This is a genomic window from Caulobacter sp. FWC26 (genome assembly GCF_002742645.2).
GTDB lineage: Bacteria > Pseudomonadota > Alphaproteobacteria > Caulobacterales > Caulobacteraceae > Caulobacter.
In genome coordinates, this window is record NZ_CP033875.1 from 3,088,622 (window position 1) to 3,145,475 (window position 56,854).

At 65.4% G+C, this 56,854-nt stretch carries 47 protein-coding genes, 2 tRNA genes and 2 pseudogenes (2 of these 51 cut by a window edge); 14 read left to right on the forward strand and 37 right to left on the reverse strand.

Features of this window, described 5'->3' with window-relative positions; translation table 11 throughout:
• The 8 genes from CSW63_RS16305 to CSW63_RS16340 all read right to left on the reverse strand — a co-directional run.
• A protein-coding gene (locus CSW63_RS16305) for a M15 family metallopeptidase (RefSeq protein WP_082749441.1) crosses the window boundary here: on the reverse strand, positions 1 to 186 show its 5' end (the start). The gene continues 783 nt to the left of window position 1, outside the view; the window shows 186 of its 969 coding nt (coding positions 1-186); the start codon lies at positions 184 to 186; its stop codon lies beyond the left edge, outside the window.
• A 136-nt stretch (positions 187 to 322) separates the two neighbouring features.
• Positions 323 to 1,819, reverse strand: coding sequence for a CoA-acylating methylmalonate-semialdehyde dehydrogenase (locus CSW63_RS16310; RefSeq protein WP_062095544.1), 1,497 nt, complete (start codon positions 1,817 to 1,819; stop codon positions 323 to 325).
• Between the two features lie 75 nt (positions 1,820 to 1,894).
• Positions 1,895 to 2,419, reverse strand: a complete 525-nt coding sequence (locus CSW63_RS16315) for a flavin reductase family protein (protein ID WP_062095548.1) — start codon at positions 2,417 to 2,419, stop codon at positions 1,895 to 1,897.
• Positions 2,420 to 2,458: 39 nt separating this feature from the next.
• The gene (locus CSW63_RS16320; RefSeq protein ID WP_127846989.1) at positions 2,459 to 3,493 is read right to left on the reverse strand and encodes a hypothetical protein; all 1,035 of its coding nucleotides are present in this window, start codon (positions 3,491 to 3,493) and stop codon (positions 2,459 to 2,461) included.
• On the reverse strand, positions 3,379 to 4,299 hold the full coding sequence (locus CSW63_RS16325; protein ID WP_062095553.1) for a glycosyltransferase family 2 protein: 921 nt from the start codon (positions 4,297 to 4,299) through the stop codon (positions 3,379 to 3,381). The genes CSW63_RS16320 and CSW63_RS16325 overlap by 115 nt, the downstream gene beginning before the upstream one ends.
• Positions 4,299 to 5,450 (reverse strand): GNAT family N-acetyltransferase, encoded by a 1,152-nt coding sequence (locus CSW63_RS16330; protein ID WP_062095556.1) that lies wholly within the window; start codon positions 5,448 to 5,450, stop codon positions 4,299 to 4,301. The genes CSW63_RS16325 and CSW63_RS16330 overlap by 1 nt, the downstream gene beginning before the upstream one ends.
• A gap of 93 nt (positions 5,451 to 5,543) precedes the next feature.
• On the reverse strand, positions 5,544 to 6,038 hold the full coding sequence (locus CSW63_RS16335; RefSeq protein WP_062095558.1) for a GAF domain-containing protein: 495 nt from the start codon (positions 6,036 to 6,038) through the stop codon (positions 5,544 to 5,546).
• A gap of 52 nt (positions 6,039 to 6,090) precedes the next feature.
• The gene (locus CSW63_RS16340) at positions 6,091 to 6,576 is read right to left on the reverse strand and encodes a universal stress protein (RefSeq protein ID WP_062095585.1); all 486 of its coding nucleotides are present in this window, start codon (positions 6,574 to 6,576) and stop codon (positions 6,091 to 6,093) included.
• Between the two features lie 186 nt (positions 6,577 to 6,762).
• On the opposite strand from CSW63_RS16340, the gene CSW63_RS16345 reads away from it, so the two are divergent.
• Positions 6,763 to 7,074 (forward strand): hypothetical protein, encoded by a 312-nt coding sequence (locus CSW63_RS16345; protein ID WP_062095561.1) that lies wholly within the window; start codon positions 6,763 to 6,765, stop codon positions 7,072 to 7,074.
• On the opposite strand, the gene CSW63_RS16350 is transcribed toward CSW63_RS16345, so the two are convergent.
• From CSW63_RS16350 to CSW63_RS16360, 3 genes are all read right to left on the reverse strand, one after another.
• The gene (locus tag CSW63_RS16350) at positions 7,071 to 9,407 is read right to left on the reverse strand and encodes a methyl-accepting chemotaxis protein (RefSeq protein ID WP_062095563.1); all 2,337 of its coding nucleotides are present in this window, start codon (positions 9,405 to 9,407) and stop codon (positions 7,071 to 7,073) included. The two genes, CSW63_RS16345 and CSW63_RS16350, sit on opposite strands and share 4 nt — an antisense overlap.
• Before the next feature lie 125 nt (positions 9,408 to 9,532).
• Positions 9,533 to 11,848 carry a glucan 1,4-alpha-glucosidase gene (locus CSW63_RS16355; protein WP_062095565.1) on the reverse strand — a complete coding sequence of 772 codons (2,316 nt, stop codon included), beginning with the start codon at positions 11,846 to 11,848 and terminating at the stop codon, positions 9,533 to 9,535.
• Between the two features lie 33 nt (positions 11,849 to 11,881).
• Positions 11,882 to 13,393 carry an MFS transporter gene (locus tag CSW63_RS16360; RefSeq protein ID WP_168193674.1) on the reverse strand — a complete coding sequence of 504 codons (1,512 nt, stop codon included), beginning with the start codon at positions 13,391 to 13,393 and terminating at the stop codon, positions 11,882 to 11,884.
• A 245-nt stretch (positions 13,394 to 13,638) separates the two neighbouring features.
• On the opposite strand from CSW63_RS16360, the gene CSW63_RS16365 reads away from it, so the two are divergent.
• Positions 13,639 to 14,727, forward strand: coding sequence for a LacI family DNA-binding transcriptional regulator (locus tag CSW63_RS16365; RefSeq protein ID WP_082749443.1), 1,089 nt, complete (start codon positions 13,639 to 13,641; stop codon positions 14,725 to 14,727).
• Here CSW63_RS16365 and CSW63_RS16370 read toward each other — a convergent pair.
• Together CSW63_RS16370 and CSW63_RS16375 are read right to left on the reverse strand one after the other, a co-directional pair.
• Entirely contained in the window at positions 14,724 to 16,367 is a 1,644-nt protein-coding gene (locus CSW63_RS16370) for an alpha-amylase family glycosyl hydrolase (RefSeq protein ID WP_168193675.1), read from the reverse strand. The genes CSW63_RS16365 and CSW63_RS16370 overlap by 4 nt on opposite strands.
• Positions 16,343 to 18,142, reverse strand: a complete 1,800-nt coding sequence (locus CSW63_RS16375) for an alpha-amylase family glycosyl hydrolase (protein WP_099503253.1) — start codon at positions 18,140 to 18,142, stop codon at positions 16,343 to 16,345. Before CSW63_RS16375 ends, CSW63_RS16370 begins: the two co-directional genes overlap by 25 nt.
• A gap of 306 nt (positions 18,143 to 18,448) precedes the next feature.
• On the opposite strand from CSW63_RS16375, the gene CSW63_RS16380 reads away from it, so the two are divergent.
• Positions 18,449 to 21,184, forward strand: coding sequence for a TonB-dependent receptor (locus CSW63_RS16380; RefSeq protein ID WP_099503251.1), 2,736 nt, complete (start codon positions 18,449 to 18,451; stop codon positions 21,182 to 21,184).
• Positions 21,185 to 21,257: 73 nt separating this feature from the next.
• Here the strand turns inward: CSW63_RS16380 and CSW63_RS23850 are convergent.
• The 4 genes and pseudogenes from CSW63_RS23850 to CSW63_RS16400 form a co-directional block, all read right to left on the reverse strand.
• Positions 21,258 to 21,365: pseudogene (locus CSW63_RS23850) on the reverse strand (hypothetical protein); the annotation flags it as partial.
• Positions 21,351 to 21,569 (reverse strand): annotated as a pseudogene (locus CSW63_RS16385) (hypothetical protein); the annotation flags it as partial. The pseudogenes CSW63_RS16385 and CSW63_RS23850, both read right to left, overlap by 15 nt.
• A gap of 608 nt (positions 21,570 to 22,177) precedes the next feature.
• Positions 22,178 to 23,440, reverse strand: a complete 1,263-nt coding sequence (locus CSW63_RS16395; RefSeq protein WP_127846990.1) for a hypothetical protein — start codon at positions 23,438 to 23,440, stop codon at positions 22,178 to 22,180.
• Positions 23,441 to 23,673: 233 nt separating this feature from the next.
• A tRNA-Ile gene (locus tag CSW63_RS16400) sits at positions 23,674 to 23,749 on the reverse strand.
• Between the two features lie 148 nt (positions 23,750 to 23,897).
• On the opposite strand from CSW63_RS16400, the gene CSW63_RS16405 reads away from it, so the two are divergent.
• On the forward strand, positions 23,898 to 24,644 hold the full coding sequence (locus CSW63_RS16405) for an SIMPL domain-containing protein (protein WP_062099147.1): 747 nt from the start codon (positions 23,898 to 23,900) through the stop codon (positions 24,642 to 24,644).
• Between the two features lie 64 nt (positions 24,645 to 24,708).
• Here CSW63_RS16405 and CSW63_RS16410 read toward each other — a convergent pair whose 3' ends face one another.
• The 10 genes from CSW63_RS16410 to glmU form a co-directional block, all read right to left on the reverse strand.
• Positions 24,709 to 25,188 carry a hypothetical protein gene (locus CSW63_RS16410; RefSeq protein WP_082749708.1) on the reverse strand — a complete coding sequence of 160 codons (480 nt, stop codon included), beginning with the start codon at positions 25,186 to 25,188 and terminating at the stop codon, positions 24,709 to 24,711.
• A gap of 3 nt (positions 25,189 to 25,191) precedes the next feature.
• Positions 25,192 to 25,548, reverse strand: coding sequence for an aspartate 1-decarboxylase (panD, locus tag CSW63_RS16415; RefSeq protein WP_010920154.1), 357 nt, complete (start codon positions 25,546 to 25,548; stop codon positions 25,192 to 25,194).
• Positions 25,549 to 25,700: 152 nt separating this feature from the next.
• On the reverse strand, positions 25,701 to 26,570 hold the full coding sequence (locus CSW63_RS16420; RefSeq protein ID WP_062099145.1) for an alpha/beta hydrolase: 870 nt from the start codon (positions 26,568 to 26,570) through the stop codon (positions 25,701 to 25,703).
• Between the two features lie 89 nt (positions 26,571 to 26,659).
• On the reverse strand, positions 26,660 to 28,450 hold the full coding sequence (locus CSW63_RS16425; RefSeq protein ID WP_062099143.1) for a long-chain-acyl-CoA synthetase: 1,791 nt from the start codon (positions 28,448 to 28,450) through the stop codon (positions 26,660 to 26,662).
• Positions 28,451 to 28,541: 91 nt separating this feature from the next.
• On the reverse strand, positions 28,542 to 29,450 hold the full coding sequence (locus CSW63_RS16430; RefSeq protein WP_062099141.1) for an aspartyl protease family protein: 909 nt from the start codon (positions 29,448 to 29,450) through the stop codon (positions 28,542 to 28,544).
• Positions 29,451 to 29,525: 75 nt separating this feature from the next.
• Positions 29,526 to 30,905: a class II 3-deoxy-7-phosphoheptulonate synthase gene (locus CSW63_RS16435; protein WP_062099139.1), complete on the reverse strand. Its 1,380-nt coding sequence runs from the start codon at positions 30,903 to 30,905 to the stop codon at positions 29,526 to 29,528.
• A gap of 112 nt (positions 30,906 to 31,017) precedes the next feature.
• The gene (locus CSW63_RS16440; protein ID WP_062099137.1) at positions 31,018 to 32,241 is read right to left on the reverse strand and encodes an O-antigen ligase; all 1,224 of its coding nucleotides are present in this window, start codon (positions 32,239 to 32,241) and stop codon (positions 31,018 to 31,020) included.
• Complete coding sequence (gene gor / locus CSW63_RS16445; protein ID WP_062099135.1) at positions 32,238 to 33,638, reverse strand: glutathione-disulfide reductase; 1,401 nt, start codon at positions 33,636 to 33,638, stop codon at positions 32,238 to 32,240. Before gor ends, CSW63_RS16440 begins: the two co-directional genes overlap by 4 nt.
• A 42-nt stretch (positions 33,639 to 33,680) precedes the next feature.
• Entirely contained in the window at positions 33,681 to 34,364 is a 684-nt protein-coding gene (gene rpiA, locus CSW63_RS16450) for a ribose-5-phosphate isomerase RpiA (protein ID WP_062099133.1), read from the reverse strand.
• Entirely contained in the window at positions 34,361 to 35,749 is a 1,389-nt protein-coding gene (gene glmU, locus CSW63_RS16455; RefSeq protein WP_099503247.1) for a bifunctional UDP-N-acetylglucosamine diphosphorylase/glucosamine-1-phosphate N-acetyltransferase GlmU, read from the reverse strand. The genes rpiA and glmU overlap by 4 nt, the downstream gene beginning before the upstream one ends.
• 69 nt (positions 35,750 to 35,818) lie before the next feature.
• Between glmU and CSW63_RS16460 the strand changes: the two genes are divergently transcribed.
• Both CSW63_RS16460 and CSW63_RS16465 read left to right on the forward strand, forming a co-directional pair.
• Positions 35,819 to 36,532, forward strand: a complete 714-nt coding sequence (locus tag CSW63_RS16460) for a phosphoglycolate phosphatase (protein WP_062096211.1) — start codon at positions 35,819 to 35,821, stop codon at positions 36,530 to 36,532.
• 46 nt (positions 36,533 to 36,578) lie between these two features.
• Positions 36,579 to 36,653, forward strand: a tRNA-Val gene (locus CSW63_RS16465).
• A gap of 197 nt (positions 36,654 to 36,850) precedes the next feature.
• On the opposite strand, the gene CSW63_RS16470 is transcribed toward CSW63_RS16465, so the two are convergent.
• On the reverse strand, positions 36,851 to 37,753 hold the full coding sequence (locus CSW63_RS16470) for a LysR family transcriptional regulator (protein ID WP_062096209.1): 903 nt from the start codon (positions 37,751 to 37,753) through the stop codon (positions 36,851 to 36,853).
• 149 nt (positions 37,754 to 37,902) lie between these two features.
• On the opposite strand from CSW63_RS16470, the gene CSW63_RS16475 reads away from it, so the two are divergent.
• From CSW63_RS16475 to CSW63_RS16495, 5 genes are all read left to right on the forward strand, one after another.
• Entirely contained in the window at positions 37,903 to 38,232 is a 330-nt protein-coding gene (locus CSW63_RS16475) for a nuclear transport factor 2 family protein (RefSeq protein WP_062096207.1), read from the forward strand.
• Entirely contained in the window at positions 38,229 to 39,005 is a 777-nt protein-coding gene (locus tag CSW63_RS16480; RefSeq protein ID WP_099503245.1) for an SDR family oxidoreductase, read from the forward strand. Before CSW63_RS16475 ends, CSW63_RS16480 begins: the two co-directional genes overlap by 4 nt.
• Positions 39,006 to 39,303: 298 nt before the next feature.
• Positions 39,304 to 40,098, forward strand: a complete 795-nt coding sequence (locus CSW63_RS16485; protein ID WP_062099787.1) for an alpha/beta fold hydrolase — start codon at positions 39,304 to 39,306, stop codon at positions 40,096 to 40,098.
• A 117-nt stretch (positions 40,099 to 40,215) separates the two neighbouring features.
• Positions 40,216 to 41,409, forward strand: a complete 1,194-nt coding sequence (locus CSW63_RS16490) for a benzoate/H(+) symporter BenE family transporter (RefSeq protein WP_062099788.1) — start codon at positions 40,216 to 40,218, stop codon at positions 41,407 to 41,409.
• 129 nt (positions 41,410 to 41,538) lie between these two features.
• Entirely contained in the window at positions 41,539 to 41,883 is a 345-nt protein-coding gene (locus tag CSW63_RS16495) for a hypothetical protein (protein WP_062099789.1), read from the forward strand.
• 65 nt (positions 41,884 to 41,948) lie between these two features.
• Here CSW63_RS16495 and CSW63_RS16500 read toward each other — a convergent pair whose 3' ends face one another.
• A complete protein-coding gene (locus tag CSW63_RS16500) occupies positions 41,949 to 43,139 on the reverse strand; it encodes an MFS transporter (RefSeq protein WP_082749797.1) in 1,191 nt (396 codons plus the stop codon).
• Positions 43,140 to 43,245: 106 nt separating this feature from the next.
• On the opposite strand from CSW63_RS16500, the gene CSW63_RS16505 reads away from it, so the two are divergent.
• Together CSW63_RS16505 and CSW63_RS16510 are read left to right on the forward strand one after the other, a co-directional pair.
• Positions 43,246 to 44,133, forward strand: a complete 888-nt coding sequence (locus CSW63_RS16505; protein WP_062099791.1) for a LysR family transcriptional regulator — start codon at positions 43,246 to 43,248, stop codon at positions 44,131 to 44,133.
• A gap of 243 nt (positions 44,134 to 44,376) precedes the next feature.
• A complete protein-coding gene (locus CSW63_RS16510; protein WP_082749799.1) occupies positions 44,377 to 46,200 on the forward strand; it encodes an ATP-binding protein in 1,824 nt (607 codons plus the stop codon).
• 78 nt (positions 46,201 to 46,278) lie between these two features.
• Here the strand turns inward: CSW63_RS16510 and CSW63_RS16515 are convergent, their stop codons facing one another.
• Entirely contained in the window at positions 46,279 to 47,355 is a 1,077-nt protein-coding gene (locus tag CSW63_RS16515; protein WP_168193676.1) for a tyrosine-protein phosphatase, read from the reverse strand.
• Between the two features lie 17 nt (positions 47,356 to 47,372).
• On the reverse strand, positions 47,373 to 49,655 hold the full coding sequence (locus CSW63_RS16520; RefSeq protein WP_168193677.1) for a TonB-dependent receptor: 2,283 nt from the start codon (positions 49,653 to 49,655) through the stop codon (positions 47,373 to 47,375).
• A 78-nt stretch (positions 49,656 to 49,733) separates the two neighbouring features.
• On the opposite strand from CSW63_RS16520, the gene CSW63_RS16525 reads away from it, so the two are divergent.
• The gene (locus CSW63_RS16525) at positions 49,734 to 51,065 is read left to right on the forward strand and encodes a TetR/AcrR family transcriptional regulator (protein ID WP_099503241.1); all 1,332 of its coding nucleotides are present in this window, start codon (positions 49,734 to 49,736) and stop codon (positions 51,063 to 51,065) included.
• Between the two features lie 34 nt (positions 51,066 to 51,099).
• Here CSW63_RS16525 and hfaB (CSW63_RS16530) read toward each other — a convergent pair whose 3' ends face one another.
• The 6 genes from hfaB (CSW63_RS16530) to CSW63_RS16555 all read right to left on the reverse strand — a co-directional run.
• Positions 51,100 to 52,107, reverse strand: a complete 1,008-nt coding sequence (hfaB, locus tag CSW63_RS16530; RefSeq protein WP_062094626.1) for a holdfast anchoring protein HfaB — start codon at positions 52,105 to 52,107, stop codon at positions 51,100 to 51,102.
• 67 nt (positions 52,108 to 52,174) lie between these two features.
• On the reverse strand, positions 52,175 to 53,095 hold the full coding sequence (gene hfaB, locus CSW63_RS16535) for a holdfast anchoring protein HfaB (protein ID WP_231737357.1): 921 nt from the start codon (positions 53,093 to 53,095) through the stop codon (positions 52,175 to 52,177).
• Positions 53,096 to 53,130: 35 nt separating this feature from the next.
• Complete coding sequence (hfaA, locus tag CSW63_RS16540) at positions 53,131 to 53,568, reverse strand: holdfast anchoring protein HfaA (RefSeq protein WP_062094624.1); 438 nt, start codon at positions 53,566 to 53,568, stop codon at positions 53,131 to 53,133.
• Between the two features lie 61 nt (positions 53,569 to 53,629).
• Positions 53,630 to 54,337, reverse strand: a complete 708-nt coding sequence (locus tag CSW63_RS16545) for a hypothetical protein (RefSeq protein WP_062094621.1) — start codon at positions 54,335 to 54,337, stop codon at positions 53,630 to 53,632.
• Positions 54,338 to 54,623: 286 nt separating this feature from the next.
• Complete coding sequence (locus CSW63_RS16550; protein ID WP_062094618.1) at positions 54,624 to 55,079, reverse strand: chemotaxis protein CheW; 456 nt, start codon at positions 55,077 to 55,079, stop codon at positions 54,624 to 54,626.
• Positions 55,079 to 56,854: the 3' portion of a methyl-accepting chemotaxis protein gene (locus CSW63_RS16555; protein WP_062094615.1), read on the reverse strand. The gene runs 9 nt beyond the window's last position; only the last 1,776 of its 1,785 coding nucleotides appear in the window; its start codon lies beyond the right edge, outside the window; its stop codon occupies positions 55,079 to 55,081. The genes CSW63_RS16550 and CSW63_RS16555 overlap by 1 nt, the downstream gene beginning before the upstream one ends.

Genomic DNA, 56,854 nt, shown 5'->3' on the forward strand with positions numbered 1-56,854 from the left:
CGCGGCCTTGAAGCCGTCGCCGTCGATATGGAGCGCGCCGTCCCGCTCGAAGACGGTGAGGGGCGCAGCCTTGTCGCCGTACTGCCCGATGGCGGCCAGCTCGGCGCGGCTCTGGGCGAAGGCGGCGGGCGCGGCCAAGCCTGCGGCGGTGAGCGTCAGGAAAGATCGTCGAACCAGATTGCTCATGCCACAGCCCCCTATCGTGTCATCCCGGCCGTAGCGTAGCGGAGAGCCGGAACCCAGGGGGTGAAGAAACGCCGTGCGAACCGCCCCTGGATCCCGGATAGCCTCTTCGAAGCTCCCGGGATGACACGGATGATTGCTACTTCATCGTCGGGATGACGAAGCTGCTATCGGCCACCTCACCCTCGGGCCACCGCGCGGTGACCGTCTTGACCTTGGTGTAGAACTTCACGCCCTCGATGCCGTGCTGGTTGGTGTCGCCAAAGGCCGAACGCTTCCAGCCGCCGAAGGTGTGGTAGGCGACCGGCACCGGGATCGGCACGTTGATGCCGACCATGCCGACATTGACGCTGGCGGCGAACTCGCGGGCGGCGCGGCCATTGCGGGTGAAGATGGCGACGCCGTTGCCGTACTGGTGCTCGGACGGCAGGGCCATGGCCTCTTCCAGGGTCTCGGCGCGGACGATCTGCAGCACCGGACCGAAGATCTCCTCGTGATAGGTCTTCATGCCCTTCTTGACGCCGTCGAACAGCGACGGGCCGATGAAGAAGCCCTTCTCGAAGCCCTGAAGCTTGAAGTCGCGGCCGTCGACCACGAGCTCGGCGCCCTCCTCCTGGCCGATGCGGATGTAGTCGGCGATCTTGTCGCGATGCTGGGCGCTGACCACGGGGCCGTAGTGGGCGTCGGGATCGGTGGAGACGCCGACCTTCAAGGTCCCGATCTCGGCGACCATGCGCTCGCGCAGTTCGTCGGCGGTGGCCTTGCCGACGGGGACAACCACCGGCAGGGCCATGCAGCGCTCGCCGGCCGAGCCGAAGGCCGCGCCCGACAAGTCCTTGACCACCTGGTCCATGTCGGCGTCGGGCAGGACGATGCCGTGGTTCTTGGCGCCGCCCATGGCCTGGACGCGTTTCCCGTGCGCCGTGCCGGTCTGGTAGACGTAGTGGGCGATGTCGCTGCTGCCCACGAAGCTGACCGCGCGGATCAGCGGATGGGTCAGGATGGCGTCGACCGCGCTCTTGTCGCCGTGGACGACGTTCAGCACGCCGGCGGGCGCGCCGGCCTCCATCATCAGTTCGGCCAGCTTGACCGGCACCGTCGGATCCTTTTCCGAGGGCTTGAGGATGAAGCTGTTGCCGACCGCGATGCTGATGCCGAACATCCACATCGGGATCATGGCCGGGAAGTTGAACGGGGTGATGCCTGCGCAGACGCCCAGCGGCTGGCGCATCGAATAGACGTCGATGCCGGGGCCCGCGCCCTCGGTGTACTCGCCCTTCAGGATGTGGGGGATGCCGCAGGCGAACTCGATGACTTCCAGGCCGCGCTGGATGTCGCCCTTGGCGTCGGCGATGACCTTGCCGTGCTCGGACGACAGGATCTCGGCCAGGGTGTTCATGTCGCGCTCGATCAGGCGCTTGAACTCGAACATCACCCGGGCGCGGCGCTGCGGATTGGTCTGGGCCCAGCCGATCTGCGCCTTGGCGGCGACCTGCACGGCGGCGTCGAGCTCGGCGTCGGTCGCGAACTGGACGCGGGCCTGGACCTCGCCGGTATTGGGATTGAAGACGTCGCCGAAGCGGCCGGAGGTTCCGACCAGGGTCTGACCGTTCACGAAATGGGCGATGTCTCGCATAATGCGCTCCCTAACGCTGTTTTGCGCGTCAATAGCACCCCAGGATCACGCCGTATCGCGCGAAATCCTGCCAAGCTACTCCGCGTCGACATGCACGCGGCGGAACCGCCCCTGCAGATAGACGAGCGGCTCATGATCGGGGTCGTACCGCAGCTTCACCACCCGTCCGACATAGACCCGGTGATCGCCGGCGTCGAAGGCGTGGTGCGTCTCGCATTCGAAATTGGCCATGCATTCGGGCAGGATCGGCACGCCGGTACGCCAGGTCTCGGTCTCGAGGCCGGCGAAACGGTCGGTGTCCTTCTGGACGAACTGCCGAGCCAGTTGCTGGTGCTCGGCATGCAGGACGTTGACGGCGAAGCGCTGGGCGACGTCCAGCGCCGGCAGGCTGGACGACTTCAAGTCAACGCAGATCAGGGCCAGCGGCGGATCCAGCGAGACCGAGGTGAAAGAGTTGGCGGTCAGGCCCACCCGGCGACCGTCCGGAGCCACGGTCGTGACGACGGTGACCCCCGTCGTGAAGCATCCGAACGCGTTGCGCAGAGCCCGGGCGTCATGCTCGGCGCCCTCGCCCAATTCAATCGTAACCGCCTGACTCATGGGGCTAGCAGTGGGGCAAAGCGGCGCGGCGGGCAAGCTCTAGGGTCGTGGCGGCTCGACCAAAACGCCCGGCCGGCCCGCATCCAGGCCAAAGGTGACCGGCAGATGACGCACGTGCGGCGTCTGCAGGCCCAGCGCCTTGGCGCCGCGCGCGACGGCCAGCTTGCCGAGCGCGGTCGGGCCAAAGCCCTCCTGGATACGCGGATTGGCGCCGAGACGCCGCCGCAGCACGCCGTTGGCGTAGATCACATTGGCGCGCATCAGGGCCGGCGGGGTCATGAACTCGATTGAGATCGAGACATTCAGCATCGGGCCGTTCTCGATCCGATGCGGCGCGTTCTGGCGCCAGGTGACCATCTTGCCCGGCGTCAAGTCCACCTCCTGCGCACCCTTGTCCCATTCGGGATCGAAGGCGAACTGCTCAGCCGTCTCACGCAGCACGATCTTTTCCAGCGCCAGATCGCCGACATAGGGATCCGCCACGGGATAGACCCATACCTTCTTCTGGCCGCGGATCTGCCACAGCGACACCAGCGGCACATCGAGATGGTAGAAGACCTGCGCATTGGCGCTGGAGATCAGCATGCCCAGATCGCGTTTGAAGGTGCGCAGGCCAGGGACGTGCGCCTCCTTGTCGGCGAAGATCTCGTCAGCCAGGGCCGCGTACTCGGGCACATGATCGTTGGTCTGGCGCAGGTTCAGCCAGATGCGGCCGGTCTTGGCCGCCTCCAGCAATTGGTCGCCGGTCAGGTTGCCCGCCGAGCCCTTGCGCCAGGTGGTCCAGGCCTTGGGGTCCTCCCCCATGGTGAAGACGCCCAGCTTCTCGCGCGGGTAGAGGTCGAGCAGGCGCGCCAGGCCCTCGTCGTCGAACATCGGGCGCTCGTGCAGAGCGTGCTGGAACAACAGGTTCTCGCGGCCGAAGGCCTTGGCCTTTTCCGGCGTCCAGTCGGTGATCACGCTCACGCGGTCCTCCCGTAGAATTGGATCTTGAAGGGGCCCCACCAGAAGGTCTTGCCTAGGCCCCGCGCGGCGCGGTCCAGCCACTCGGCGCGGTCCTTGGCGCCCAAGCCCCATTTCAGCGCGGCGATCAGCCCGAAAAATGCGGCTTGCCCCAAACCGATGAGCATCCAGCGGGCGACCCCGAGGTTGTCCCGCGGCTGCGCGGCCGCGCAGTGAGACGATGGCCCTTGCCCATAAGCAAAGGCGCGCTGGATCGTGTAGCCCAGGTTCAGTCGCGCCGGGACGGGATCTTCCCACACCCAGGCGGCGGGCTCCCAGACGAAGCGCTTGCCCGCCGCGCCCATATGGCCGAACAGCAGATCGTCCTCGCCGCCGATATGGTTGCGCTCGGCCGCAAAGGGCGAGACCGGGTCGGGCAAGGCCGAACGCCGGATCAGGCTGTCGCCGCAGCCGTAATGGTGCGCGATGATGCCGGCCTCGGCGGGTCCAACGCGCGAGAAGAAGCGTTCCAGATAATCCCGATGCCGTGTGACATGATCCGGCGCACGGGCCTTGACCGGGCCGAACACGACATCGGCGTCATAGCGGACCTGCGCCGCCAGCAACGCCGCCAGCCAGCCGCTCGGCGCTTCCTCGTCGTCGTCGAGAAATGCGATCAAGTCGCCCGAGGCGCGCGCCATGCCGGCGTTGCGCGCGAAGGCGACCCCCGGCCGCTTCTCGTTGACATAGATGACCGGACAGGGCGCGCCCTGACTAAGCATATCGACGACAGGTTTGGCGGACGGGACCTGGTCGTTGTCAACGATCACCAACTCCAGTTCCGCGAAATCAACGCCGATCTGGCCGAACACCGAACGCGCCGCGACGGCCAGGCCGTCGGGGCGTCGCTGAGTGGGGATCATGACCGTGACGCGCGCCATCAGGCCTCCGTGTGCTCTCCGCGTCCGCGCTGCGCCCGCGCCGCCACGGCTTCGACAAAGCCGCGAACGCGGCCGGTCACCGTAAGCTCCGTGCTGGCGATGGCGTCGAGACGGCGACGAAGCTGGCCGACGGGGCCCGCGCCGTGCGCACCGGCCAAGTTCCATACGCTTTCCACCGAATGGGCCACGCAGCCCGCGACGGTGGCGGCTGTCGCCGCGCCCTCGCCGATCTGAAACGTGCGAAGACCATAGGCGCGCTTGTAGTGGTCGTGGCCCGGTCCCAGATCATAACGCGTCAGGCCCAACTCGGGCATGGCCGCAATCGCTCTGAGGAAGAAGATCTGCCCGGGAGACCATGCGGCCATCGCGGGGTTCGTCGAAGCGATCCAGGGGTGATAGGTCGCGCCCTGGCGGACGCCGAAATGCCCCCCGACCAGCAGGTCGCCGGCGTAGAGGTTGATCATCAGGCCCCGCATATCGCCGTCGCGGGTCGTGAACAGGTCGGCCATCAGTTCGCGCGTCCAATCGGCGCGCAGGAAGTCGTGGCCGCCGGTGCGCGCCAACTGATCCCGCTTCCAGTCGATCAGCAGGTTGAAGGCGTCTCGGGACATGTCACCGACCACCAGGCGAACCGCGCCGACCTCACGGTCCAGCTTGTTGTCGAGGCGACGATAGTTCTTGATCTTCTTCGGGCTCTCGGCGCGCACGGCCTCGAGATAGGCCTCGGCGGTCGTCCCCTTCAGGTCGATCAGATAGGCTGTGCGATCGGTCTCCGGCGAAGTTGGGAATACGCCATGAGGATCAATCAGGCCTGAATAACGGAAAACGCTGACCTCGGCGGCGCGCAACACATCGGCGACCCGCAGTCCCGTACCGGGACGGGAGACGAGGCCATGATAGTCCGAGAGCGGCGACCCGATCGGCCGCGCCAGACCGCCGGGGCGGCGATGAAATGGCAGGAAGCCGATGGTTTCTCCGGCACGGCGGACGATGGCGACACGTGCGTCTTCACGAACCTTTCCAACGGCTTGTGCGAACTCGGGGCCGAGCAGAGGGTTAGCGAAGCCGTCTTCGTCTGCGGCAAAGCTCCGCCACAGCGCCGCATCGGCAGCGCTCAACAGGCTCGGATGAAGGGTCTCGACGGTCAGCATATCCACCTGTCCTACCCCGGAGCGGGTTAGGGAAAGATGGATTGCGCCTGCAATCGACGCGCCATGTGTCGGCTCATAGACGCGAAATGGGGATCAGCCGAAGGTAGCCTTCAGGATTTTTTCCAGCCACAGCTGGTCGACGTCATCAAAGGCGGCGGGCCGATCGGAGTCCACATCGAAGACGGCGATCAGCTTGCCGTCGGCTCCAAAGACCGGCACGACGATCTCGCTTTGCGAGCGGCCATCACAGGCGATGTGGCCAGGGAAAGCATGCACATCGGGCACGAGTTGGGTCTCGCCCGTAGCTGCGGCCGCACCGCAGACTCCGCGCCCGAAGGCGATGCGCAGGCATCCCAAGGTGCCCTGATAGGGACCCACCACCAGCTCCCGTTCCTTGGCGGGATCCACGACGTAGAAGCCGGCCCAGAAATAGGTGTCAAAGCTGTTGGCGAGCATCGAGGCGACGGTGGCCATGCGGGCGGTCAGGTTCGTCTCGCCGTCCAGAACGGCTGCGATCTCATCGGCCACCTCGGCGTAGCGTGAAGCCTTGTCGGCGGAAAGGGTGAGGTCGTTGAATGCTTCGGCCATGGCGCGGATATAGCGCGGCCGAGACCAGATGTCAGAGGGCGTCCGCGATTTCTCAGGGCGCAGTCTTGGCCGCCCGCCGGGCCAGCTCCTCCGCGAACTCGGCGTCGCTGATCGGACGCCGGGCGACCAGCAGACTGCATTCGACATCGTCGACGATGTACGCCCCCGAAGGGCCATTCCACCAGCGCTCAAGAAAGCTGCGGCGGCGATGTCCAAGGACCACGAGATCGGCCGAAACCTCGCGCGCGAAGGCGCTGATCGTGTTAGCCGGATCACCACGCAGCACATGGCCCGTCGCGGTCAGGCCCAGGCTACGAAGCTTCTCCAGGCCATCCTGGACCAACTCGTGGCTGGCGGCGATGATGTGCTCGGCCGCGCCAGGCTGCGCGCCCTCGGCCAGGGCGAGGCCCTTGCTTTCAGGCAGCACGCACAGGAGCCAGACGGTCGATTGATAGCGACAGGCTAGCAGAGCCCCCTCCCGCAGGGCGGTTCTGGCTTCACGACTGCCATCGAAGGCCAAAACGATCTTCTCGTACACGCGCATCCCCCCAAGGCCCTGGAGCCGTCCGGCCACAGGTTCGACCGCCGCGACGCTTCGCTCAAGCCCTATCGCAACCGCCTGTGGATCGCCGTCGCAGCGCTCTTTCGCTCCCCTCGCGAATCCCGCGACGGTCCGCGGGAAGTCAGCAACCCGAGCGCCGGCTCGGACAGTTCAAAGGGGGGTATGATGGCGGACGGATCGCGGGCATTCAGCGAGGCGGACCTTCGCTTTGTGAGCCTGTACCACCACGACGGCCGGTTTGTTCGCCGCGAAGGCGCCTTTGCCTTCTGCCGTCGCGACGCCGACGGCGGACGCACCGTCCTGCACCTGGAGTCGGCCGCCGATATCAGCCGCGCCGCCACCCCAGGTCACGCCCACTGGGATTGGGCCGTCGCCAACGGCATGAACGAGCTGCTGGTCAGCGTCCGCGAGGCCGAGCGGGCCGACGCTGGAATCGCGCTATCGGATCTGCGGTTCGCGCTGCGCTCGGTCTAGAATTCTTCCCATTCGCCCGGGCGCTCGGCCGGCGTCACCTTCAGCGCGTTCGCGCCTTGAACGTAACGCTGGCGGAAGGTTTCACGGACCGGCGCCGCCGTCGGACGCTGGACCGAGACCGGGCGGCGCTGGGGCAACTCACGGACCTCCGCGCCGACCTGGAAGCGGGCGATCAGGCGCTCAAGCTGGGCGGCCTCGTTGGATAGCGCGTGGCTCGCGGCGGTCGATTGCTCGACCATGGCGGCGTTTTGCTGAGTGACCTGATCCATCTGGTTCACGGCTTGGTTCACTTCGGCCAGGCCCACGGCCTGCTCTCTGGAAGACGCCGCGATCTCTCCGACCAATTCGTTGATTTCGGAGACCTGGGTCAGGATCTCGCGCAGCGTCTCGCCGGTCTCGCCCACCAGCTTCACGCCCTTGCCGACCTGCTGGGTCGAGGCGCTGATCAAGCCCTTGATTTCCTTGGCGGCGTCAGCCGAACGCTGCGCCAGGGCCCGCACTTCCTGGGCGACGACCGCAAAGCCCCGCCCGGCATCGCCCGCCCGGGCGGCCTCCACCCCGGCGTTGAGGGCCAGCAGATTGGTCTGGAAGGCGATCTCGTCGATGACGCCGATGATCTGAGTGATCGACTGCGAGGAGCGCTCGATGCCGCCCATCGCCTGGACCGCCTCCTCGACCACCGCGCCGCTACGCTCGGCGGCGGCCTTGGCGGTCATGGTCACTTGCCGGGCGCGTTCGGCGCCTTCGGAGCTGCGACGCACCGTAGCCGTGATCTGGTCCAGCGCGGCGGCGGTCTGCTCCAGGCCGGCGGCTTGCCGTTCGGTTCGCTGGGCGAGGTCATCCGCCGCGATGCTGATCTCGGCACAGCCGCTCTTGATGCTGCGCGCGGCGTCGAGAATGCCGGCCATGGTCGCCTGCAGACTTTCCACCGCCGCGTTGAAGTCGCGTGGCATCTTCACCGCGTCGCCTTGGAACTCGTCCTCGCGCATCCGCCAGATCAGGTCGCCGTCCGCCAGGCGCTCCATCCCCTCGCCGAGACTGGCGACGGCCTTGGCCTGGGCGCGCGCGAAGGCTTCCGCCTCTTCGGCGTGCCTCTGGCGCTCGGCCTCGGCGACAGCGCGTTCGGCCTCCTGCTCGGCGCGACGGCGTTGACCATCGGCCAGATCATGCCGGAAACCATCGAGGGCGCGCGCGATCGCGCCAATCTCGTCGCCTCCGTCGACACCAGGCACCGCCTCATCATAGCGCCCGGCGCTGAGGCGATCGACGGATCGCGTCAAGCCGGACAGCGGGGTCTTCACTAAGGTCACGCTGGCCAGGAACAGGGCCGCCAGGACGCTGATCGTGATCAGAACACCGCCTGCCATCAGGAACTTGGCCAGACGATCAGCAGGTCCGGTGATGGCGGCGACCGGAACATCCATGACCAGGGCCCAGCGCGCGTTCAGGTCTGGGATGGCGATAGGACGAACCAGCCGGATCATCGCCTCGTCGCCGACCTTTACGCCCTCGATCTCGATAGCCTCACCGCCGGCGAGCACCCCATGCACGCCGTCCGCATTGGCGTCCGCATACGGTTTCAGGCGTTGATTCACGTCGGGATGCGCAACCCATTGGCCGCCAGCCGACACCAGCATCACGCGACCACCGCCCAGCGGCCGCATCTTGCCCAGGACCTGCGATAGATTGTCGAGCGACATGTCGAGGCCCGCGACGCCAATCAGCTTGCCGCCCGACATCACCGGATAGGCGACCGAGGTCATGGCGACCTGCCCCCCCTTGATCGATTCAAGGTAAGGCTCGACCAAGCTGGACTGACCGCGCTTGGCGACGCCGGTGTAGTAGTCCTGTTGGAAGTCGCTGCCGTCGGTTTCGAGCTCCAGGGTCGGCGCGCCGTTGTCGTTCACCCAGTAAACCGAAAAGCGGCCGTCCTTGTTCGACGCCGTGGCGCTGTCGCCCACGTGCTCGGCGTCCTTGCCATCCAGAGCGTTGGGTTCGGCCATGAACCAGGCGCCCATCACGCTTTTGGTGGCCAGGACATTGGGCTTGACGATGGCCATGTACTTGTCGCGATCGACCAACCCGGCCTCATGCGCGGAAGCGATGGAACCGCTCATGGCGCGCGTGGCGGCTGCGGCCGCGTCGATGTCGGCCCGGACCTTGTCGATCGCCTCCTCGCTCACCGCGTCCGCATATTGGTTGGACAGCTTGGACACGATCGTGCCCGTGTGACTCGAGACGGCCACGGCGGCCGCGACGAGGAGGACGCCGATCGCCAAGCCCGCAACCAGGATAAGTTTCCAGGCGATGGTCAATCGACGGAACGCAGTCATGACAAGGATCTCCGGCCGCGAGCTTGCTGTTTAAGCTCCACTTCGCGGCGGAAACCCTAAAGGCGCGTTAACCACGTTTCGGGAATGCGCCACCGCGACATTAGCGCGCACCCTGCGCCCCCACCTTACCGCGAGTAGCGCGCCCTGACCGGCGCATAGTTGTCCCAGACCTGTCCGTCGGTGACCGATCGCAGGAGCTTGATGTACTCGGCATGGCTCCACGCCAAGGGAGTGGCCGAATCGGTCCCCTCGCCTCGGACATAGCCGTGAGGGCTCTCGGCTCCGACGCCGTCCCAAACCTGCTCCGGGATCATCAGCCCCTCGTTGGCGAACAGCTCCATCGCCTTGACGTAGGTCTGACGGATCTTGTTCACGGCGGCGGGATCGGGCTTGCCCGAGAGGCCCGCCAGCGCGAGCTCATAGTGGCCGCGCTCGCCGGTGAAGATCGGCCACACGCGTCCCCTCTGCCCGGGACGCATCTGGTTATCGGCGCCGTAGTTTGCGCCGGTCTTGGTGTCCTCGCCGTAGCCGTCGACGCCGTAGCGACGCCAGCCTGGGAAGCTCCCTTCCACGCCGGGGAACTTGAAGCTGTAGCGGACGCGGTAGAGATCCTCGAGCGACTCGTCGTCCAACTCAGGCAGACTGGCCACGATCGCCGGATCGTCAGCGCGGCGAACCCCGTAGCGCACCAGCTCCAGGAAGCCGGCGTCCAGCATCTTGTCCTCGGCCACAGGCTCCTGGCCGTTACGCGCCTCGACCGGGCTCTTGTTGTTTGGATCCTGGTCGCTGTTCAGGCGCAGATAGTAGTGGCCGTCGCCGAACGCGCCCTTCGTCGTGACCATCCGGGTCTCGAGCTTGCCGGCGTAGTCGTCGGCGGTCTTGCGATAGAGCTCAGCCGAGCCCGTATCGCCGGCGGCGTCAGCGATGTCGCCGGCGACCACCAGACCCGCGATCACCGCAGCGGTTGTCGAGGGCGAATATCCCCCCTGCTCTTCCCAGCGCTCTTGTTGGGTAAAGGGCGGCGTGATGGTCGCGGTGTTCCAATCCAGATGGACCTTGCCGCCCTTGACCAAGAAATCGGCTGCCGGCTTCAGCATCTGGCCGTACAACGCCTTCAGTTCGGCGTCCGACAGCCAGCCCAGTTTCCAGAGCTTCCAGCCCAGCATGATCGGCATGGCCGTCTGGTCAAGCTGGACACCGACCCACTCGGGCGTTCCGTCGACGTGTGACTTTTGCAGGAACCAGCCGCCGTCGCCCTTGTTGCCCGGCGTCTTGGGCCCGACCTGGACCGTCGGCAGATAGTGGAAGGCCGCCAACGGCGTCACCTTGTCGCCCAGGGCCGCCAGCGCCATGGCGCACTGATAGAAATCCCGCGGCCAGACCGCCTTGTAGCCGGTCGACGACTTGGTGGCGTCCACCGTGTCGCCCCAGGGGTTGGACAGCGAGGCGATCAACGCGCCGGCATAGGTGCGGTCTTCTTGCACCTTGAGCATCAGGGCGCTGGCCTGCAGCAGCTTGCCGCCGTCCTCGGACGCTTCGCGCAGGCGCGACAGCTCGCTCAGCGAGGCCAGATAGTCCTCCCAGCCCACATGCGCGCCCTCGCCGTTGTATCGCGCCAAGACTTCGGCGTAGCCGGTCTTCAGCGTGGCGGCGGCGGCCTGGTCGGCGGCCTTGGCGTCAGCGCCGAAGCCGATCACCACGTCAAAGGTCTCGGACTTGGCGACCTTGGGCAGTTGTCCGGTCAAGACGATCGCCCCCTTGGCCGAGGTCGTGGTCGCCTTCAACGCGGCCAAAGCATCGCCATCCTTCAGCACGCTGGCCGAGGCCTTTGCGAAGGGCTTGCTGGCCTTGAGGCTGAGGAAGGCCTTGCCCTCGCTCGCCGTCAGCGCCGAGGTCGAGGCCGCGCCGAGGTCGCCGCCGCCAGTATTGGCCATGTGCGGCTCCAGCAGCAGGGTCGGCGTCACCGCGCCCTTCAGGGCCGTCACCGTCACGCGCACGAACAAGGCGTTGCGGTCCGGATCCGTGAAGATCCGCTTCTCGATGACGAAGCGTCCTTGGCGGTCGGTGGTGGTGATCTTGTAGGCGGGCGACAGCGGTCGACCGGCGGCGTCGACGTGCAGATATTCGGTCTTCGAGGTCGTGTCCGCCCCCTCGACAGCCACGCCCGTCGCGGTCGCGACGGCGACGCGCATCTGCTTGATCTGGGCCTCATGGATCAGGCCGTACATGGTCTCGGTGAGGACGCCGTCGGCGATCGAGAACCAGACCTTGGACACCGCCCCGGTCTTGCCGCCCGCCTTGTAGGCGCCATCGACATAGGCCTCGTAGGACGCGCCGACGCCAGTCTTGGCGGAATAGGCCCAGGTAGTGGGCGCGGCTTGGGCGGCGGTGGCGATCGCCGTCGCGGCCGAGACCAGGGCGAAGGCTTTGAACGTGCGCATGGCGAGGACCTCGTCAGGCTTGAAGGGAAAGGATCAGGCGGGCGCACCGGCGACGCGGTCACGGACCAGGAAGGTCGCGGCGGCGGCCAGCGCGAAGGACACGGCGCCCAGGACGAGCGCGAAGATCGGTTGATTGCCAAAGAAGGTCTTGAGCAGCAGGCCCAGCAACGTCGCCGCGAGCAACTGCGGGATGACGATGAAGACGTTGAAGATGCCCATGTAGACGCCCATCTTCCCGGCCGGTAGCGCCCCGGCGAGGATGGAGTACGGCGCTGACAGGATCGAGCTCCAGGCGAAGCCGACCCCGACCATGCCGATCAGCAGCCACTTGGGGTCGCGGATCACCAGGAACGACAGCAGACCCAGGGCGCCCAGGCACAGGCACACCGCATGGCTGACCCGACGGTTGGTGAGCCGAACCATCAGGGGGATCACCAGGGCGGCGATCGCCGCTACCCCGTTGTAGACCGCGAACAATACGCCGACCCAATCGGCGCCCTCGTTGTAAGCCTTAGAGGAAGCGTCGACAGCGCCGAAGTGGACCGCCGCCACGGCGGGCGTGGTGTAGATCCACATGGCGAATAGCCCAAACCAGGAGAAGAACTGCACCATCGCCAGTTGGCGCATGGTCTTGGGCATCCGGAAAAAGTCGGCGAGGACTTCTGAGAAGCCGTTATCGGTGCGCCCGATCCGCTTGAAGCGCGCGCCCGCCACGCCTGCGCCGCCAAAGACAAGCAGCAGCGCGGCTAGGACATAGAGCTCCTTCTCCAGCCCGACGCCCCAGACTACCAGCGCCAGGATCGCGCCCAGCAGAACGCCGCCGACACCCAGGGCGATATAGGCGTTGACCGAAGGCTCCGGCGCCTCGTGCGGTCCAAGGCCGGCGACCTCGCGCTCCGCCGTCTCGAACGCTTTGAGCTGCTCGGGGCTGTACTCGCGGGTAGTGAACACCGTCCACAGCACCGCCAGCAGGAGGCCCGCCCCGCCGGTGTAGAAGGCGATCCGCACCGAGTCCGGCACCTGGCCGGCGGGCGCGGTGTTGGCCACGTCGAACCAATTGGTCAGCATCCAGGGCAAGGCCGAGGCGAACACCGCGCCCAGCCCAATGAAGAAGCTCTGCATCGCATAGCCGGTGGCGCGCTGCTCGTCGGGCAGGTTGTCGCCGACAAAGGCGCGGAACGGCTCCATGGTGATGTTGATCGAGGCGTCCATGATCCACAGCGCCGCGGCCGCCACCCACAGCGTGGGCGAATTGGGCATGACCAGCAGCGCCAGGGTGGTCAGGATCGCGCCCCAGAAGAAGTAGGGTCGGCGACGCCCGAAACGCCCCCAGGTCTTGTCGCTGAAATGGCCGATGATCGGCTGGACCAGCAGGCCGGTCGCCGGCGCGGCGATCCACAGGATCGCCAAGTGGTTCACATCCACGCCGAGAGACTGGAAGATGCGGCTGGTGTTGGCGTTCTGCAGGCCGAAACCGATCTGGATTCCGAAGAAACCAAAGCACATGTTCCAGATCTGCAGGAAACTCAGCCTCTGCCTGGCCATCGGTCCTCCGCCGCCCCGACCGCCGGTTAACCCGGCTGGTTCGCAAAATTTTTCATTGCGCTTTGCAGGCGACATTTGCGCACGCACCGGCGCCGCGCGCAACGCCAAATGCATGACTGATTGAGCGATTCCGATCTTTGGAGCTTCTCTCGACGCATCACCCGGCCCACAGCGCCAGCGGAAGCCCGTGACCATTTGCAAGAGTTTTCAATGTCGATTTTCGACTTGGGGTCACTGCGGCCCGCTTGCAAACACCGTCGAAGCGCGTCTTATGGGGTCCTGAAAATTTTTGCAGAAACCTTTGCATTAGGGGCGAGTTCGGAGTGAGCAAGGGCGCGACGCGACTGGAAGACCTGGCCAAGCTGGCCGGCGTTTCGATCTCCACCGCTTCACGCGCGCTCAATGACAGCCCGGCGGTCAACAAGCGCACCAAGCAGCTGATCTGGAAGCTGGCGCGCGAGATGGATTACCCCTTCCGGCGATACATGCCGGCCGGTCCGATCGGCGCGGAAGCGACCATCGCCCTCGTCACCCCCCGTCCGCAGGGGCGGGGCAGCAGCATGTCGGATCCGTTCTTCCTCGAACTCCTGGCCGGCGTCGGCGAGGCGGCGCGCGAGCGCGGCTGCGACGTGATCCTGTCCCACATCGCGCCCACCAACTTCGACGACCTCTCGGAGGCCATGACCACCAGTCGGGCCGAAGGCGTGATCTTCCTGGGCCAAAGCTCGCTGCACGCCGCGTTCAATCGCCTGGCCGAGACCGAAAACCGCTTCGTCGTCTGGGGCGCGCAATTGCCGGACCAGAACTATTGCTCGGTGGGGTCCGACAATCTGATGGGCGGACGCCGCGCGACGCTTCACCTGCAGCGTCTGGGCCGCAAGCGCATCGTCTTCCTGGGCGACACCGAGGCGCCCGAAGCCATGCAGCGTCATCGCGGCTATCTCGACGCCTTGGAGCACGCCAAGCTGGGCGTTGATCCCGACCTGATCGTGCCGGCCCACTTCGAGGTCGAGTCGGCCGAGGCGGCGGTCGACAGCCTGATCCACAACGGCGTCACCTTCGACGGCGTGGTCGCGGCTTCGGACCTGATCGCCCTGGGCGCGATCCGCGCGCTGAAGCATGCCGGGCTCTCGGTTCCGGGCGACGTCTCGGTGATGGGCTTCGACAACGTGCCCTTCAGCCGCTACGCCAGCCCGGCCCTGTCGACCATCGCCCAGGACACCGCCAAAGCGGGACGACTGATGGTCTCAAAGCTGCTCGACAGCGGCGAACGCGCCAGTCGCTCTGAGCGCGTGCCGACAGACTTGATCATCCGCGAGAGCTGCGGCGGCTAGCCGCGTCGGGCGATCAGCCCCGCGCAAACCGGCATTTCGCCCTCGGCCTCCAGGTTGACGCCATCGACCAGCGTCCAGCCGTCCGGCAGCGACCAGGCGACCGGCTCAAAACCGAGGTTAAAGGCCAGAAGCAAGGCGTCCGCGCCTTCGCCGCGCTGCAAGATCAGCAGCGGTGTGTTGCTGTCGAGGAAGCGGATCGCGCCGGTGCGCAACGCCGGGTAGGCGCGACGCAGAGCGATTAGTCGGCGGGCGACGTGCAGAGTGGACGCCGGGTCGACCTCCTGGGCGTCGACCGCCAGCGGCAAATGCTCGGGGTCTACCGGCAGCCAGGGCTCGACGCCTGAGAAGCCGGCGTTGAGCGCGCCGGCCACCCACGGCATCGGGGTGCGGGCCCCATCGCGCCCGAGGGTCTGAGGCCAGTTAGCGATAGCTTCAGGGTCCTGCAGCCGCTCGAACGGGACGTTTGCCTGCGGCAGGCCTAGCTCCTCGCCCTGATAGACGAAGACATTGCCGCGCAAGCCCATCAGCAGCAGCAGGCACATCTCGGCGAAGGCCTTGCGGTCGCGCCCCTCGGCCCAACGCGACACTGCGCGTGGGGCGTCGTGGTTCGAGAAGGTCCAGGACGGCCAGCCCTCGCCGTCCGCGCCCGGCCATTGCGCCGCGCTTTCCATGACACGCTCGGCGTCCAGCTGATCAGCGTAGAGATAGTTGAAACCGTACGCGCTGTTCAGACGGTCGCTCCCCGCCGTGAACTGCTTCATCTCGCGCTCGGCGTGGTCGCCACCAACCTCGGCTACGGAGAACCGCCCGCCCGCCGCGTCGGTCAGGGCCCTCAGGCGGCTGAGGAACTTCGGGATATCGGCGTGGCTCTGGTTGTGGATCTTGTCCTGGAAGTCGAACGGCCGCGTGCGCTTGCCGCCCGGCGGCAGGGGCGGATTATCGGTCAGCTTCGGATCGTGCATCGAAAAGTTGATGGCGTCGAAGCGGAAACCGTCCACGCCCCGATCGATCCAGAACTGGGTGACGGCCAACAGGGCTTCCTGCACCGCCGGATTGTGCAGGTTCAGCTGCGGTTGGCTGCTGAGGAAGTTGTGCATGTAGTACTGGCCGCGGCGGGCGTCCCAGGTCCATGCGGGACCGCCAAACACCGACTGCCAATTGCTGGGCGGGCTGCCGTCGGGCTTGGCGTCGGCCCAGACGAACCAGTCGGCCTTGGCGTTGGTCCGGTCCTGGCGGCTCTCTGCGAACCAGGGGTGCTCGTCCGAGGTGTGCGAGAACACAAGATCGATGATGATCTTCAGGTCGAGGTCATGGGCCCGCGCGATCAGGGCGTCGAAATCCGCCAGGGTCCCGAAGATCGGATCGACGTCACAATAGTCCGAGACGTCGTAGCCGAAGTCCTTCATCGGCGACTTGAAGAACGGCGACAGCCACACGCCCTCGACGCCCAGCGAGGCGATGTGGTCGAGGTACGCGGTGATCCCCGGCAGGTCGCCGACACCGTCGCCGTTCGCGTCGGCGAAGCTGCGCGGATAGACCTGATAGATCACCGCGCCGCGCCACCATTCGGCGTTCATCGACGTCTCCACATCGGGGCGTTCTAAAACCTGCACTGTCACGATCGTCCCTCGGAAACGCAAATCATGTAGTCGAACGGCGCCAGTTCGACGCTGTAGCTGCCCGGCGCCGCCGCGCTTGAGACGCAGGCGCCCTGCAGGCTCTTCCAAGCCGCAGACCCCATCTCGACCGGCACACGCGCCTTGATCGGCTTGTCGCTCGTATTGAAGACGGCCAGCACCTCGGTTCCCGCCATTCGCCGCGAGAAGGCCAACAGGCCGGGCTTGCCCTCGGCGACCCGCGTCACCTGCACCCCTTCGCGCAGGGCGGGCGTCGTCGCCCGCAGTTTCGCGAGCGCCGCGATGCGACGGTAGAGCACGCCATCGGCCTGGAACGCCGGCCTGGCGCCCGTGGCCGCCGAGCCAACCAGGCGGTTGTCGTTGTAGCTGGCCACCTGGCTCGGGAACATGTCCTCACGGCTGTCGGCGTAGTCGCCATCGCCGGTGAAGCCCTGCTCGTCGCCATAGTAGATCGTCGGCACGCCGCGCGCCGTCAGCATGATGGCGTTGGCCAGGGTGACCCGCGCCAAAAGCTCGTCATCGCCGATGTTCGGGTGGGCCTTCAGCACGAAGTGACCGATGCGGCCCATGTCGTGATTGCCCAGGAAGGTCGGCAACTGGCGCGCCGTGGCCTCGCCGCCCTCATAGACAGCGTCGCCGGCGAAGACGCTGGCCAGTCGGTCGGGTCCCGTTCTGCCCGTGACGACATCTGTCACCGCCGCCTGGAAGGCGAAGTCCAGCACCGCCGGCAGCTTGTCGACCTTCACATGCCGCGCCAGCGTGGCGACGTCAGAATCGAAGACCTCGCCGAAGATGTGGAAGTTCGGGATACCTCGGGCCTTGGCGCGCGCCAGCATGGCCGGAACGAAGGCCTGCCAGAACTCCGGGTTCACATGGCGAGCGGTGTCGATGCGGTAGCCGTCGATCCCGAACTCATCGATCCACCGGCCATAGACCTCGATGAAGCCCTCGACCACGCGCGGGTGCTCGGTGAACACGTCATCCAAGGTCGCGAAATCGCCCAGCAGCGAGCTCTCGCCGGCGAAGGTGCTGTCGCCGCGGTTGTGATAGTAGATGGGATCGTTCAGCCAGGCCGGCGCCTTCGCGCGCTCCTGGCCGGCAGGGACATAGGGGGTATAGGCCCAGTCCGCGCGTTTGAGCTTGCCGAAATCCTTGCCGTCAAAGCCGTCATTGATCGGCGCACCGTCGACCCCGCCATGGCGGACGTAGGGATAGTCCGCGACGCCGCGATAAGCGCAACGGCCGTCCGGGCATTCCTTGTACTGGATGACGTCGGCCGTGTGGTTCACGACAATGTCCATATAAACCTTCATGCCGCGCGCATGGGCGGCGTCAACCAGGGCCTTGAAGTCGGCCTTGGTTCCCAGATGCGGATCAACGTCGGTGAAGTCGGTGATCCAGTAGCCGTGGTGCGCGGCGGACTCCTGGCCGGGCGGTCCTTGCACGGCCCGGTTCACGAAGATCGGCGCCAGCCAAAGGGCCGTCGCGCCCAGTCCCTGAGTGTAGTCGAGCCGGCGCGTCACGCCCTTGAGGTCGCCGCCGTGATAAAAGCCCGCTCGCGTGGGGTCGAAACCGTCGACCAGGGTCCCTCGCGCGGGGCCGCCGTGGTCATTGGTCGCGTCGCCATTCTCGAAACGATCGGGCAAGACGAAGTAGATCACCTCGTCTTGAGGCTTGCGTTGCAGATACGAAGCCGGAGCAGCCGCTGCGCTCTCACCAAGCGCGCTCATGGCCGTCATGGCCAGCAGCATCCGCCGCCAGGGCGTCAAGGCCGACATCGCTCCCCTCCCTCAATGCGCAGCGCGACTTGTGGCCGGCATTGCAATTCTTTGCAAGAATTTGCAGTCGCATTGGCAAGCTGTCAATCCGTCAACTTGAGGGCTTTTGCGACCCTTCCCGCCAAAACCGATCATCAAATGTGCAGCAAATCGGCCACATCATCCCCACTTCCGGGAGCCCAGGGGCTCCAGGCGATCTGCGTTTGCATTTTTTGGGTTGATTACGGACCGTTAATTTGCAGTATTTTGCGACAACGGCCCGCCGCACGACACAACAGCGCAGAGCCGGACAGGGAGGGAACTCGCATGAACACCCAATTTTCGCGCCGTCGCGCCTGGCTCATGGCCGGCGGGGCCACGGGCCTTGCCCTGGCTTTCGCCGTGGCCGGCTCGGCCCAAGCCCAGACCGCAAGCGCCGCTTCTGACGACACCAAGGTCGAGGAAGTCGTCGTCACCGGTATCCGTCGCGGCATTGAAGGCGCCATCTCGCTGAAGAAAAGCTCGACCGCGATCGTCGAGGCCGTCTCGGCCGAAGACATCGGCAAGCTGCCGGACGTGTCGATCGCCGAGTCGATCGCCCGCCTGCCCGGCCTGACCGCCCAGCGCCTCGACGGCCGCGGGCAAGTCATCTCGATCCGGGGCCTGGCGCCAGACTTCACCACCGCCCTCCTGAACGGCCGCGAGCAGGTCTCGACCGGCGACAACCGCGGCGTCGAGTTCGACCAGTATCCGTCTGAACTGCTGAGCGCCGTCGTCGTCTACAAGACTCCCGACGCCGCCCTGATCGGCCAGGGCCTGGCCGGCACCGCCGACATGCAGACCGTCCGCCCGCTGGCCTATGGCAAGCGCGCCCTGGCCGTCGGCGCCCGCTATGAGTGGAACGACATCGGCGCCCTGAACGCCGGCACGTCGTCGAAGGGCAACCGCTTCAGCATCTCCTATATCGACCAGTTCGCCGACGGTAAGGTCGGTCTGGCCCTGGGCTACGCCCATATGGAGTCGCCCTATCAGGCCGAGCGCTGGAACGCCTGGGGCTATCCGACCGCCGACTCGGCCGGCAACCTCGTGGTCGGCGGCGCCAAGCCGTACGTGATGTCCTCGAAGCTAAAGCGCGACGGCGTCATCGGTGTCCTTGAGTTCAAGCCGAACGAGCACTATTCGGGCGCCATCGACGTCTTCTATTCGAAGTTCGACAACCGCCAGATCCTGCGCGGCATCGAGCTGCCGCTGTACTGGTCGTCGGCCACGCTGCAGCCCGGCTATTCCTCGACGGACAAGCTGGTGACCAAGGGCACGTTCTCGGGCGTAAAGGGCGTGGTCCGCAACGACGGCAACACGCGCGACAACACCGTCAAGGCCTTCGGCTGGAACAACAAGTTCTTCATCGACGACAACACCACCGTGACCGCCGACCTGTCGTGGTCGAAGGTCAAGCGCACCGACCAGATCCTGGAAAGCTATTCGGGCACGGGCCGCAGCGGCGTCGGCGCCACCGACACCCTGGGCTTCACCATGGACAGCGACGGCGTCGCCCAGTTCAACTCGACCTTGAACTATGCGGACGCCAGCCTGATCAAGCTGACCAGCCCGCAGGGCTGGGGCACGGACGCGGCCACCCTGCCCGGCGGTCAGGACGGCTATCTGAACAAGCCGACCATCGAGGATGAGCTGAAGGCCATCCGCCTGTCGGCCAAGCGCATGCTGAACGGCCCGATCAAGGCCCTCGACTTCGGCGTGAACTACAGCGAGCGCAGCAAGCAGCTGATCAACGACGAGTGGTTCCTGCGCGTGAAGGGCAATCCGGCCAGCGTCGCCATTCCGAGCAACGCCCTGGTGGGCACGACCTCGCTGGCGTTCATGGGCATCAAGGGCATGGTCAGCTACGACCCGTTCGCCCTGATCGGCTCGGGCGTCTATGACCTGGTCCGCAACCCCAACGCCGACGTGCTGGTCAAGAGCTGGAACGTCGAGGAAAAGGTCACGCTGGGCTATCTGAAGGCCGACATCGACACCGATCTCGGCGGCGTCAACATGACCGGGAATGTCGGCGTCCAGGTCGTCCACACCGACCAGAGCTCGGTCGCCCTCGGCGCCACGGGCTCGGGGACGGGCGTGAAGAGCGCCCAGCTGAGCGGCGGCAAGACCTACACCGACGTCCTGCCCAGCGCGAACCTGCAGTTCCACCTGGGCAACGAACAGGTGATCCGCGTCAGCGCCGCCCGCACCATGGCCCGTCCGCGGATGGACCAGATGCGCGCGTCCAAGACCTACAGCTATGATCCGGCCAAGGCCGGTTCGACCAATGTGAACTTCTCGCCCTGGGGCGGCAGCGGCGGCAATCCGGAGCTGGAGCCCTGGCGCGCCAACGCCTTCGACGTGTCGTACGAAAAGTACTTCGGTCGTCAGGCCTATGTCTCGCTGGCCGGCTTCTACAAGGATCTGAAGACCTACGTTTACGACCAGAACCTCGTCTTCGACTTCAAGGGCTTCCCGGTCACCAGCGGTCCGGAACCGGCGCTGCGCCAAGGCATCGTCTCGACGCCGCAGAACGGCAAGGGCGGCTCGATCAAGGGCGTCGAGTTCACGCTCTCGATGCCGGGCGCCCTGCTCACGCCGGCCCTGGACGGCTTCGGCGCGGTCTTCTCGGCCTCGCACACCGACAGCAAGATCCGCCCGAACCCCAGCGATCCCTCGACCCCGATCCCGGGCCTGTCGAAGAACGTCGCCAACCTGACCGTCTACTACGAAAAGGACGGCTTCTCGGCGCGGATCAGCAACCGCTACCGTTCGAAGTTCCTCGGCGAAGTCTCCGGCTTCGGCAACGGCCGCAACTATCGCATGGTCAAGGGCGAGAGCGTCGTCGACGCCCAGGTCGGCTACACCTTCAACGACGGCCCGATGGAAGGCCTGTCGCTGCTGGCCCAGGTCAACAACCTGACCGACGAGCCGTTCACCACCTATCAGAACGGCGACACCCGCCAGGTGATCGACTACCAGCGCTACGGCCGCACCTTCCTGCTGGGCGCCAGCTACAAGTTCTAATCCTGCAAGCCTTCCCCAAAGGCCTTAGCGCCCCTGTCGGCCCTGCCCGACAGGGGCTCTTTTTGCCCGACGTTCAGGGACGCTCCAGGCGCTCGCGAGCCCGCCGGCGCACGGCGCGGAAGACGATCGGCAGCAGCTCCCAGCTGAACGCGCCGACGACGAAGCCGAACAGATAGGCCTCGTGTAGCGGCGCCCAGGGAATGACCGGCAGGCCCACCCGCACCAGAAACCCGGCCAGGATCATCGCCGACGCCGCCGCGCAGGCCAGCCGCACCAGAAGGCCACGCTCGACCACGCCCAGCGCGCCGATCTGCACGCAGCCATAGACGGCGACACCGCCCAGAGCGCCCACGATCGCGCGCAGGCGATCGGGATCGATGTCCATCGAGGCCTCCTCTAGCCCGGGATCTTGGGGTGACGGCTCAAGGGTGTCCCGCTCCGCGCGTCGCGGCCGCGACAGCGCTCCGGAACAACCCCGCCGTTAAGAAATGTGCCCGGTCAGCGGGGGAGAGTCGACGGGGTGTGAGGGAGGGGGCGTCCGGTTCTGACGTCGGGTCGGGGGTGTTTGGACTGGGGCGAGCGGGCGCTGATGGCTAGGTGTGAGCGCCGGGTTACTGTAGCAGCGCAGCTAGAAGCCGAGAATTAGACGCACTGTCACCGCAATTCCACCGTAATTCAGGAGGGCGTCAATCTGGTGTGGAGGGCGCGCGAAAAGGCCCGCCGGTAAGGGCGGACCCTTCTAATGTGGAAGCTGCGAAGCTAGAGTCCATGCCCCGCCATTTAAGCGGAGCCTTGGGTTACGCACGCCGGCAAGCTCGCTCCATTTCGCGCTCTCCAGCACTCGCAACCTCACCGACCAGATTGCGATATCGTTGCACCGCCTCGGGCGCAGGCTGAGATATCGGCCGGGGAGCTGGAGTTTCGGTTTGTCGCTCTTGTACCGCCCGGGCGATAAACTCGCGAATGCTCGCCTTGGTCACAACGTTCTCCGATTTATCGGTGAAGGGCAGCTTGTCGATGCATAAAGCGCGGATTGAGGCTCGGATCAAACCAATGCTTACGCCTTATCCAAACTAAGCCTTCATTCTTCGTTAAGACGGCCACATCCGTCGGACCGCCGACAGACTCAGACGGCTTCGTCACCTTTTCCTTCAACGACTGTAGGTTAATTAAAGTTTCGGCTAAGTCTGCCATCTCGTCCAGTGGTAGTGCGCTCAGCACTCTGCGCATTGGGTACGCGTGGGTCGTTCTCGCTTGCTCGAACCAACCATCAAGAATTGTCTTTTTCGTGGCCTCGACTAGGGCAACATTGTTTTGGGGCGGCAGCCCAGCGCTCGCCACTATGGTGTTGGCCAAATTGGCCAACTCCAAGCTGAGCAGTTCGCTCATGGTTGAGTAGCTATCTAGGCTGAAGCCAAGCTGGAAGGTATCGCTCATCGAAGTTTGAGCGAAGGCATTTATCTGCGCGCCGTTGTCGTGGGTGACCGCTGCGGCACTTTCGCGCTCCCGGAGCAGGTGATCTGCAAATAGGCCTTGAACTTGGTACTGCACCATCGAAGGGAAAATTTCGTGATCGCCATAACCAGCAATCACCAAACCCGTGGTGCTGAAGTGCCGCGCTGGCTCCTTGAACATTAGGTCCAGCGCAACCTGAACAAATGCATCTATTTCCGCGATACCTTCCCAGTCGAGGATCTTGAGCGCACCTTCAATTTCTGACCTTAGATCGGCCGAATAGATCGCGGTCGCTCGATCAATGACCTCCTGCGTAAGCAGCGCAACAAAAGGCAACGACGCCAGACGAGTTCTTTCGGCAAGAATCGCAGCGTCAAGTCCGTCCAAGATCTGCTGCTTCGCAGAGCCTGCCGCGTGCTGTACTTCGAACAGTATTCCGAGTGCGGCACTTTTCGCCGCAGCCAGAAAGACATCGCGCTGGATTACGTCAGGAAAAAGCCGCTTATCGCGTTCGATGTAACCGAAAAACTCTGTCGCGTATTCCTCAACCGTGTTGAAGCTTTTGCTTCCCAAAGCAGATCGGAATTCCTTTACCGCTAGCTCCCAGGGGACGCGAAGTACATCCGCTGTATCGAAAAACATCAGCGCTACAGGGTTATTATTCGACAATTGAAAGATCTTGTTCGCGCCTTTGAAATAGCGCTCTTCCCGCTTTCCATCGATCCATCCTGACGCCGTGATGGCGCTGTCAGCAGCCAGCACAAGCCCGTGGCGATTCATCACGCAAACTTCAGAGGTCAAGATTCGGCTCCCTGCACGCGTCAGCATGGTGCAGCCTCATCGCTTCATCTTGCAAGAGAGTGATCAATGGACTTGATAGGCTGTACCACGTCGCGCCCTTTAATCTGACCTCCAGGCTGCGGTAGAATTGGAATTTCGGTGACAGTGCACTCTATTGGCGCTGCGCTCGGTGCGCACGTTCGGTGTGAAACCTGGAGCCGTAGCGCCCTCCCACACCACACATAGAAAGGTTTTGGTAGGCCTGGAGGGACTCGAACCCCCAACCAGACCGTTATGAGCGGTCGGCTCTAACCATTGAGCTACAGGCCCGCGCGGAGTCGCGCCGAAGCGCACGCGAGCCGGCGGATTAGCATGAGCCGAACGCGGCTTAAAGCTCCGGTTCAGGTTGAGGCTGTCACGAAGGAACCCTAGCCGTGCGGCGACGCTATCTGCGCCGGACTGCCTTGGAGAAAGATAGATGACTCACACTGCTCGCCGCCTGCCCGCCATCGCCCTGCCCGCCCTGCTGGGTGGCGCGTTGCTGCTGGGCGCCGCCGCGCCGGCGCTGGCCCAAAGTAACGACGCGGCCTTCAAGGCCACGACCTTCACCCTGTCGGCCTATGGCGAGACTCAGGTGGCGCCGGACATGGCCACGATCACGCTGGGCGTCCAGACCGACGCGGCCACGGCGGCCGAGGCGCTGAAGGCCAACGGCGCGCGGATGAACCAGGTGATGGCCGCCCTGAAGAAGGCCGGGATCGCCGCGCGTGACATCCAGACCTCGAACCTGAGCCTGAACGCCCAGTACGCCTATGAGCAGAACCAGCCGCCCAAGCTGACCGGCTACCAGGCGTCGAACCAGGTGACGATCACGGTGCGCGACCTCGCCAAGCTGGGCGCGGCGGTGGACGCCACGGTCAGCGCCGGCGCCAATACGGTCAACGGGATCAGCTTTGGCCTCGCCAATCCCCAGGCCGCCGAGGACGCCGCACGGCTCGCCGCCGTGAAGGCCTTGCAGGCTAAGGCCGAGTTGTATGGCCGCGCCACCGGCTACAAGGCCGTGCGGCTGGTCAATCTGAGCGAAGGCGGCGGCTATACGCCCGCCCCGCCCCCGATGCCGGTGTTCGCCATGGCCAAGCGCGAGATGGCCGACGCCACCAGCATTTCGGCCGGCGAGCTGAAGGTCCGCGTCGACGTCAGCGCGGTCTACGAAGTCAGCCAGTAAGCCCGGCGACGGGACAGAAAAAGGCCGCCGTCGGGATGTCCCGGCGGCGGCCTGCTTGTGTGGGCTAGAACCCGGCCTTCTCGAAGGCCTGCTCGACGCGGTCCTTGATCTCCAGCCCCGGCAAGGCGCGCTCGCCTTCCATCACCGCCACATAGGTCAGGTTGCGCGCCGGCTTGCCCGCACTGGTCGGCACCGGGCCGATCGCCCAGCCCACCATATTGCCCGGGGCCGAGCCGCTGTCGCAGCTGAAGAAGCGCGCGGGCTTGCCGAGGTTGGCCTGCAGCAGCTTTTCCGCCGTGGTCACGACGCCATCACAGGTCGGCAGGTTGCGCGAGCAGGTGACATAGCCGCCGCCCCGCCAGACCAGTTTGCCGCTGGCGGCGTCGGCGATCACCACGCAGGTCGAGCCCGAACCGATCTGACGACCGATGGACTCGGCCAGAACCGTGTCATCGATCCCGTCGGGCAGCTTGGGCGAACAGGCGGTCAGGCTCGCCACGGCGAGAACGACCAGCGCCCCGCTTTTCATCCAGGGGCGCGTCATCGATCAGGCCGCCTTCTTGATCAGGTTGCCCTCGTCCAGCAGGACGACGGTCGGTGCGTAGTTGCGCGCCTCCTCGGCGGGCATCTGGCAGTAGGTGACCACGATCACCAGGTCGTTCTTCTGCACCAGACGGGCGGCCGCGCCATTGACGCCGATCACCTTGGACCCGCGCGGCGCCTCGATCGCGTAGGTGGTGAAGCGCGCGCCGTTGGTGATGTTGAGCACATCGACCTGCTCATTGGGCAGGATGCCCGAGGCGTCCAGCAGGTCGCGGTCGATGGCGATCGAGCCTTCGTAATCGAGGTCGGCCTGGGTCACCGTGGCGCGGTGCAGCTTGGCCTTCAGCATGGTGAGCAGCATGGCGGGGAAGTTTATCCCTTTGAATGAACTGAAATCTTCTGGGCCGCCACACACAAGGCCCTGGAACAGGTCCCGCCATATAGACACGAACCTGCGCTGGTTCAATCGCACGGCGGAAGCAAGACCCCGGCCCAAGGCCTTGGCGAGGCCGGTCAGGTCGCGGCGGCCTTGAGGAAGCTCGTCATGTCTGAAAGGAGCGGCGCCTTGCCTCGGAACGGTCGCGATAGCGCCAGCACCGCGCCCGCGTGGTCGATGCCGGCATAGTGCCTCTCCTCGACGTTTGCGCCCTTCCCCCGCAAGGCGGCGGCCAGCTTTCGGGTGTTGCGCGGATAGACGGTGGTGTCCTTGTCCCCGGTCGCTAGGAATGCGGCCGGCGCATCGGCGCGGGCGAAGTTGACCGGCTGCGTCGCCGCAAGATCTGGCGCTTGCCCGAAGGTTCGCTCGGTCACAGGTCCCTTGAGCGGCAGGAAATCATAGGGTCCCGACAGGCCGGCGAAGGCACGAACAGCTTTGCGCTGCACGCCGACGGCGTCGAGATAGCGCGGGTCCAGCGCCAGCATGGCCGCATTATAGGCGCCCGCCGAATGGCCGATCAGCACGATCCGCGCCGGATCGCCGCCGAGAGCGGCGGCGTTGTCGGCGGCCCAGCGCACCGCCTTGGCGCAGTCATCGAGAAAGTCCGGGAACCGCACCTCGGGGAACAGCCGGTAGTCCGGCGCCAGGGTGAGAAAGCCCTGAGCGGCGATGGCGCGGGCGGCCCAGCCATAGTCGCCCTTTCGGCCGCTGTCCCACGACCCGCCATAGAAGAACACCGCGACGGGCGCGGGACCGTGGGCGATCGGCGGGGCGTAGATGTCGACGCCGCCGCGCGGACCGTCCATGTAGCGTGCGCCCCGGGCCTCGCGGCGCGCGGCGTCCTTGGGGGTGAACCTGGCGAACACCGAGAGCGGCGAGCACGCCGCCGTCACCGAGGCCGCCAAGGCGACAAGGCCCGCACGCCGGCTCATGCTGCTCTCCGCCATATCGCGATCTCCATCACCGCTCGCGATAACGCTACGCGCCCGGCGCGGGTTCGGATGCGGCCGAACGCCCCCATCGCTTGCCTCGGCCGCTAAAGCTTGAAGCCGCCGCTCTCGATCTTGGCGCACAACGCCTTGGTGATCTTCACATAGCCCTTGCCCGGATCGCGGAAGTACAGCGGATCCTTGGTCTTGGAAGGGTCGAAACCGTCGTTGACCAGGTCGATCTTGCGGTACTTGAAGGTGCCCGTGGTCTCGATCGCCTTCTGGAGCCGCAGGAACAGCGGGCGGGCGTAGCTGGGCAGGCTCTCGTCGACGTATTTGGCGAACGCCTCCAGATCGAGATCGCCCTCCATCACCAGCGAGGCCATGCCCGCCTTGCCGTCGAGATCACCCACCTTGACGCCGTAGACATTCACTTCTTGCACGCCCTCGAAGCCGGCGAGGCGCTCGGACACCTCGGAGGTCGCGACGTTCTCGCCCTTCCAGCGGAAGGTGTCGCCGATGCGGTCGATGAAGTAGATGTAGCCGTCGTGATCGACCTTCATCAGGTCGCCGGTGCGGAACCACGCGTCGCCCTTATCGAAGACGTCGTGCAGCACCTTCTTCTCGGTCGCGGCCTTGTCGGCATAGCCGGTGAAGTTCGAGCGCGCGTCGCTGCCGATATGGCCGATGCACTCGCCGACCTCTTCTGGTCCCGCCTCGATACAACAGCCATTGGGGCCGCGAACGGGCATCTCGTGCTCGACGTCGAACTTGACGATCCTGAAATTGAACTTCTTGCGCAGGTAGCCCGGGATCCGGCCGATCGCGCCGCGCTTTCCGTCGAAGTTGAAGAACGAGACGTTCCCTTCAGTGGCTCCATAGAACTCCAGCACGTCGCCGACCTTGAAGCGGTCCAGCATATCGTCCCAGACGTCCGCGCGCAGACCGTTGCCGAAGATCATGCGGATCTTGTGAGCGCGCTCCAGCTCGTGCTCGGGCTGGTTGGCGAGGTAACGGCAAAGCTCGCCGATGTAGACGAACATGGTGCACTGCTCGGCCACGACCTCGGGCCAGAAGTGGGTGGCCGAGAACTTCTTGCGCAGCACCACCGAACCGCCGTTCAGCAGAGCCGCGCCCAGGGCGCAGAGCCCGCCCGTAGCGTGGTAGAGCGGCAGGGTGATGTAGATGCGATCGGTGTCCTTGGCCCCGGTCGAGCCGGCGAAACCGCGCATATAAAGCTGAGCGCGCATGTGCGTGATGCGCGCGGCCTTGGGCAGACCGGTGGTGCCGCTAGTGTAGATATAGAGCGCCGTATCGGAGGCGGTGAGGCCCTCGCGAGCGGTCTCGCGATCGGGGCGCAGGTGGCTGCAGCTCTTCAGGGCCTTCAGGAGGTCGCGCTGGTCACCGTGCACGGGCCCCAGCACCCACTGCTGCATGTGCCGCTCAAGCTGCGCCTTCACGTCCTCGAAGCACGGCGAGGTTTCTGGATCGACGATGCAGTGCATGGCCTGCGAGATGTTCAGGCAGTGGGCCAGCGCCGCGCCGGTCAGCTGGTTGTTGATCAGGGCCGTGGCGACCCCCACCTTGCTCAGGCCATACCAGATCGCCAGGTATTCCAAGCGATTAGGCATGAACAGCGCGACCGTCTGGCCGCGCGTAAGGCCCAGCCCCTTGGCCCAGTGCGCGTAGCGGTTCGCCATGGCGTCCAGCTCGCCGTAGCTGATCGTCTTGCCTTCGAAGGTGATGGCTGGACGCGCGCCCCATTTGTCGACGGCGGCTTCCAGATCATCACAGACCAGATTGGCGCTATCGGGAGCGATCGTCTTCACACGCTTCAGCGTCCGGGACAGCCCCTTCAGAAACCGGATTTCCCGTTTAATTTTCTGGCCCAAACGCATTCGTCTCTCCCTTGAAGCAACCATTGGAGAGCCCCGCGCGGCGGGTCAAGACGCCGCGTGCTGCAATGCAAACCTATCGACGTTCTATGACTTAACCAGGAACGCGGAATCGAACCTCGTTGCGCTTGAAGTCCATAGAGACCCGGTCGAAGCGCTGCAGGATATCAACACCGATCACGATCGCGGGTTGCTCACGAAAGCCCCAATAATCGAAGGTGTGGATTGGCCCGAACACCAGCGGAATATTACGTAGCGTCATCCCGCCTAACGTCAAACGGGATAGGGTCGCCGCTCTTCCAGCAAGGACCTGACCCGTGACGCTACGGAGCTCCGTGCCGTTCAGTTCGCCGATTAGAGCGTTGTTCTGCCTGGCGGCCTCAAGCATCGCCAAGTTGCCGACGGTGGTAGTGGAACCGCTATCAACAAAGGCGACAAGACGCTGAAGTGGCATAAAAGCATCGATCAGAGTCAAGCCGCTTCGTAGCAGCTTGGATTTCACAATGACGGTCCGGGCATCGGGCACGGGTAAGGCTTCCCCGACCGTCATCCGCCTTTGCTTGAAGTCGAGGAGCAAGCTGGCGCGCGCGAGCCATTCCAAGCCAAGGACCCCGTCCATGCGAAGTTGTTCACGGGGCAACACCGAAACAACTAAGTCATTTCGAACACGCTTTCCGACAGCCAAACGGGCCACACGCGCGGTGGCGACCGTTTGCGTTCCGGCGATACTATGAAGACGGCTCTCGGCCCCGCGCGGCAAACCCAGTTGGGCGGCCAGCTCGGCGGCGATAACCGAACTGTTGGCGCCTGTATCGACCAGAAAGTCGAATGGGCCATGAGTGTTCACATACGCCTGAACCGTCAGACGCCGCGCAGTGTCCAGATACCTCAAGGGGTTTGATGCAGGCGTGTCGCCTTGGTTGCTGGCTGCGGCGCCAGACGCCAACGCGCCGCTCGAGACCAGTCGAAGCAACGCGCGGCGTGAAAAGCCGAATTCCGACATCGGCGTCCTCCCCTTCCAAGGACGCTATACGGGCCTAGGAAGGGGCGCTAGAGAGCGTCGCGCGCGGACGAGTAGCTAGCCCGCCGCCAGACGGCGCTGGTCGTCGCGAGCGGCCTTCAGCTTTTCAGCCACGAGGAAGGCCAGTTCCAACGCCTGCTCACCGTTCAAGCGCGGGTCGCAGTGGGTGTGATAGCGATCGCCGAGGTCGGTTTCCGAAACAGCGCGCGCGCCGCCGAGGCATTCCGTGACGTTCTGGCCGGTCATTTCCAGGTGTACGCCGCCCGGATGCACGCCTTCGGCCTGGGCGATCTCCACGAAGCTCTTCACCTCGGACAGGATCCGGTCGAACGGACGCGTCTTGTAGCCGGTCGAGGCCTTCAGCGTGTTGCCGTGCATTGGGTCGGTGGCCCAAACCACCGCGCGGCCGGCCGACTTGGTCGCCTTCATCAGACGCGGCAGGCGGTCGGCGATCTTGTCAGAGCCGAAGCGGCCGTACAGCGTCAGGCGGCCTGGCTCGTTGTGCGGGTTCAGGACGTCGATCAGACGCAGGAGGTCATCGCCTTCCATGGTCGGGCCGCACTTCAGACCGATCGGGTTCTTTACGCCGCGCATGAACTCGACGTGAGCGCCGTCCAACTGGCGGGTGCGCTCGCCGATCCACAGCAGGTGGGCGCTGGTGTCGTACCAATCACCCGAGGTGCTATCGACGCGGGTCATGGCTTCCTCAAAGCCCAGCAGCAGGGCCTCGTGGCTGGTGAAGAACTCGACGCGGCGCAGGTCCGGCTGAGTGTCGGGCGTCACGCCGACCGCCGACATAAAGGTCAGGGCTTCGCTGATCTTCTCCGAGAGCTCGCGGTAGCGCGCGCCCTGCGGGCTGTCACCGACGAAGCCCAGGGTCCAGCGGTGAATGTTGTAAAGGTCGGCGTAACCCCCGCTGGCGAAAGCGCGCAGCAGGTTCAGCGTCGCAGCCGACTGGCCGTAGGCCTTTAGAAGGCGATCCGGATCGGGGACCCGCTCGGCCTCGTTGAAGTCCATGCCGTTGATGATGTCGCCGCGGTAGGACGGCAGGGTGACGTCGCCCTGAACCTCGGTCGGCTCCGAACGCGGCTTGGCGAACTGGCCAGCGATGCGGCCGACCTTCACCACCGGCTTGCCGCCCGCGAAGGTCAGCACCACCGCCATCTGCAAGATCAGGCGGAAGGTGTCGCGGATATTGTCCGCGTGGAATTCCTTGAAGCTCTCGGCGCAGTCCCCGCCCTGCAGCAGGAACGCCCGGCCCTCGGCCACCTCGCCGAGCTGGCTCTTCAGTCGGCGCGCTTCGCCGGCGAACACCAGCGGCGGCATCTGGCGAAGCGTCTGCTCGACCCGCTCCACGGCGCCGGCGTCCGGATAGTCGGCGGGGATGTGCTTGGCGGGCTTGGCTCTCCAGGCGGCGGGGGTCCAGCGGGCGGTCATGTCGAGGCTCGATAACTACAAAGGGCGCGGTAGATACCGCAGAACAACGGAAAAGGCAAAATCATGCGAACAGCGCCCACCATCTGCCCCACAAAGAACATTCGTTTCCAGACTACACACGCAACGCGCTCGATTTTTGCGCCACAGCGCATGCAATGGCGGTTAGCGCACCGAGGGCCATCCACCATTCCTGCCAGACGCCGAAGCTCAGCCCGCCGATGACAAGATAGGAGACGGTCGCCGCCGCCGCCATGGCGCCGTCCCGCCGACTTTCGCCTGTCCAAGCGACGATGCGGTAGATGATCCAGGCGAAAAACGCGGCGGCGAGCGCAGCGCCCATCGATCCAAGCTCCAGCCAGAGCTGCAGCGCCGCGTTGTGCGTGTGCAAGGGAATGGCGGGGCCGAAGGTGCGGCTGGCGTCGATACCCCAGCCCCGCAAGGCGTGATCAACGATCTTGTCGGCGGTGAACGCCCAGATGTTCAGGCGATGATCCCACGACGGGGGCGCGATCTGGTGCAGCCAGGCAAAGAGTCCCGAACGCACGCCCCATAGCACCACCAGCGGCGCGAAGATGAACAGGGCCGACACCACCGGGATCAACGCGCGCACGAAGGGCTTGCCGGTCAGCCGCGTTCCAAGCCAGGCGACGCCGCCCAGAAGCAGAGCCGCGACCGGCGCATCAGCGCCCGTAAGGTGTGCGCCAGCGACGATGCAAGCCGCCATCAGCGCGATCACGAGATTGCGCCCGCGAAACGACCAGGCGTCCAGAATTCGCACGCATGGCCAGAAGAGCAGGATCGCCGGGTAGGTCGCCTGCGAGACCTTCACGACGGCGAGGTCGGGACGGATCGGTTCCTCGGTAAGGTTGTGCAACCCCTGATAAATAGCGGCCTTCAGCACGCCATCGACGCAGGTTATGACCGCCAAAAGCGCCACACCGGCCAGCATCACACGCCCTGCCAAGCGCGCCGAGCGTGCGGACATCTGCGACAAGGCGGCGACGGCGGAGCCATACAGCGCCAGCTGAAACACCAGCTTCAGCGCGGTGAACTTCTCAAGGTCCTTGCCGCGCCGAAGGTCCGCCAGATGAGGCGCGGCCGGGCTCCAGTTGAGACTCAGCAGGGCCCACCCGACAAGGACGATCAACGCCAATACAGGCAGCAGCGGCGGCCTCGACCTTACCAGCGTGGGCGCCGCCAGGAGGCCGACCAAACTCAGCAAGGCCGCGTACCAGAGCGGGATCAGGTAACCGACGAGCGGCGTCATCACCATCGCGAAGACGGCAAGCGCGCCCAACCATCGGGTCCGCCGCTCAGGAACGCTCGCCAGGATCATCCAATCCCGCCGACTTCGGCCGGAATGTACTTCTCGCGCATCGTCACCAATTCCTCGGCCAGGGTCGGGTGGACCGCGCAGGTGGAGTCCCACTGCGGCTTGGTCACGCCCATCTTCACTGCGATCGCAGCCATCTGGATGATCTCGGGCGAGTCGGGGCCGACCACATGGACGCCGACAATCCGCTCATCGTCCTGCTTGACCACCAGCTTGATCAGGCATCGCTCCTGCCCGCCGTAGAAGGTGACCTTCATCGGGCGGAAGACGGAACGATAGATGTCGACCTTGCCGAACGCCTGCCGCGCCTCGGCCTCGCTCATGCCTACCGCGCCGACCGGCGGCTGCGAGAAGACAGCCGAGGCGACCAGGTCATGATCGAAGGTGGTCGGATTGCCGTAGAACTCTGTCTGGGCGAAGGCCGCGCCCTCGCGGATCGCCACCGGCGTCAGATTGATCCGGTCGGTGACGTCGCCCACGGCCCAGATGCTGTCGACATTGGTCTTGGAGTACTTGTCGACCGCGATCGCGCCCTTGTCGTTCAGCTTTACGCCGGCCTTCTCCAGTCCAAGCCCCTGGACGTAGGGTTCGCGACCGGTGGCGAACATCACAGCCTCGGTCTCGAAAGTCAGGTCGTTGCTCAGCGTGCTGAGCAGTCGCCCATCTTCCAGCTTCTCGATGCTCTTGTGCGAGCAGCCCAGGACGACCTTGATCCCACGCTTCTCCAGTTCGTCGGCCAGGTGCATCCGCACGTCGTCGTCAAAACCGCGCAGGATGTTAGCGCCCCGGTAAAGCAGGGTGGTCTGAACGCCGAGACCGGCGAAGATGCCCGCGAACTCCACGGCGATATAGCCGCCGCCAACGACCAGTACGCTCTTGGGCAGCGTCGGCATGTGGAACGCCTCGTCCGAGGTGATCCCCAGCTCCGCTCCCGGGAAATCGGGGCGCACCGGACGTCCGCCAGTGGCGACCAGAATCTTTCGGGCGGTGTAGGTTCCCGCATCGTCGCTGCCGTCCTTAGGTAGGACCTCGACGGTATGGGCGTCGACGATCTGGGCGCGCCCGTGCAGCAGATGCGCACCGGCCTTCTGGAGATTGGTCACGTAGATGCCGGACAGACGGGCTATCTCGACGTCCTTTTCATGCAGGAAGGTCTTCCAGTCGAACCGGGCGTCGTCGATCGTCCAGCCATAGCCCTTGGCCGTCTTCAGCTGGCTGGTGACCTCGCTGGCGTAGACCATGAACTTCTTGGGCACGCAGCCGCGGATCACGCACGTGCCGCCCACACGGTACTCCTCCGCCACGGCCACCTTGGCGCCGCTCAGCGCCGCGAGCCGCGCGGCCCGCACGCCGCCGGAACCCGCGCCGATGACAAAGAGGTCGAAGTCGTAGTCAGCCATCAGCGGCCTCCGGAAGCAAAACGGGTCGGCTTATGTAGGACGTCAGGGCTGCAGGCGCACCACGCCCTCGTCCGTGCCCACCAAGGCCTCGTCGGCGAGGTCGAGGAACAGGCCGTGATCGACGACGCCAGTCACGCTCTTCAGCGCTGCAGCCAGCGCCGTCGGATCGTCGATCTTTCCCGACGCCATGTCGTAAATCAGGTTGCCGCCGTCGGTGACCACCATGCCGCGTTCGGCCGTGCGCAGGCGCGGCGGCGGCAGATCGAATTCAGCGGCGATATCGGCCAGGCGATGGCCCGTATGAACGTGGCCGAAGCGCACCACCTCGATCGGCAGCGGGAACTTGCCCAGGGCCGGCACGCGCTTGGCCGCATCGGCGATCACGACGCAGCGGCTGGAGGCTTCCCAGACCAGTTTTTCGCGCAGCAGCGCAGCACCGCCGCCCTTGATCAGCGACAGGCCAGGGCCGATTTCGTCGGCGCCGTCCACAGTCAGATCGACGGTCGTCACGTCGTCGAGCGCCGCCAGCGGGATGCCGAGCTCACGGGCCAGGGCGGCGGTGGCGTCCGAGGTCGGCACGCCGCGAATGTCTTTCAGGCCGCGAGCGGCCAGCGCCTTGACGAACCAGGCTGCCGTGGAGCCGGTGCCCAGACCGACCACCATGCCGTTCTCGACAAGCTCGGCGGCGGCTTCGCCCGAAATGCGCTTCTGGTCGTCGGCGCTCATGCCTTCTTGTCCTTCTTCTTGTCCTTCTGGGCCTGCTTGATCGCCCGGAACTTGGTGGCCCAACCGGCCTTGCTGGTCTGGTCGGCGCGCGACAGGGCCAAAGCCCCGTCCTCGACGTCCTTGGTGATCACCGATCCCGAGCCGGTCATGGCGCCGTCGCCGACGCGCACGGGCGCAACTAGGGCGCTGTTGGAGCCGATAAAGGCCCCCTTGCCCACATGGGTCTCGAACTTGTCGAAGCCGTCATAGTTGCAGAAGATCGTGCCGGCCCCGATATTGGCCTTCTCGCCGACCGAACCATCGCCCAGATAGCTGAGATGGTTGGCCTTGGCGCCCGCGCCGACCTTGACCTTCTTGACCTCGACGAAGTTGCCGATGTGGGCCTCGGCGCCGATCTCGGCGCCGGGCCGCAGACGGGCGTAGGGACCGATCAAGGCTCCCTCGCCCACCGAAGCGCCCTCAAGATGGCTGAAGGCCTTGATCACAGCGCCGCTGGCGACGCTGACGCCGGGACCGAACACCACGAACGGCTCGACCACCGCACCGCCGGCGATCTGCGTGTCCCAGGCCAGATGCACCGTTTCCGGAGCCGGCATCGTCACGCCCTCGATCATCAGCGCCTTGCGACGGTTCTGTTGCCAGACGGCCTCGGCGGCGGCGAGCTCCGTCTGGGCGTTGACCCCCTGAACCGAAGCTTCGGGCGCGAAGGCCGCGCGGGTCGATAGGTGGCGCTCATGCGCCAAGCCGACGACGTCGGTCAGGTAGTATTCACCCTTGGCGTTGTCGTTGCGGACGTTGGCGAGCAGGTCGAATAAGACCGCACGATCGGCCGCCAGAACGCCGGAGTTGCAGTGCTTGACCTGCTTGGTTGCGAGATCGGCTTCCTTCTCCTCGACGATCCGCAGCAACACATGACCCGGCGCCAGGATGAGTCGGCCATAGCCCGTCGGGTTCTGCGCCTCGAAGCCCAGAACCGCGACATGCGCGCCGTTGGAGATCAGATCGAACAGCGGCGCGATCACCGGCGCGGTCGTCAGCGGACAGTCGGCATAGGTGACGACGACGTCGCCCTCGAAGTCGGCCAAGGCCTCCTTGGCCGCCAGAACCGCATGGCCCGTTCCGAGCGGCGGATCCTGGACGACCGTGGCGTGGGGGCCAAGACGCTTGCGCACGCTCTCGCCGACCTGAGGGCTGTGGGCGCCGACCACGACGACAATGCGCTCGCATCCCAGCCCCTGGGCGGCGTCGATGGCGTGGTCCAGCAGGGTCCGCCCCGCCAACTTGTGCAGCACCTTTGGCGTCGGCGACTTCATCCGCGTGCCCTGCCCCGCAGCCAGGATGACGGCGGCGCGCGGGCGGGGGGACTTGGGGGCGGGGACGGTCATGGCTCTCGCGACTCCCTGGAGGCGAACCAAAGTTGCATTAGCCGGGCAATTGGCCGAAACGCCAGACCTATGAACACGCTTCATGACCTGAACGGGGCGACCATCGCCTTTGATCTCGACGGGACGCTGGTGGATACCGCGCCCGACCTTGTAGGCGCGCTGAACACGATCCTCGCCCAAGAGTCACTACCGCCATTGCCCTTTGACGATGTGCGCCTGATGGTGGGCCGGGGCGCACGCGCCTTGCTGGAGCGAGGCTTCGCGGCGGCCGGCGCGCCGCTCGACACCGAGCACGCGCCCGCGCTCGTCCAGCGCTTCATCGACGTCTATCTTGGCCGCATCGCCGACGAGAGCGCGCCCTTTCCCGGCGTGATCGAGGTCCTGACCGACCTTAAGGCCGCCGGCGCGAAGCTCGTGGTTTGCACCAACAAGCTCACCAACCTGTCAGTGGCGCTGCTCGACGCCGTGGCGCTGTCCCCCTACTTCGAGGCGGTGATCGGCGCGGATCTGGCGCCCGCCGCCAAACCGGACGGCCGCCACGTCGCCGCCGCCGTCGCGGCCGTGGGCGGAGACGTGACCCGCGCCGTGATGATCGGCGACAGCGTCAACGACGCGCTCGGCGCCCGCAACGCGGGGGTCCCAGGCGTGCTGGTGTCTTTCGGCTATACCGAGGATCCCGTCGAGACCCTGGGTGCTGATCTGGTCATCCACAGCTTTTTGGACGTGCCCAAGGCCTGCATGACGCTTTTGGCCTCTTGCCCCGCGCCGAACACCGGGCTATAGCCCCCGTCCTCTCGCGGATCGGTCCCTCCGGGGCCCTCCACACGGCGGATGCGTAGCTCAGCGGGAGAGCACCTCGTTCACACCGAGGGGGTCACAGGTTCAATCCCTGTCGCATCCACCATTTTCCTCGATAAAATCAAGATATTGGCTACCAACAGCCCGATGCCGAGCGGCGTTTGGTTTTGCTTGCCAGCTATTTGCCAGAAGCGATGGTTTCGTACGCCGCGCGTGAGGGATTTGCCGACTAACCGCAGTGGGCCCCTCCTCTTCATGTTCCCGTTGCGGCGTCAGCTCTTGGTGGGATGAAGAAGAGCCTTGCTATGCCGGCGTTTGGCGCGAGGCGTACCGTCGCGCGGTTTGAACCAACGCCCTGAACGCGGCCGAAGCATTTCTACGGCCTGAATAGTAGAGGCAAAGCGGCGCAATCGGCGGGGTCCAGTCCGCCAGCAACCGGACCATTCGGCCAGCGGCGATGTCTTCGCCGACATCGGCCTCCATCAGGTAGCCTATGCCCATGCCGCCCAGGACAGCGGCGCGCACGAGACTTGTTTCATCGAGGGTCAGGGGCCCTTCGGGATCGAGGTGGATGACTTCGCCCGCCTTTTCAAACCCCCAGCGAAGCAGCGCGCCGTTGGGCAGCCGAACCCGAATACACGGATGGTTCAGCAGATCCGCCGGAACACGCGGCGGTTCGGTTAGGTAGTCGGGCGAGGCGACGACGGCGTGGCCGCGCGGGACGCCCAGAGGCAGGGCGATCATGTCGCTCGGAACCAGATCGGCGCGTCGAAGGCCAAAATCGAAGCCATCCGCGACGATGTCGACCAGCTTGCCCTCCGTGACCAGATCCACGTGCACCTGGGGATAACTGCGTACGAAGTCCAGGATCAACGGCTCAAAAATCTCCCGCGCGGCGCTCGGGAAAGCATTGATGCGCAGCATTCCGGACGGCGTATCCTGCTGCGAGCGCGCCGCCTCCACAGCGTCATGGATACTTTGCACCGCCGGGCGCAGTTGCGCGACGAACGCGCGCCCCGCGTCCGTCAGCGACACACTGCGGGTCGTGCGATGAAACACTCGCACGCCAAGCCGTTGTTCGAGCTTGGCGACCGTGTTGCTCAAAGCAGTCGCCGATAAGCCCAAGTCCAGCGCACCCGCCCGGAAGGACCCTTTGCGAGCGATGGCCAGCACGGCTTCCAGCTCGATGAGCTTGAGGCGCTCCATTGTCCCCTCCAGCACAACACCACATGCCGATTTGTCCCGATTATATGGATACTGGTCCAGCGCTATTTGAACTCATCGGCCGCGCGTGAAACCGACTTAAAAGGAAACGGTCCCTGGACCGGCGCCCCGCCTACGAGAAAGGAGCTGTCATGACCATCAATTTGCCCCCTCCCATCGCCCGGTACTTCGACACCGACAAAAGCAAGGACGCAGACGCGATCGCCCAGTGCTTTACCGGCGGAGCGATCGTGCGCGACGAGCGCAACACCTATGTGGGGCGAGACTCCATCCGGCGATGGAAAGAACAGTCGTCTAAAAAGTACACCTACAGCGTCGAACCGTTCGCGATCGCCGTCGACAAGGGCCGGATCGTCGTGACCGCCCGCCTCACCGGCGACTTCCCCGGCAGCCCTACGGATCTGCGCTACTTCTTTGTTCTCGCGGACGAGCAGATCGCCGACCTGGAGATCACGCCATGAACCTCGTCGACTTCGAAGGCGTTCGCGCCGTGGTCACCGCCGGCACTAAGGGCGCGGGACGCGCGACGGTCGAACGCCTGCTGCGAGGCGGGGCGAGCGTCATCACCGCCGCTCGCAGCGCCGCCAACGCCCCCGCCGGCGCCTCTGTCGTGCAAGTCGACCTGACGACACCGCATGGCGCGAGCCAACTGGCAGAGGCTGCAATCGAACGCTTCGGCGGCGTCGATGTTCTCATCCACGTCCTGGGCGGGTCGTCCTCGCCCGGCGGCGGTTTTTCAGCGCTGTCCGACGCGCACTGGGCTGCGGAGCTCGACCTCAATCTGATGACCGCGGTGCGTCTGGATCGGGCGCTCTTACCGCAGATGCTGTCGCGCGGACGCGGCGCGGTCGTCCACGTGTCGTCTATCCAGAGGACGCTGCCTCTTCCGGAGTCGACCACGGCCTACGCCGCCGCCAAAGCCGCCCTCACCACCTACAGCAAGGCCCTTTCCAAGGAGGTCGGGCCCAGGGGCGTGCGGGTCAATGTCGTGTCGCCAGGGTGGATCCACACCGAGGCGGCCGAGGACCTGATGCGCCGGATAGCCGACAGCACGGGCGGAACCCTCGACGAGGCCAAACAAAGCATCCTGACCGCCCTTGGCGGCATTCCGCTTGGCCGGCCGGCCAAGCCCGAAGAGGTCGCCGAACTGATTGCGTTCCTGGCTTCAGACCGCGCCTTGGCCATTCACGGCGCGGAGTATGTCATCGACGGCGGCACGATCCCCACCGTCTGAGCACCTCAATTGATCAAGGACCTCGCCGGTCGCTACTCGACCTGGGGATTCGGAGTCGCCGGCGCCTCAGACCCCAATGCAGCCCTAGATGCGGCTCCTTAACGCTCAGACCTTGGTTTCATCGTTGAGGCGCAGGCGCTCGTGGTCGTCTCCGGGCGCCTCGTATGGGGCCTTTTCGAAAAACATATCGCGATAAATTTCTCTGGACAGCGACCTAAGCCACCACTAAAAGATAATTATCGCGATAATTTTTATTCCAACAATAAATGTCGACTCGCTTTTACGAAGGAAAGCTCCAATGATCCGTCAAGCTCGCAACATCCTTGTCGCTGTCACTTTGACCGGTCTCGCCGGCGCAGCGCACGCTCAGACCGAAGCCTCGCATGGCGCACACGCTCCGACCGTTCGCAACGTCGTCCTGGTCCACGGCGCCTTCGCCGACGGTTCCGGCTGGCGCGGGGTCTACGACCGCCTGACCGCCCAGGGCTACAAGGTCAGCATCGTTCAGAACCCGCTCACCTCGCTGGCCGACGACGTCGCCGCCACCCGCCGCGTGCTGGCCCGCCAGGACGGTCCCACTATCCTGGTCGGCCACTCCTACGGCGGCACGGTGATCACCGAGGCCGGCGCCGACCCCAAGGTCGCGGGCCTGGTTTATGTCGCCGCCCTGGCGCCGGACACCGGCGAGTCCACCGGCGACCAGTTCGCCGAGATCCCTGCTCCTGCCGGTTTCGTCATCGAGCCGCAGGCCGACGGCTTCGGCTTCGTCAATCTGGCCAAGTTCAAGTCGGGCTTCGCCGCCGATATCAGCGACGCCGACGCGGCCTTCATGCGCGACTCCCAGGTCCCGATCGCCATGTCAGCCTTCGGCGACAAGGTCACAAACGCCGCTTGGCGCGTGAAGCCCAGTTGGTTCGTCGTGGCGACCGAGGACGGCGCCATCGATCCGAAGCTGTTGCGCAAGACCGCCATCCGCATCGGCGCTGAAGCCGTGGAGATAAAGGGCAGCCACGTCGTCTTCCTGAGCCGCCCTGACGCGGTGGCCGATGTGATCGACACGGCCGCCAAGACCGCGTTCCGCAAAAAGAAGTAAGGCAAACACCCATCTCGACGTTCGTTGAGCCAGCCGCCACCGCGCCGTCCGCGCTGGCGGCTGCGCCCATGAGGCGGCTGGAAGCGGTTGCGGCTATCCTGCTATGCGACGAGACCCATGGCCTTCAGAACCCTCCCCATCACCGCTTGGTCCTCCGCCCTGATCGCCACCTTGATCGGGTTCGGCGGAACGGTTGCGCTGGTCGTTCAGGCCATGCAGGTGCTGGGCGCGAGCGCCGAACAAACAGGCTCGGCTGTCACCGCCCTTTGCCTGTCCATCGGCCTTGCCGGTGGGGCATTGTCGCTGGGCCTGCGGATGCCCGTCGTACTGGCCTGGTCGACGCCCGGCGCGGCGCTGCTGGCGGGAACCACCGCTGACATTTCATGGCCTGTCGCCCTCGGCGTTTTCGTCATCTCGGCCCTGCTGGCGATCGTGCTCGGCCTGATTCCGGCCTTGGGTCGACTGGCCGAACGGATTCCGAGCGCCGTCGCCTCCGCCATGCTGGCTGGTGTCCTTTTGCCGTTCTGCCTGACTCTCTTTCGCACGGCCACGGTGGACCCGGTTCTGGTCGGCCTGATCCTGGCGGTCTTCCTCGCGGCTCGGCAGCGCGCTCCGCTCTATGCGATGCTGCTGGCTCTGATGGCCGGGGTTGCGCTCACCCTGACGCGCGGCGGCCTTTCCTGGCCGTCCTCGGGCCATGTCCTGGGGATGCTGGCCGCTCAAACGCCGGTCTTTCAGCCCGCAGCGATCGTCAGTCTCGCCCTGCCGCTTTTCCTGGTGACCCTGGTCTCGCAGAACCTGCCTGGCCTCGTGGTGCTGCGCTCAGCCGGCTATCGCCCGCCGGCGCGCCCGCTCTTGGCCGGCGTCGGCTTGGCGTCCCTGCTGGCCGCGCCCTTCGGGGCGCACGGGGTGAATCTGGCGGCGATCACGGCGGCCATCTGCACCAATCCGGAAGCTCATCCCGACGCGACGCGGCGATGGGCTGTCGGGGTGATCTACGCCGGCTTCTACCTTCTTTTGGCGCTGTTCTCGCCGTTCCTGGTCGGCGCCTTCTTGAGCTTGCCGCACACCGTCATAGCGGCCTTGACGGGACTGGCCTTGATCCCGGCCCTGCTGGGCGCGATCGAAGGGATGCTGGCGCCGACCGCCGACCGCGATCCGGCGATCGTCACCTTTCTGGCCACGGCCTCCGGGCTAACGCTGTTTGGCGTAGGCTCGGCGTTCTGGGGCCTGACGGCCGGCTTCTTCGCCCTGGGGGCCAGAGCGCTCCTGCGTCCACAATCGTCGACGGGCAAGGCGTCCAAGACCTAGGCCGACTGACCATCGGTTACGGCTGAAACCCAGAGCTCCCCCCGCCCCCCCCGGGCAGGAACGGGCCGAGTGGTGGCGGGCCTACAAGCGCGCCGTCGATGTTTCAGATCTTTTCCTCTCGGTGAGGACATGGGCCTTGGTCTCTTTCGCGCCCGCATCGACATAGGCCTTGATGGTTTCGTGGTGCGGCGGAACGATACGCCAGCGAAGGACCGCGGCGGTCTGGTCGCTTCGCGTCGTCGTCCGCGCCGTGGCGGCGGTCTGGGCGAGACCATCGCCGGGCTAGACCAACAACAGCAGGCCGACCGCCACGAACGCACCAAGTATCGGAGTTGGACACGACGAAACTCTCGGCATGCGCGGCTTTCTTCTCCATTTCAGGTCATCACGCACAAGGATGTCCGGCCAGGCGAGCCTAGCCAAGCCGACACGGAGCGCCGCATCGTTAAGACTCTGGATTTCATGCAGATTTAGGGTCATTCAACGAGGTGTCACAGGTTTAACACCTGTCGTATCCCCCCATTTCCTCTTCCAGCCTCTCATACCTTTTCCTTCATTTTGGCCAGCTGCAGACCCGTGGCGATCGCCGCGAGCCCGCCGCCGAGGGCGGAGACTGCGGCCCATCCTCCCCAGGACCAGAGTTGCGTGGCGGCGGCGGAGCCGGTCGCGCCGCCCAGAAACATCGCGCCCATGAAGATCGTATTCAATCGCGCCCTGGCTTCCGGACGGAGGGCGTAGACGACATGTTGATTGGAGATCAACGCGCTCTGTACGCCGAAATCCAGAAGGATGACCCCAAAGACGAGGCCGGCGAGCGAGCTCCACAGCCCGAAGACCGCCCAGGCGACGAGAGCGTGGACCGCGCCTAGCACGATCATGGCGCGTGGCCCGTGGTTATCGGCGATCCTCCCGGCGATCGGAGCGGTCAGGACCCCGACAGCCCCGACCAACCCGAACAGCCCCGCGACATCGGCGCCCAGTCCGAATGGCGGCTGCTGGAGGCGAAGGGCCAGGATGGTCCAGAAGGCGCTGAACGCGGCGAACAGCAGGGCCTGGGTGATCGCGGCCAGGCGCAACCCCGGAAGCGCCGACCACAGCTGGACGAGCGACCGCAACAATGCGGCGTAGGTCAGATCGGTCTCGGGCTTGCTGACCGGCAGGCGGACGGCCATCCAGAGGCCGACGGCAAAAGCCAAGGGCGCGGCCAACCAGAACATCTCGCGCCAGCCGGCGTGCGCGGCCACGAACCCCGCAAGGGTGCGGCTCAGCAGAATACCGCACAGCACGCCCGACATCACTGCCCCAACCACGACGCCGCGCCGCTCGGGCCGCGCCAGATGCGCGGCGAAGGGCACGACCTGCTGAGCCACGGTGGCGGCCGCGCCCACGATCAAGGACGCCAAGATGATCAAGGCCGCGCTGGGCGCCGCAGCGGCGGCGATCAGGGCCAGCGTCAGAACCAAGAACTGGACGACGATCAGGCGCCTGCGTTCGAACAGATCCCCCAACGGCGCCAGAAAGAAGAGCCCCGCCGCGTAACCCAACTGCGTCACGGTCGGAATGAGCCCCGCCAATCCACTGCGCAGGTCACGCTGCATCAAGCCCAACATGGGCTGGCTGTAGTAAATGTTGGCCACGGCGACGCCGGCCGCCACCGCCATCGTAAAGGTCAAACCCTTGCCCAGGCTTTGTCCGACCGACCGGACCGGTGATTGAGCGAACATCCTCATAAAAAGTCTCCCGCAACCTTTGCGCGCTGCGGGAAGGACATGGATTATCTCTGCATCGCGCAGTAGTGATGCGATAAGAGAAACCGCCACAACGGATTTCGATATAATGGACCTCGCTGACCTGGCTGTGTTCGTCGAAGCCGCTCAGGCCGGTAGCCTAGCCGCTGCAGGGCGTCGCCTCGGTGTCAGCCCCATGGCCGCCTCACGTCGACTGGCGGCGCTAGAAGCCGAGCTCTCCGTACGCCTGGTTCATCGGACCACGCGTTCGTTGTCTCTGACGCCTGAGGGCGAAGCCCTTCTGCCGCACGCTCAAGCCATGCTCGAGCAAGAGGCCGAAGGTCGCGCGGCGGTCCGCCCGGCTAAGGCCGGCGCATCGGGATTGTTGCGCATCACCGCCTCGGTGCCGTTTGGGCGCAAGATCGTCACCCCGATGATGGCGAGCTTCCTGCGCGACAATCCCGATCTGCGCGCGGAGTTGCTGCTGACCGACGGGATTGTCGACATCGCCGCTCAAGGCATCGACCTGGCCTTGAGGATCGGCCCGATGCGCGACAGCACGCTCGTGGCCCGCCGCTTGGCGGATAATCCGCGTGGTCTTTACGCCTCGCCTGGCTATCTTGAGCGGCGCGGAACGCCCGAGATCATGACCGACCTCGCCGCACACGAATGCCTGCTGCTGCCCGGTATGACCCAGTGGACTTTTGAGCGCGGCGGCAAGCCGGTGCAACAGCGTGTTTCAGGACGCTTTGTCGCCGACAGTTTCGAGGCGCTGCAACAGGCCGCGATCGAGGGCCTGGGCATCGTTCGTCTCTCAGCTTGGAACGTTCAGGATGACCTCGCCAGTCACCGTCTGATTGAAATTACCCCCAGCGACGTCGTCATCCCGACGCAATCGGTGTGGGGGGTCTATCCCACCACCCGCTTCGTGCCGGCCAAGGTCCGGTTGTTCGTCGAGGCCTTCCAAGCGCACCTGCGAGCCCAGAAGAAACTCTGACGATAGAGGCAGCATAAGGCCCAAAAGCGCAAGTTGTAGAGAATGCTGTTACAGCGGCCGCGACAGCTGATTAATCTAAACTCCGAATCAGAATTGATAGATCACACGATGCAATCGATTCCCTAGCCGCAAGGGGCGCGCCTAACGGCGCCGGGCGGCATTTTCGGCTCCCGTAAACCCGAGATCAGTTACCTCAAATCACCTCCTTTCGTCTAATTCAGACCAGACAGCCGAAAGAACAGTATGCTTCAATTTCGACGCTTGGTTCGCTGGTCGAGACTCCGGCGCTCCCGCGCGCCCCTCATCGCCGGTCCATTGGCGTGCCTGTTCTGTGTCGTCCTGGGCGCATTCTCGCAGCACAGTGTCGATGTCGCTCAAGGACGAATTGAAACCGCCTTCGAGGGCATCGCCGTCGCTGACACGGTCTTCGACAACACTTACGCGGCGGATCATCAGAGACGTATTGACGAGACAGAGCGACCACAGGGCGGGCGCAACGAGATCATCCAGACGCGTGATCGCGCGCTGCGACGACTGGCTCAACTCTACGAACACGATACGGCGCGAAGCGCTCAGGTGAAGCAACTGGAGCTGGCGATCAGCGCGGTCTCGGCCCTTCCCGACCGTGAGAAACTGGCCGTGTTGGGATCTCCAGCACGCCCCTCTGCGCGCGAACTTGCCGCGCTGTTTGCGTTGAGCGACGCCCAGACAGCCCTTCGTGACGGGCAACAGCAGGACCTTGCCGAGAGCCTCCGAAACCTGGAGACGGCGAACCGGTCGGCCACCATCCTTCTCTGGGTGACAGGCCTGGGGCTTCTGGGCGTGACCCTGGCCGCCGCGCGCGTGCAGGCTCTGACCCAACGTCTGGACCGCCGTGATCGGACCCTGGCTCTTGAGAAGGCGCGTGCGTCCCATGAAGCCAGTCGCGCGAAATCCCAACTGCTGGCGATCATGAGCCACGAGATCCGCACGCCGCTGAACGGGGTGCTGGGCATGGCGGAGATCATGTCGCGTCACCCCCTGGTCCCCGAGCAGCAAGCCAGGCTCCAGGCCTTGCAGGAGAGCGGGCGATCGCTGCTGGAGCTTCTCAACGACGCTTTGGACTACTCGAAGATCGAGGCTGGTAAGATCAAGCTGGACGAGACCGCCTTCTGCCTGAATGACACCCTGCGGCGCGTGAAGGCCACCTTCGCGGGCGTAGCCGAGAGCAAGGGCCTGGCCTTGATCCTGGACCTCGACGATGAGACCCCCGCCTTCGTCCTGGGCGACCCTTTGCGACTGCGACAAGTGCTGATGAATCTGGTCGGCAACGCGCTGAAGTTCACCCCTACGGGCGCCGTTACGATCCGGTCCCGCCGTATCGACGACACGCTTCTGCTGACCGTCACCGACACGGGCGCGGGTATGACGCCCGATGCGCTGAGCCGCGTCTTCCAGGCCTACGCCCAGGCCGAGCGCTCGACCGCCGCCACCTATGGCGGCACCGGCCTTGGCTTGACCATCAGCCGAGAGCTCGTGCGTCTGATGGGCGGCGACATCTCAGTCGAAAGCACCTTGGGTGTCGGCTCGGCCTTTACGGTCAGCCTGCCTTTGAGGATCGCGGTCGCCCCCACCGAACAAGCCCCCTCCGCCGTACATGATCCAGCGCCAAGCGCCCCATCTGGACTGCGAGTGCTCGTGGCCGAAGACAATGCGGTCAATCGCACGGTGCTCGCCGAAATCCTGTCACAGCTCGGCTTGAACGCCGTCTTGGTGGAGGATGGCGCACAAGTGCTTCAAGCCTTCGAGGCGGAACTTTGGGATCTGGTGCTGATGGACGTGCAGATGCCGGTTCTGGACGGAGAAGCCGCCATCACGGAAATCCGGCGCAAGGAAACCGACGCAGGCGTCGCGCCCACGCCGATCATCGCCCTGACCGCCAACACCTTGCCTGAACAGGTCGAACGTTATCGGAGGGGCGGCGCGAACGCGGTTGTCGCCAAGCCAATCGACATTCGCCAACTCGCGGCCGCGATTAGCGCGTGTGTGAAGACTGGCGACGGGGCGGCCGAGCCTCAAACCTCATGAGCGTTTCGGAAGGCGCGACCGTCCTCCGACAGCGGACCTGAACGCTCCTGGGTCGAGAGGACCGCCGCCCCGGGCATGTCAGACGAGATACGCTCTCCGCAGCTTGCCGACCGACGCATCGGTCAGGCCAAAGCGAGCCTTGGACAGGGCGATCGGTCCGCCGAACCGGGTGTCGATGGTCGCCAGAGCGCGGCGCATGACCTCGGGATCGGACCCCATGATGACCTGCAGAACCTCGGGCGGCAGCTTGGCGAGCGCCTGGGCTTGCTGGGCTGAGACGCCGCTGGTGCTCGCACCGGACTGGCGCATCTGCTGGATGTAGTAGGACGGCGGCGTATAGACCTCGGTCAAAGCGTAGTCCTGCAGCACCGTTTCACGCGGCACGCCCAGCACGGACAGGATCAGGGCCGACGCCATGCCTGTGCGGTCCTTGCCTGCGCTGCAGTTGAAGGTCAGCGGTCCCTCGTTGGCGACGAGGCGGGCGAACATGTCCGTGTAGTGCGGCGTCAACATGTCCAGGAACGTGACATAGGCGTCTGCAAAGCCCTGGATAGCCTCTTCGCGGTTCGACAGCTTCGCGAACGCGGCCATCGAAGCGCTCATGTCGTAGTCCGTGGCGATCACCTTTGCTCCGCCCGCTTTGAGGAACGGACTGGGCTCGCTCGCGCGCTCCTGCGGGCTTCGCAGATCGCATATGGTGGTCACACCCAGCTTCGACAGATAGGCGAAGTCGGCCAGGGTTAGTCCGCTCATCACGCCGGAGCGATAGATCTTGCCCCATTTGACCTGACGTCCATCAGCGGTCCGCCAGCCGCCGAGGTCGCGGAAATTGCGGCCGCCTTCCAGCGGCAACAGGCGCTCGGCCACCCGGGTCTGGCGACCATCCGCCGCCGTCACCAGGAAATAGGGTCTTGGCGACACCGGCGCGCCGAGTTCGGCGGTCGCGCCAGCGGCCGTCTTCAACGCGCGCATGGCGGGCTTGGCGGCCGCCGGGTCGGCGGACACGAAGACCGAGACAGCCCTGGCGCCCGTCCAATCAAGCCGCACGGCTCCGGGTGCGGTGCGCGCGACCTTGGCGTCCAGGATGACAGCCGCGCGCGCGGCGGGCGCGAGCGCCCAAGCGCCGGCGGCGGAGAGAAAGAGACGGCGATCCACGTTCAGCGCTCCCATCCTCAGAACTTCACATTGGCTTCGACGCCGAAGGTGCGCGGCTCGTTGAAGATCGCGTAGGTCCCCAGGGCGGCGTTGGTGTTTCGCAGGAAGGCATACGAATTGTTGGTCAGGTTGCGCGACCATACCGACAACTGCAGGGCCGAGGCGCCCTCGCCCAAGCGGATATCCGCCAGCGCCAGGCGACCGTTCATCGTGAACGACTTGTCGCTGGGCGTCGGATCCGTCGTATTGGTGATCTGGGCGTCGGCGAAGTTGGCGTCCAAGTGCGCCTTGAACGTCGCGCCGAAGGCCGGACGAACATAATCCACCGCCACGCTGCCAGCGTTCTTGGGGCTGTAAAGCGGATAGATCGTCGATCGCGCGTTGGTGAAGGGGTTGAACGCCTTCGAGAGCTTGATGTCGGTGTAGGCATAGGCGCCTGAGAGCGTCAGCCCTTCGAGAGGCACGAAGGCGAAGTCGAGCTCGAAACCCTTGGTCTTGCCGCTGGCGGCGTTGGTGGTCTCCAGAGTCCCACGATTGTTGTTCAGCACGAGAACGCTGAAGTCGACCTGCGCGTCCTTGATGTCGCCGCTGAAGAGCGCGACGTTCACCCGGCCGCGACGATCCCAGAACTCGGTCTTGGCGCCGAGTTCGAACATCTCGACCTTCTCAGGATCGAAGGCGCGGTAGGTCAAAGAGCGCGAATTGGCGCCGCCCGCCTTGTAGCCCGTAGCCCAGCGGCCGTAGAGGCTGACGTCCGGCGTCACGTCATAGGCCAGGCTGACCATCGGGTCGAAGTGGCTCCAGGACTCGTCCAGCGGCACCTTGCCCACGATGGTGTTCTTGTTGGCGTCGACATAGCTAGGCAAGGCGCCGTTGACGACGTCCAGTTGCCCCTTCTTGGCGTCCCGGGTGATGCGCCCGCCGACCGTGACGTGCAGCTTGTCCTCAAAAACCGGAGGGGTCCAAGCGCCCTGGCCGAAGGCGCCGTAGCTGGTGGTGACGACGTGGCTCGCGCGGTCCAGGGGATGGGTGCTGAAATTGACCGGCAGCGGGGTGAAGCCCGTGCCCGTCGCGTTCCACTGCAACGAGTTCGGGGTCTGGGCGTTGTCGCTGACCTTCTCGCGGAAGTAGAAGACGCCGGCGACATATTCCAGGCGCTCGGTCTTGCCGACCAGCTGGAATTCTTGGCTGACCTGATCCTGCCAGACGCGCGCGACGCTATAGCGCGCGAAAGGCGCGTTGGGCACGAACACCGACAGGGCCACCGCGCCGTTGTCGAACTGGGTCTGCTTCAGCTTGCGGTAGGAACTGATCGATTTCAGATCGAGGTTGTCCGCCAGGGTCCAGGTCATATTCAGGCGATGGCCCCAGGTGTGGCCTTCGCTCAGTTGCAAGGGCACGCCGACCAAGGCGCTCTTGGCGCGGTTGGGCTGCGGCGGCGTCAAAGGCGCGGGCGCCAGCGCGCCGCGCTTCTCGAGTTGAACGAGATAGGGCGTCGACCCGTCGTAAGAGACGTCATAGGCGTAGTCGGCTTTGAACACGTCGGAGGCCCGCCACGCGGCTTCCAGGTTCAAGCCGCGCTTGTCGTAACTGTTGAAGTCCGGCTGCGCCGTGGTGCTCGGATTGCTCGTCGTGCCGCCACGCTTGGTCACCAAGGCGTCGATCTTGACGCTGACGCCGGCGAACGCCGGCAGATCGATGTGGCTCTCGGCCTTGTAGCCCTCGTAGTTGCTGTAGCCCAGCGTGGTGTTCATGCCGAACTCGCCGGTCGGCGCGCGCGTCACGATGCTGACAGCGCCGCCCTCGGTGTTGCGGCCGAACAGCGTGCCTTGCGGGCCCTTCAGAACCTCGATGCGCTCCACGTCGTAGAGCGCCGAGCCCAGCCCCTGGGCCCGGCCCAGATAGACGCCGTTGACATAGACGCCGACAGCCTGATCGCGCGCGGGCTGGTTAGCGTCGCCGAGCGCGCCGATACCGCGCATCCCGATCGTCAGGGCCGATTTGCGGGCGAAGAATGGGGCTACGCGCAGAGACGGGATGGAGCCGTCGCCGAGATCCTCAATGGACTGCACGTGACGGGCTTTAAGGGCCTCGCTGTCCATGGCCGAGATGGCGATCGGGGTGTCCTGCAGGTTGGTCTTGCGCTTCTGGGCGGTGACGACGACCTCCTCAAGACCCGTTACCCCGTCGGCCGGCGCAGTTGTCGTCGCGTCCGCAGCGTGCGCGGCCCCGCTCAGCGCCAGGGCCGCGACGCCCGCCATCAGGCCGGCGCGCCGCGCCGTCTGGAATTGCCGTTTCATGTCTGTCCCCGAGCTTGTCCGGCCGACGCCGTGCTTGAGGCGCATCTAGGCTTTTGCTGTGACTGTAGAACGAATGTTATGTTTCATTTCCACGAAGGTCGAAGATCAGCAGCGGCAGACCTTGCGATCCCGATGGGGCCGGGGAATATGCGCCATGGTCGCCCGCTCCCCTCCCCCCCACCACCGACAACATCCGTAGCCGCACAAACGCCGGAAGCGCAGAGCAACACCAGCCAGCGCCTCGTTGCGGCCGCTGGATTTCTGGTCGCCCAAGAGGGAATCGCTGCGGCGTCGGCGCGCGCTATCGCCGCGCAAGCGGACACATCCGCCAGCGCGATCCACTACAACTTCGGAAATTTAGAACGATTGTTACATGTGGTCGTTGAGCAAGGCGTCGAAGATACCGGCGCTTGGCTGGTCGACCGCGAGAGCGAAATCGCCGCCCTTCCCCCCTCCCCGGATGGCGCGGCTTGGGCGCTGCTTCATGTCCTCGGCGCATGGACTTCGGCCGCCCGCCCGCTGGCGCTGACCTATCAGGAAGCCGTAACCGCCTGGCCTGGCCAGGGCCCCTCGGCCGCCTGGACGCGACTCTGGCGCGACTTCTGGATCCGCACGGCGCAACGCTTTGAACTGTCCGCACTGGACGGCCGCGTGCTCCACGCCTTCTTCGAGCACGAGGCGCTTTACCATCTGTCTCGCTGGTCGACAGCGCTGGAGGGCGCGGCCTTGGTCGAGATGGTGGAACGCCTCGCCACGATCTGCCTTGGGGCTCCCACGCGCCCCCCGCGCGGCGCGGTGGCGACAGCGGAGCGCGCGGCCGGCGCCCGCCCGCATGGCTCGGTGCCCCCGTCGGCGATGCGCATCGCCAAGGCCGCCGGCGAAGTGGTTGAGGAGAAGGGACTGGCGGGCCTGACGCACCGCGCGGTCGCCAAGCACGCGGGCGTCACGACGGGATCGGTGACCCATCATTTCCGTTCAATCGAAGATCTGGTCGCCGGCGCGATCCGCGGCCAAGTCCAGGCGATGACGGAGGAAGCGGCCCCTCAGGCGGCCATCAATGAGATCGCGACGCCTGACGCGCTGTTCGCGGCCCTTCGCTTCCATGTCACCGCCGATGCGCCATCCAGCGCCGTTGTCCGCCGCCGGCGGCTGTTCCTGGCGGCGCTTCGACGACCAGAACTCGCCGCAGCGGGCGCGGTTATCCGCTTCTCCTATGGGGGCACGCTGCGCGACAGCCTTGGCCGTACGTTCGCGCTTTCGGACGCGGATCTGCTGGGCAACGCCAGCGTTCTGGCCCGCCTGTTGGCCTCTATCTGGTTCGCCTGCGCCGGAGACGACGACCCTGTGTCAAGCCGAACGATCCTCTTCGACCGGATAGAGGCCAACGTGCGGACCTGCCTGCGCCCTTAGACGGGTAGCCTCTTCACCCAGCAGGAAAGGCGCCCTAGCTTTTGGGCAGCCAGCGTGATCGATCGAGGTACGGACCGCCGTAGGCCGGTCCCTCGGGGGCGGCTTTGGCGGGAGGCGGGGTCGATACGGCCCTGGAGGGCGCAGCCGCGACGGCCGAGGATTTGTTCGAACGTTTGGCCTGCAGCGCTCGGGAAGCCTTGGCCTCGTCGCCCATACATTGCTCGTAAGGCTGTTGGTGCAGCGAGGCGGCGAAATCGTAGACGCTCCGCTCGACCAGCGTGCGTACGGCCAGCTGGATCGGCTCAAGCGCGCTCTTGCCGCCCGAAATGTCGAAGACATTGCCATTGAGGAAGTCGAAGACGCCCGCCTTGATCTCCCGGCCGACGATCTGCTTCTGGTACGAGGTGATGTCGACCACCTCTTGGGAGCGGGTGTCGATGAGCCGCAGGTCGATCGCGACATTGATGACGAACTTGCCGGTGGTCAGCGACGCCTTGAGGCCGGCCGTTCCCACATCGCCGCCCCGGGCATCCAGGCCGCTGGAGCTGATGTTGTAGTTCAGCTCGGTGATGCCGCCGACGATGTAGTAGTCGGAGCCGGCGATCTGGCCGGCATAGATCGGCCGGGCGTTGTCCGCCACGGTTCCGGCCTGTTGGGGATTGTCCGAAAGAACCCGATCGCGCGCATAGGCGATCTCGACGTCGGAGATGCCGCGATCGAACCGCTCGACGATGGGGACGCCGGCCTTGTTGAGCGCGGTCATCGCGAAGAGCGCGGCGCCTTGCGTCACCTTGGCGCCCGTCTCGATGTCCCGCTTGCCTGTCAGGTCCGAGATCGCACCGACGGCGACGCGCGGTGGCGTCTGACCGGCGTTTTGCGTCAGGCAGCGCAGGGCCGAGGAGTAGGCGGTGTCGTTGACGGTCGCCGGCGCGCCGCCGATGGGTTTGGCGTAAAGGCCGGTCTTGGGGTCGGCGCTGGTGGCGCAAGCCGCCAGAACAGGCAGAAGCGCGACCGAAAGCAACAAGGGTTGGCGGAGCTTCATCAAGGGGTCGTCCCAATCGCGGCCTGTGACGGGGCCGCGACCAAGCTTCACCCAAAGAAGCTAAGGATTACTGGATAGCGCCGCGGGAAACCCCGTTTTGGGCCAAGGCGCGCGCGCTGGCGTAGCGCGGCGGCGGCGGGCCTTCCGGCTCGGCTTCCGGCGGCAGGCAGCCTTGCTTTAGGTCCTGGCCATAGAAGTTGGCGGTAAGTTCAAAGACGCCGCGTTCGACCAGGGTGCGCACGGCGGCCTGCAGCGGCTCCATCGCGCCGCGTCCACCTGAAAGAACCGCTGCGTTCTTGTCGCCGCCGGCGGTCAGACCCAGGTCGAAACTCGCGCCGCGCACCTGCTTTTGGTACGAGACCATGTCGACCACTTCCTGCGTCCGCGAATTGACCAGGCGAAGGTCCATGGCGACGTTCATCACGAACCGCTGAGCATTGATCCCGCCGCGAACGCCGTCGGTATCCTTGGACCCGGCCGTCGCGTTGACACCGCTCGAGGCGATATTGGTGTTCAACTCGGTGATGCCGCCGACGATGTAGTATGACGATCCCGCGATCTGACCGGCATAGATCCGGCGAAAGTTGTTAGCGTCACGACCGGCGCGCTCGGGATTGTCCGAGAGAAGATGCTGGCGAGCGTAGTTGAGCTCGATCTCGGCCACCGTGTTGTCCAGGCGCTCCACAACCGGGAAGCCGGCCTTGCCCAGCGCCGTGATCGCGAACAGCGAGGCGCCTTGGCTGATCCGCGCACCGGTCTCGAACTCGACCTTGCCCGTGTAGTCGGCGATCCGGCCGACCGCGATCCGGGGTAGCGGCGTATGCGGACGCGCTTGCGCCAGACAGACCAGGGCGTCGGTATAACCCGTGGGGTTCCGCGTCGCGGGGGCCTCGTTGATCGGATTCGCATAGAGGTCGCCGGCTTGGGCCTGGCCGGCCAGAAGGCAGGTCGTGGCCAGGAGCAGCATCCAGCGTTTCATCGGGCGCATCGGGAGTCCTCGGAGCGGAGAAACAAAGAACAGAGCTAGTTGCTGGCGCTGGCGACGCCGTTCAGCACGGCGTTGGCCGAAACCGGGGCGTTGTTGATCTGGGTGCTGTTCAGAACCACCGTGTTGCCGGTGCCGTTGACATCGATCCGGATCATATTGCCGATCGCGGTGGCGGAGGCCGAACCGGCCGCGCCGCTCTGAAAGTACTGAGCGCCGGCCAGACTGTTGGTCGAGTTGGTCGTCAAGGCGCTGTTGCCAACACCCGATTGGATGACGCCATCCGCCACGATCCGATTGCCGTTGGCGTCGCGCGTCGATGGGTTGAACGTCTTGTCCATCACATCGGCGCTGGAGCCGTAGCCGCGCTCGATCCGGTTGCTCAACGCGCTGGTTTGCGCGCAGGCCAGTCCCGCCCAAACCATCAGAGCGATCGGCGCGAGGAGCGCGCCGCGAAGCGTGGAAACCTTGGTCATGCCATGCCCTCGCATGCTTGGTCTCGCCGACGGTCTTGCCGTCGGCGAGACACAAAGCGGCTTAGAAGCCCTTGAGCGCGATCGAGTTGCCGATGGCCGTGGCGGCGACGTCGACAGCGCCGGCGGCGCGTTCGATGCCGACGCTCGCCGTCGCGATGACGGGCGTACCGATCGAGGTCTGCGACAGCTTGGCGGTGGCGAAGTCGCCGTTGATCGAGACGTTATTGGCCATGGCGGTGGCGGCGATGTTCACGTTGCCGTCGATGTCGCCGAGATAGGCGTTGATCTTGGCGGTCGGGTCGCGGTTCACGACTTGGGTGACCTTGATGTCACCGATGGCGTCGACATTGGCCGAAACGGTGTTGCCGATCGCGGTGGCGCTGAGGTCGACATCGCCAACGACGCTGGGCAGCGTGGCGTTCAGCTCGGCGACGACGTCGCCGTGGGTCAGCGATTGATTCGCTTCCATCTTATCGAGCTCGCGGCCTTCCAGCTTCAGGCTGTTGGCGACGGCGGTCGAGGCGGCCTTCACACCGTTCAGCGCCGCGTCGACTTGCAGGTCCAAGCGCGACAGCGCGGTGCCGTCGAACGACTGGTTGGTGACCGAGCTCTGGCTCGGCAGGACGTCATAGCAGGGGTCGGTCGGACGGCACGAGGTCGGCGCCGGATCGGTCGTGGCCGGGGTGGTGGTTTGGGCCAGGGCGGCGTTGGCGCCGGCAAAGCCAGCCGACAGAGCCACAACGGCGGCCAGGGTCTTCAGGTTCTTCATGGTCATCCCTCACTGAACGCCGATGGTCTCGGCAAGGGCGTAACCGCAAGAGCGATGCCGCAAGGTGCGCGGAAAACCTATTTTGAGTAACTTCGTTCTTTCAGAGATTTGCGAGACCAGGCGCCGTCGCGCGTGTCGCTCAAGGAGCACAAAACCCCGGAAGCGTGCCAAAACATGGCGCGCCGCTGTTTCAGAATCTTACAGCGCGAAAGCGCTCTGAGAGCGACCAGCCTCCGGCGACGGGACTCGGACAGCGGATTTGGCCGACCGGCCACTACGGCTTCTGTCAGGCCGCCAGCGCCGCCGAGCCGGGGACCAGCGCCGTCACCACCAGACGGCTGAGCATGCGACCTTCCAGCGGAATGATCGCGTCGACAAAGGCTTCGCCGTTCAACTCCATCGCCGGCGGCGCTTGGAGAACATCGGCGTCGACCATGAAAGTCTCTTGCACCGCGTCGACCAGCAGCCCCACCAGTTGGTTCGCCGAGCGAACCACGACAATGACATTGCGGGACGAAGGCTCCGTGCGTCCCAGACCCAGGCGGCTGCGAAGGTCGAAGACGGGCATGACCGCGCCACGCAGATTGATCACGCCGAGAATATAGCTGGGCGTATTGGGCATCGGCGTCGCTGGCGTCCAACCGCGGATTTCGCGGACCACCGAGATGTCGATGCAGAATTCCTGACCGCTGATCTCGAAGGAGATCAGTTCCAATCGGCCCTGGGCCAAGACATCCTGCATCAGAACTCCTCCCAGCTTTCGGTCTTCAGCGCGGTGGCGCCGATCGTGCCCGGGCGGCTTTCAGCGAAGGTTTGGGCCTTACGCTGGGCGGCGTGGACGGGTGAGGTCTTTGACTGCGGCGCGGGGGCTGCCCGCGAGCCGCCGTAGCGGAACTTGCCGATCAGGTCTGCGAGCACCACCGTCTCTTCGCGGAGGGAATGCGCCGCCGCAGTGGCCTCTTCCACCATCGCGGCGTTCTGCTGTGTGACCTGGTCCATCTGATTGACAGCGGCGTTGACCTCGTTGAGGCCGACGGCTTGCTGTTGCGAAGAGGTGGCGATCTCCGAGATCAGCGCGTCGATCTGAGCGACCTTTTCCACGATCATCGTCAGCGCCTGACCGGTGTCGCCCACCAGCTTGACGCCGCGGCCAACCTGCGAGGTGCTGCTGGCGATCAGCGTCTTGATCTCCTTGGCCGCGTCGGCCGAGCGCTGGGCCAGGGCGCGGACTTCCTGGGCGACGACGGCAAAGCCGCGCCCCGCCTCGCCGGCGCGCGCCGCCTCGACCCCAGCGTTCAGGGCCAGGAGGTTAGTCTGGAAGGCGATCTCGTCGATCACCCCAATGATCTGGGTGATCTGACCCGAGCTCTGCTCGATCTCGCCCATGGCCTGGACGGCCTCGCGCATCACCGCACCGGACTGCTCGGCGTCACTGCGGGTGCTGGACGCGGCCGACGAGGCCTGCTTGGCGTTCTCGGCCGCCCGCTTGACCGTGGCGGTGATCTCGTCGAGCGCCGCTGCGGTCTCTTCGAGGCTCGCGGCCTGTTGTTCGGTGCGTCGAGACAGGTCGTCGGACGAACTGCGGATCTCTTCGGTGCCCGACTTGATCGTTTCGGCGGTGTGACCGACCTGCTGCATCGCGTTCTGCAAGGTCTCCAGCGCGCGGTTGAAGTCCTGGCGCAACTGGTCGAGTTCGGGGATGAACGCCTTGTCGATGCGCTGCTGCAGATCGCCCTGCGCCAGCGCCGTCAGCGCTTCGCCGATCTCGCTCACCGCCTCTACGCGCTTGGTCACGTCGGTGGCGAACTTGACGATCTTCACCACCCTGCCCTGGTCGTCGATGATCGGATTGTATGAGCCTTGGATCGTCACGCTCGCGCCGCCCTTGCCGATCCGCTTGAACTCGGCGGCCTTGTACTCCCCGCGCTTAAGTTCAGCCCAGAAATCCGCATAGTCCTGACTGTCGCGATAAGCGGGCTCGACGAACATGCTGTGCTTACGCCCGATCACTTCAGCGGACGTGTAGCCCATGGTGTTCAGGAAGTTCTCGTTCGCATCGAGGATCGTGCCGTCGAGGTCGAACGCAATCATGGCCTGAGACCGGCTGATCGCGGCGATCTGGGCAGTGTAGTCGACATTCAGCAGACGCTCCTTGGCGTCGGCCCACTCCACCACGAAGCCCGTGATTTTGCCGCCTGCCCGCAAAGGGGTCACCAGCAGGTCGAACGCCAGTTTGCCGACGCGAATGGTCGCCGCGTAGGGCTTGGTCAGCTTGGCCAGCATCCCGCGCTGGTGCGCGGGGTTCTTGTGGAACACATCGATATTGCTGCCGACCAGCTTGGCGACGCTGAAGTTCGGCAACTCCTTGCGGATATCGGCCTCGTTCTCGGTCAACAGTGCGGTGACCGCAGTGTTCAGATAGGTGATGTTGAGCTTGGCGTCCGCCACCATGACGTTGGCCCGCAGGGCCTCAAGAACTTGGACCCCCTCAAGGCCCTTTCCAGTTCTTGCAAATAA

What these genes read in the sequence shown, in the direction of transcription:
- CSW63_RS16310 (WP_062095544.1), bottom strand. Translation starts at nt 1,819, where the DNA reads ATGCGAGACATCGCCCATTTCGTGAACGGTCAGACCCTGGTCGGAACC.
- CSW63_RS16315 (WP_062095548.1), bottom strand. Translation starts at nt 2,419, where the DNA reads ATGAGTCAGGCGGTTACGATTGAATTGGGCGAGGGCGCCGAGCATGAC.
- CSW63_RS16320 (WP_127846989.1), bottom strand. Translation starts at nt 3,493, where the DNA reads ATGGGGCTTGGGCGCCAAGGACCGCGCCGAGTGGCTGGACCGCGCCGC.
- CSW63_RS16325 (WP_062095553.1), bottom strand. Translation starts at nt 4,299, where the DNA reads ATGGCGCGCGTCACGGTCATGATCCCCACTCAGCGACGCCCCGACGGC.
- CSW63_RS16330 (WP_062095556.1), bottom strand. Translation starts at nt 5,450, where the DNA reads ATGCTGACCGTCGAGACCCTTCATCCGAGCCTGTTGAGCGCTGCCGAT.
- CSW63_RS16335 (WP_062095558.1), bottom strand. Translation starts at nt 6,038, where the DNA reads ATGGCCGAAGCATTCAACGACCTCACCCTTTCCGCCGACAAGGCTTCA.
- CSW63_RS16345 (WP_062095561.1), top strand. Translation starts at nt 6,763, where the DNA reads ATGATGGCGGACGGATCGCGGGCATTCAGCGAGGCGGACCTTCGCTTT.
- CSW63_RS16350 (WP_062095563.1), bottom strand. Translation starts at nt 9,407, where the DNA reads ATGACTGCGTTCCGTCGATTGACCATCGCCTGGAAACTTATCCTGGTT.
- CSW63_RS16355 (WP_062095565.1), bottom strand. Translation starts at nt 11,848, where the DNA reads ATGCGCACGTTCAAAGCCTTCGCCCTGGTCTCGGCCGCGACGGCGATC.
- CSW63_RS16360 (WP_168193674.1), bottom strand. Translation starts at nt 13,393, where the DNA reads ATGGCCAGGCAGAGGCTGAGTTTCCTGCAGATCTGGAACATGTGCTTT.
- CSW63_RS16375 (WP_099503253.1), bottom strand. Translation starts at nt 18,142, where the DNA reads ATGTCGGCCTTGACGCCCTGGCGGCGGATGCTGCTGGCCATGACGGCC.
- CSW63_RS16380 (WP_099503251.1), top strand. Translation starts at nt 18,449, where the DNA reads ATGAACACCCAATTTTCGCGCCGTCGCGCCTGGCTCATGGCCGGCGGG.
- CSW63_RS16405 (WP_062099147.1), top strand. Translation starts at nt 23,898, where the DNA reads ATGACTCACACTGCTCGCCGCCTGCCCGCCATCGCCCTGCCCGCCCTG.
- CSW63_RS16410 (WP_082749708.1), bottom strand. Translation starts at nt 25,188, where the DNA reads ATGACGCGCCCCTGGATGAAAAGCGGGGCGCTGGTCGTTCTCGCCGTG.
- panD (WP_010920154.1), bottom strand. Translation starts at nt 25,548, where the DNA reads ATGCTGCTCACCATGCTGAAGGCCAAGCTGCACCGCGCCACGGTGACC.
- CSW63_RS16420 (WP_062099145.1), bottom strand. Translation starts at nt 26,570, where the DNA reads ATGGCGGAGAGCAGCATGAGCCGGCGTGCGGGCCTTGTCGCCTTGGCG.
- CSW63_RS16425 (WP_062099143.1), bottom strand. Translation starts at nt 28,450, where the DNA reads ATGCGTTTGGGCCAGAAAATTAAACGGGAAATCCGGTTTCTGAAGGGG.
- CSW63_RS16430 (WP_062099141.1), bottom strand. Translation starts at nt 29,450, where the DNA reads ATGTCGGAATTCGGCTTTTCACGCCGCGCGTTGCTTCGACTGGTCTCG.
- CSW63_RS16435 (WP_062099139.1), bottom strand. Translation starts at nt 30,905, where the DNA reads ATGACCGCCCGCTGGACCCCCGCCGCCTGGAGAGCCAAGCCCGCCAAG.
- CSW63_RS16440 (WP_062099137.1), bottom strand. Translation starts at nt 32,241, where the DNA reads ATGATCCTGGCGAGCGTTCCTGAGCGGCGGACCCGATGGTTGGGCGCG.
- gor (WP_062099135.1), bottom strand. Translation starts at nt 33,638, where the DNA reads ATGGCTGACTACGACTTCGACCTCTTTGTCATCGGCGCGGGTTCCGGC.
- rpiA (WP_062099133.1), bottom strand. Translation starts at nt 34,364, where the DNA reads ATGAGCGCCGACGACCAGAAGCGCATTTCGGGCGAAGCCGCCGCCGAG.
- glmU (WP_099503247.1), bottom strand. Translation starts at nt 35,749, where the DNA reads ATGACCGTCCCCGCCCCCAAGTCCCCCCGCCCGCGCGCCGCCGTCATC.
- CSW63_RS16460 (WP_062096211.1), top strand. Translation starts at nt 35,819, where the DNA reads ATGAACACGCTTCATGACCTGAACGGGGCGACCATCGCCTTTGATCTC.
- CSW63_RS16470 (WP_062096209.1), bottom strand. Translation starts at nt 37,753, where the DNA reads ATGGAGCGCCTCAAGCTCATCGAGCTGGAAGCCGTGCTGGCCATCGCT.
- CSW63_RS16475 (WP_062096207.1), top strand. Translation starts at nt 37,903, where the DNA reads ATGACCATCAATTTGCCCCCTCCCATCGCCCGGTACTTCGACACCGAC.
- CSW63_RS16480 (WP_099503245.1), top strand. Translation starts at nt 38,229, where the DNA reads ATGAACCTCGTCGACTTCGAAGGCGTTCGCGCCGTGGTCACCGCCGGC.
- CSW63_RS16485 (WP_062099787.1), top strand. Translation starts at nt 39,304, where the DNA reads ATGATCCGTCAAGCTCGCAACATCCTTGTCGCTGTCACTTTGACCGGT.
- CSW63_RS16490 (WP_062099788.1), top strand. Translation starts at nt 40,216, where the DNA reads ATGGCCTTCAGAACCCTCCCCATCACCGCTTGGTCCTCCGCCCTGATC.
- CSW63_RS16495 (WP_062099789.1), top strand. Translation starts at nt 41,539, where the DNA reads ATGGGCCTTGGTCTCTTTCGCGCCCGCATCGACATAGGCCTTGATGGT.
- CSW63_RS16500 (WP_082749797.1), bottom strand. Translation starts at nt 43,139, where the DNA reads ATGAGGATGTTCGCTCAATCACCGGTCCGGTCGGTCGGACAAAGCCTG.
- CSW63_RS16505 (WP_062099791.1), top strand. Translation starts at nt 43,246, where the DNA reads ATGGACCTCGCTGACCTGGCTGTGTTCGTCGAAGCCGCTCAGGCCGGT.
- CSW63_RS16510 (WP_082749799.1), top strand. Translation starts at nt 44,377, where the DNA reads ATGCTTCAATTTCGACGCTTGGTTCGCTGGTCGAGACTCCGGCGCTCC.
- CSW63_RS16520 (WP_168193677.1), bottom strand. Translation starts at nt 49,655, where the DNA reads ATGAAACGGCAATTCCAGACGGCGCGGCGCGCCGGCCTGATGGCGGGC.
- CSW63_RS16525 (WP_099503241.1), top strand. Translation starts at nt 49,734, where the DNA reads ATGTTTCATTTCCACGAAGGTCGAAGATCAGCAGCGGCAGACCTTGCG.
- hfaB (WP_062094626.1), bottom strand. Translation starts at nt 52,107, where the DNA reads ATGAAGCTCCGCCAACCCTTGTTGCTTTCGGTCGCGCTTCTGCCTGTT.
- hfaB (WP_231737357.1), bottom strand. Translation starts at nt 53,095, where the DNA reads ATGCGCCCGATGAAACGCTGGATGCTGCTCCTGGCCACGACCTGCCTT.
- hfaA (WP_062094624.1), bottom strand. Translation starts at nt 53,568, where the DNA reads ATGACCAAGGTTTCCACGCTTCGCGGCGCGCTCCTCGCGCCGATCGCT.
- CSW63_RS16545 (WP_062094621.1), bottom strand. Translation starts at nt 54,337, where the DNA reads ATGAAGAACCTGAAGACCCTGGCCGCCGTTGTGGCTCTGTCGGCTGGC.
- CSW63_RS16550 (WP_062094618.1), bottom strand. Translation starts at nt 55,079, where the DNA reads ATGCAGGATGTCTTGGCCCAGGGCCGATTGGAACTGATCTCCTTCGAG.